The following is a 55,625-nucleotide window of genomic DNA, read 5'->3' as shown; positions in this document are numbered from 1 at the left end:
GGATGACGCGATTGGCGGTAACTACTATTGGGTTGCCCGGTTCGAGTCGGACTTTCCGCTGGGACTACCTGAAGAGCTTGGTCTGCGTGGTGGTGTGTTCTACGACGTTGGAAACCTTTACAATCTCAACAACGTTAATACTGCGGGTGGCAATATCGTTGGGGCAGATGGTTCCATCCGTCATGTGGTCGGGCTTTCAGTGCTCTGGACTACTCCGTTTGGACCGTTGCGTTTCAACTTCTCCCACGCGTTGAAAAAGGAAGCCTTTGACAAGGAACGGAACTTTGACCTGACCATTCAGGCTCAGTTCTAAAATCTGATGTTCGTGGGATTAACAAACAGATTACAGGGCCCGATCCGGGCCCTGTGTGTGTTTCTGGCGTTGGGAACGGCTGGTGCCGTTGAAGCGCAACAACTAGGTGTGCCGCAATTAGGTGTGTTGACGATTTCGGGCGAGAAATTGTTTTCCGGGTCGGCATTCGGTCAGCGCGTGTTTCGCGAAATAGAAGCGGAAAGCGAAGTTTTGGCCGAGGAGAACGAACGCATTGTTGCTGCGCTCAGCAAAGAGGAAAGAGATTTAACGGAACAAAGGGCTGAGCTGACGGCCGAACAGTTTCGTCCTCTGGCCGAGGCATTTGACGACAAGGTTCAAAAGCATCGCGAGAGCCAACGGGCCAAATTGGATGCATTGGCACAGCGCAGCGAGGAAGCGCGCAATACCTTTGTCGAGATGGCGCAGCCCGTATTGATTGAGCTGATGCGCGAAACGGGCGCTTCGATCATTATCGAACGGTCCAGCGTTTTCCTGAGTTCGGACGCGTCTGATATCACTGACGCAGCTATCGCGCGGATCAATGCGGCCATCGGTGATGGGCAGGCGCTTGAGGATGGGCGCGGCGAATAGGTTGGCTTGCCCTTAGGGACTGGTATTGCTAACCACGCGGAACAGAGAAATTCAGAACGGGACATCTGCACAATGACCACGGAAACCAAGAGTGCCGACATTCAGTTGATTCAGCGCATTCTACCGCATCGTTATCCGTTTCTTCTGGTCGACAAGGTCGTGGATATTTCAGGATATCAATCCGCAGTGGGCATCAAGAACGTTACCATGAACGAGCCGCACTTTCAGGGGCATTTCCCGGGTACTCCGATTATGCCTGGTGTGACCATAGTGGAGGCCATGGCGCAAACAGCGGGCGTCATGCTGGGCGTTGGCATGGATGTCATCGACAGCGAGTTGCTGATCTACTTCATGAACATCGACAAGTGCAAATTCCGACGCAAGGTTGTTCCGGGCGATGTCCTTGAGATGCATGTCGAAACGGTTCGCGGCAAAAAGGGTGGTAAGATTTTCAAGTTCAGCGGTCGTGCGACGGTTGAGGGCGAAGTTGCTGCCGAGGCTGAATTCTCGGCCTATGTCGACTGGGACATGGAAAAAACGGCATGAGCGGAATCCATCCCAGCGCAATTATCGAAGACGGTGCACAAATAGGTCAGGACTGTAAAATCGGTCCGTTCTGTTACGTTGGTGCACAGGTCCGTCTTGGGGATCGGGTCGAATTGAAATCGCATGTCGTGGTGACTGGCGATACGTCGATTGACGAAGATAGCGTGATCTTCAATTTTTCAGTCATCGGTGAGATTCCGCAGGATCTGAAGTTCGGCGGCGAGAATACGCGACTGGAGATCGGCAAACGCAACCGTATCCGCGAGCATGTGACTGTGAATACCGGCACCGAAGGTGGTGGCGGCGTAACTCGGATCGGGGATGACTGTCTGTTGATGGCAGGTGTGCACGTTGCCCACGATGTTCAGATTGGCGACCGTGTCATCATGGTCAACCACGCCGGCGCGGCGGGTCATTGCGTCATCGAGGATGACGTGATCGTCGGTGGCATCTCAGGTCTGCACCAATGGGTGCGTGTCGGGCAGGGCGCCATTATCGGGGCGCTGACTATGGTGGCCAAGGATGTGATCCCATATGGCCTCGTTCAGGCGCCTCGCGGCGAGTTGGACGGTCTGAACCTCGTCGGTCTCAAACGTCGCGGCGTTACAAGGGCTGACATCTCGGCCCTGCGCGCAGCGTTCCGAGAGTTGTCTGAAGGTGAGGGCACGTTCATGGATCGCGCCAAGCGTTTGGGTCAAGACGTCGAAAGCGAGTATGTCCGTCAGATTGTCGATTTTGTGACCGGTGACACGGACCGCTCTTTCCTGACACCGGGGAAATAATACTATGCTGGCGTTGATCGCAGGAACGGGCGCGTTGCCTGGTGAACTTGTACCTGCGTTGTCCGAACGCCCTCTGATCTGCGCGTTGGAAGGGTTTGAGCCGGATAGCTTGTCGGCAGAGCTTGTCTTCCCACTTGAGCAACTCGGGAGCTTCATTGCCGAGCTCAAGTCGCGTGGTGTAACCCAGATATGCATGGCCGGGGCAGTGCGACGTCCGGTCGTCGATCCCACTCGCATTGACGCAGCGACGATGCCTCTGGTTCCGATCCTGCAAAAAGCGATCATGTCAGGCGACGATGGTGCACTGCGCGCTGTGATTGGCATATTTGAGGACGCCGGGATGAATGTTCGCGCGGCCCATCAGATCGCGCCCGAGCTTCTGCCGCCGTTGGGTTGCTTGACCGAGGCCCAGCCATCTGAAAACGATCTGGCCGACGCTGACCGGGCGGCCGGAATTCTGCGTGCCATGGGGCCTGCGGATATCGGGCAAGCTTGCATTGTTCTGAAAGGGCAGGCGCTGGCTATCGAGAGTATTTTTGGCACCGCATGGATGCTGCAATCCCTGACCCAGAGACCGGACGCTGGGGGTGGCGTATTATTCAAAGGTCCCAAGCCTCAACAGGATCGGCGAGTAGACTTGCCGGCGATTGGGCCCGATACCGTATCAGGCGCCGTTGCTGCCGGCTTGTCCGGGATTGTCATCGAAAAGGGCGGTGTTCTTGTACTTCAACGGGATCGCGTTATCGAGGAATGTAACCGCCTGGGCCTGTTCCTGACCGTGCGCGAGCGGACGGTCTGATGAGAGTCTTTCTGGTCGCCGGAGAACCCTCGGGCGACCGGCTGGGCGGGGCATTGATGGAGGGCCTGAAGACGCTCGTCCCGGATGTTGAGTTTGACGGCGTCGGCGGTCCCCTGATGCAGGCGCAAGGATTGCAGAGCCGTTTTCCCATGGCCGAGCTCAGTGTCATGGGATTGGTTGAAGTTCTTCCGAAATTCTTTCACCTCAAACGCCGTATATCCGAAACCGGGCAGGCCGTACTTGATACGCAGCCCGATGTTCTGATCACCATCGACAGCCCGGATTTCTCGCTGCGCGTGGCCAAGCTGGTCAAATCCGCCAGTGACATTCGCACCGTTCACTATGTGGCGCCTTCTGTCTGGGCGTGGCGTCCGGGCAGGGCGGATAAGATGGCCAAGGTCATCGACCATGTTCTTGCCCTGCTGCCGTTTGAGCCGCCCTATATGGAACGTGCCGGAATGGAGTGTGACTTTGTCGGCCATCCGGTTGTGAATGAACCCATCGCGTCAGAACAGGACATCACAGATTTCCGCACGGCGTATGATCTGGGTGATGCACCTCTGGTATTGGCCTTGCCTGGATCACGCCGAGGCGAGGTCGACCGGCTAGCCCCGGTCTTTGGCGAAGCTCTGTCGATCTTTCTGCATGAGCGTCCGACCGCACGCGTAGTTGTTCCAGCGGTAGCGCATATGGTCGACGCAGTGTCCGAGCATGTCCGCAACTGGCCGGGCAGCCCCGTGGTCGTGGACCCGCGCAACTTGCCATCGGATCAGGCCGAGGGGCAGAAACGCGCGGCCTTCGCGGCGGCTGATCTGGCGCTGGCTGCGTCCGGGACCGTTTCGCTTGAGTTGGCAGCACAGTCGACCCCGATGGTTATTGCATATCGGCTCAGCTGGCTGACGCAGAAGATGGCAGAACGGATGGTCAATTTGGTTACGGTGACGCTGGTCAATCTTGTGTCCGACACACGTGCCGTGCCCGAATGCCTTCTGGACGAGTGTCAACCGGGCAAGATTGCAGCTGCGTTGACGCAGGTTTCGAATTCACCCGATGACCAGCGCGATGCCATGGAACTGACGATGGAACGGTTGGGGCGCGGTGGTGAGGCCCCCGGATTGCGTGCTGCCCGAGCGGTTCTGGAACGGATGGGCGCGTGATGCTGGACCATGTGGTTTTTGCCGCTTCGGCTTTCATGGCACAAGTGCTGACAAATCTTGACAATCTGGCTGCTTTGCTGGCGCTGATGATGGTTTCTGGTCCGCGGCGCGCAGTTCTTGGCTTCTTGTTGGCGCAGATAATCGTGATTTACGCTGCTCTGCTGCTGGCTTTTGGGGTCGAGGATGTGGTGCCGCAGTGGGCCGGGTATCTGGGGGTGATCCCGCTGACACTTGGCGTTATCGGCGTGGTTCGACAGATTTGGGGGCAACGGTCCGAGGAAACCCCGAGGGTTTCTGCAGGCGCTTCTATGCTTGTGACCATGATGCTGTTTATCAGCCTATCGATGGACACGTTTGCCGTTCTGGCGCCACTGCTGGCGGATTCAATTCCCAGTTTCCGGGCGGCAGGAGTAATCGGTGCGACGCTGGCGGCCTTGGGGTTGGCGCTGTTGGGCTTGATGGGCGCGCGCGCAAGCTTCATGACCGGCGGGCTGGCACAAAGACTGGAACGCCTTGTTCCCTATGTGATGATCTGTGCCGGTCTTTATATCCTAAGCAACTCCTGGACTGACGCGATTTAGTACCCGCGCCAAATCCAGCCGCCGCCAAAAATGCGGCTGCCTTCACCTTCGTAAAACACACAGGCCTGCCCGGGCGATATGCCTTCCTCGGGCGTCAGCAGCTCAACCTCGGCTGTGGTGTTCGAAAGCGGCCGGATGATCGCCTCACGCGGTGGACGGGTCGAGCGGACTTTAACCGAGAAGTGCCACTCATCCCGAGAGGTGAACGGTTCATCCCCAAGCCAGTTGATCTCGCGCACAGGGATGACACGGGTGGCCAGCATTTCTTTGGGCCCAACCACGACCTGTTTTTTGTCCACGTCCAGCTTGACCACGTAAAGCGGCTCGCTAAGACCACCGATGCCCAATCCGCGGCGTTGCCCGATTGTGTAGTGAATAACGCCGTCATGCTGGGCCAGCACACGGCCATCGGCATGGACTATCTCGCCGGGTTCAGCTGCACCCGGGCGCAGCTTTTCGATCACGCTGGCATAGTTGCCGTTGGGCACAAAACAGATGTCCTGACTGTCGGGTTTGTCCGCCACCGCCAACCCGTATTGCGCCGCCATCTCGCGTGTCGCGTCTTTTGAAGGCAGATGACCCAGCGGGAAGCGCAGGAAGTCCAGTTGCTCGGGCGTGGTCGAGAACAGAAAATAGGATTGGTCGCGGTTCGCATCCTCGGCACTGTGCAGTTCCGGACCATTGGAGCCCATCTTGCGCTGGATGTAATGTCCCGTGGCCATGCAGTCAGCCTCAAGATCCTTGGCGGTTTCCAGCAGGTCCTTGAACTTCACACGTTCATTGCAGCGAATGCAGGGCACCGGTGTTGCGCCGGCCAAATAACTGTCCGCGAATTCGTCAATCACCGCGTCTTTGAAGATGTTCTCATAATCCAGAACGTAATGCGGAAAGCCGCGCTCTTCCGCAACGCGCCGCGCATCGTGGATGTCGATCCCCGCACAGCACGCACCTTTCTTGGCCAATGCCGCCCCGTGGTCATAAAGCTGCAGCGTCACACCGATCACGTCATATCCCTGGTCCGCGAGATAGGCCGCCACAACAGAACTGTCTACACCACCAGACATAGCCACAACCACCCGCGTGTCCGAGGGCGGTTTGGCAAAGCCAAGCGTGTTCAGCGGGGTCTCGGTATCGAGGGCCATTGGCGGTTCCAGTTCGGGTTAAGAAAGACCGGCAGAATATAGGAAAATTCTACACACTCTCAAGGGGCGGTTTCACTTGGCTTTAAGTAGGCTGGAGTCAGCTTTGATGCAGCAGGAAAAGGGTAGAAAGATGTATTTGCACAAAGTGGAAGGACCAAGGTCGATCACGTTGCCGGATGGATCCATTATGACACGGGCGGATTTGCCACCGGCGGATACACGCAGATGGGTCGCGTCACGCAAGATTCTGGTGGTGAGGGGCGTGCTTTACGGACTGATTTCATTGTCTGATGCGAAAAAGCAGTACGGTATCTGCGACGAAGAATTCAACACATGGGTATCGATGGTCGCCGAACACGGTGTGGACGCGTTGAAAGTGACGGCATTAAAAAAATATCGACAACCTAGGGGAGAAAGTGAATAAAAGATTCAACGGTAACGCCAGATTAACCATTTTTGTTCAGGCTCGATTTTAATTGGAAAGATTGAACTGAATTGGAGCAGTGTAATGCGAATACTTCTTGTCGAGGATGATCCAACAACGTCAAAAAGCATCGAGTTGATGCTGACACATGCCAATCTGAACGTGTATGCGACGGACCTGGGCGAAGAAGGTATCGATCTGGCGAAACTCTATGATTATGACCTGATACTGCTGGACTTGAACCTGCCGGATATGAACGGGCATGAGGTTTTACGCCAGCTTCGGATTGCGCGCGTTGAAACACCGATCCTGATTCTGTCCGGCGCGGATGACACCGAAAGCAAGATAAAGGGCTTTGGTTTTGGAGCGGACGATTACCTGACCAAACCTTTCCACCGCGAAGAGCTGGTGGCGCGAATTCATGCGATCATCCGGCGGTCAAAAGGGCATTCGCAATCGATCATCCACACCGGTCGCGTGGCGGTCAATCTGGATGCCAAGACGGTCGAGGTGGCGGGCAAGACGGTGCACCTGACTGGCAAGGAATACCAGATGTTGGAGCTTCTGAGCCTGCGTAAGGGAACGACCCTGACCAAAGAAATGTTCCTGAACCATCTCTATGGCGGGATGGACGAACCCGAACTGAAAATAATCGACGTGTTTATTTGCAAGCTGCGCAAGAAGCTCAGCAATGCCACGGGCGGCGAGAACTATATCGAAACGGTCTGGGGCCGGGGATATGTTCTGCGCGATCCGCAGGCGAATAGTGTTGACGAAACCCGCATGGCGGTTGGCGCCTGATTTCATCCTATCACTGCCGTCGCTGGTCCAGGGCGGCAACCTCGCTCACGGCTCAGCACAGTACTGGACCTAGCCATGGCCTCGCCCTATCACTGGGGTCCAAGAAAACGTGACGGGGCGAGGCCATGAGCGAATCCATTCCGGTATCAGAGCTGACCGAGGACACGGCGCAGGCTGAATTGGCTCGGCTGGCAGCTGAAATCCTCAGGGCCAACCAACTGTACCACGCCGAGGACGCACCAGAGATATCGGACTCGGATTACGACGCTTTGAAGCGCCGGAACTTGGACATCGAGGAGCGATTTCCGCATCTCAAGCGTCCGGATAGCCCGACTGATCAGGTTGGCGCGCGCGCTGCAGAGGGGTTCTCGAAGGTTACGCATGCTGTTCGCATGATGTCTTTGGGCAATGCGTTCGATGACGAAGACGTCGCCGATTTCGATCGTTCGATTCGAAAGTATCTTGGTCTGTCCGGCGATGCGCCGCTCGCTTTTACCGCTGAGCCCAAAATTGACGGTCTTTCGTTGTCTTTGCGGTACGAGCGCGGCAAGTTGGTTCAGGCCTCAACCCGTGGTGATGGCGAAGTCGGTGAAAACGTGACTGCCAACGCGTTAACGGTGACCGATATTCCACATGAAATCGACGATGCACCCGATGTGTTGGAAGTACGCGGCGAGGTCTATATGTCTCACGCCGATTTCGATGCACTCAACGCGCGACAAACCGAAACCGGGGGCAAGACATTTGCCAATCCCAGAAACGCTGCGGCTGGTTCTTTACGGCAACTGGACGCGTCGATCACTCGATCACGTCCGCTGCGGTTTTTTGCTTATGCCTGGGGGGAATTGTCCGCGCCATTGGCGAATACACAAATGGAGGCAATTCAGCGACTGAAGTCTCTTGGGTTCCAAGTAAACGACTTGACTAGGTTGTGTGACACAACCCAGCAGATGCTGGATCATTATCGCCAGATCGAAGCACAGCGTGCGACCCTTGGATATGACATCGACGGGGTTGTCTACAAGGTGAACGACCTGGGTCTTCAAGCCCGGCTTGGGTTTCGGTCAACGACGCCCCGCTGGGCGATTGCGCATAAATTCCCGGCAGAACTGGCCTGGACCCGGCTCGAGGCGATCGACATTCAGGTCGGTCGTACCGGTGCGCTAAGCCCTGTGGCTCGGTTACATCCGGTAACTGTCGGCGGTGTTGTTGTTTCGAACGCAACGCTGCACAACGAAGACTATATTGCCGGGCGGGATGCCAAAGGCGGTGTGATCAGGGGCGGCAAAGATATTCGAATTGGCGACTGGGTGCAGGTCTACAGGGCGGGCGATGTTATACCAAAACTCGCGGACGTTGATCTAAGCAAAAGGCCCGACGATGCTGACCCCTATAAATTCCCAACGAAATGCCCGGAATGCCATAGCGAGGCTATTCGGGAAGATGGCGACGCGGTGCGTCGGTGTACCGGAGGCCTGATCTGCCCGGCTCAGGCCGTTGAAAAGCTGAAACATTTTGTTTCACGCAAAGCCTTCGACATTGAGGGGCTGGGTGCAAAGCAAGTCGAGATGTTCTATGACGACCCGGTTCTGCCCATAAACGTGCCCGCCGACATATTCTCATTGCAGGTGCGCGACGCCCAAAATCTTGCTCGCCTGAAAAACAGGGACGGTTGGGGTGAGACGTCGGCCAGTAATCTTTTCGCGGCAATTGATGAAAAACGGACTATTCCCTTTGCGCGCCTGTTGTTTGCCCTTGGCATTCGACATGTGGGTGAAGTGGGCGCGCGCGATCTGGCACTTTATTATCGCGATTGGGACTCCATGGCACAAGCCATCGATACAGCGCGTCCCGCCGCGTTGGCGCATCGACAGGCAGATGAAGCAGAAGAAGCCGAGCGGAACACCGCGGTGACCGAAAATCGCCGGGCGCGTATCAAGGAGGCGCGGGACGCTGCGACCACCGCGCTGGATGTTCCTGCAGCCGCAGCCATCGCTTGGTCGGATCTGACTGGAATTGATGGCATCGGCGCGACGCTGGGATTGTCTTTGTCCGATGCCTTCGCCAACGCGGATGAGCGACGGGCGTTTGACGATTTGCGTGGCCATTTGGTGATTGTCGCGCCCGATGCACCGGCCACGAACAGCCCTGTGGCCGGAAAGACCGTTGTCTTTACCGGAACGCTGGAAAAAATGACCCGCGCAGAGGCAAAGGCACGGGCCGAAGCGTTGGGGGCAAAGGTGTCCGGTTCTGTTAGCCAAAAGACCGACCTGCTGATTGCTGGGCCGGGTGCGGGATCAAAGGCTAAGAAAGCGGCGGACCTTGGGATAGAAACCCTGGACGAAGATGGCTGGTTGCAGCTGATCGGGGATGCATGACGGGCCGTCCCGAGAAACTTTTCCCGCTATTCGCTGGGTTGGAAACGCTGGATGGTGTTGGCCCCAAGACCGCTCAGCACTTGGCGCAGCTGGGGATCGAGTCCCCGCGTGACGTGCTGTTTTCATTACCCTATGCGGTCGTGGACAGGCGGCGTCGCGATACGATCAAAGGTGCCGATCTGCCCTCGACGCTGACGGTAGAAGTGACGGTTGGGGCTCATCGTCCTGCGCGAAATCGCGGTGGAGCATATCGTATTCAGGTTGAAGACAGTCAATCCGATTTCCAGCTTGTTTTCTTCCATGCGCGTGGTGATTACCTAAAGAAAATTCTGCCTCAAGGTTCCCGCAGGGTGGTTTCGGGCAAGCTGGAACTGTTCGATGGTATGGCGCAGATGGTTCACCCGGATCACATTGTACCTCCAGAGGAAGCGGGAGAGTTGCCCGAGTTCGAACCAGTCTATCATTTGACACAGGGCGTCACTCAGAAAACTGCGTATAAGGCGGCGCAGAGTGCTCTGGAGCGCGCACCTGACTTGGCGGAGTGGGCCGATCCAGCGCAGGTCGACCGCCAAAACTGGCCCGATTGGGTAACGGCCATGCAGGCGGCGCACCATCCAAGAGGGGCGGATGACGTGGCACCATTTGCCCCGGCGCGGGAACGGCTGGCCTATGATGAACTGTTCGCGCACCAACTCACTTTGGCTTTGGCGCGCCTGCGTGAACGGAAGACCCGCGGGGTAGTCAGCGTTGGAACCGGAAAGCTTCAGTCCAATGTCCTGAACAGTTTGCCGTATCGCCCCACAGAGGCACAATCGCGCGCGGTTGGCGACATTTCCACCGACATGGCGTCCGATACACGGATGAACCGATTACTTCAGGGGGACGTGGGTGCAGGTAAGACGTTAGTGGCGTTTCTTGCGCTGCTGATCGCGGTCGAGGCCGGAGGGCAGGGGGTCATGATGGCGCCTACCGAAATACTTGCGCGCCAACATCTCGAAGGGCTGCGGCCGCTTGCCGAAGAGGCGGGTGTGGTGCTGGAAATTCTGACAGGGCGCGACAAAGGAGCTGAGCGGCGCGCTAAGTTGGCGGCGCTGAAACGCGGCGACATCCAAATTCTGGTCGGAACGCATGCGGTGTTTCAGGAAGACGTTGAATTTCACGATCTGCGTCTGGCTGTCGTCGACGAACAGCATCGATTTGGTGTTCGGCAGCGCATGGAGCTGTCCGAGAAAGGGCGGCGCGCAGACGTTCTGGTCATGACCGCCACTCCCATTCCACGCAGCTTGGCGTTGGCTCAATATGGCGACATGGATGTGTCGGTTCTGAATGAGAAGCCGCCCGGACGAAAACCCATCAAAACCGCGATAGTAAGCACCCAGCGCATGGAAGAGGTGGTGGCCCATCTTCGCCGGGCGATTGAGGAAGGTACGCAGTGTTATTGGGTGTGTCCTTTGGTCGATGAGTCCGAGGTTTCGGATCTGACAGCGGCGGAAGAGCGTTTCAAACGTTTACGAGCGCTGCTGGGTGATGATGTCGTTGGGTTGGTTCACGGCCAGATGCCACCGGCTGATAAGGACGCGGCCATGGCTGCATTTCAGACAGGGCAGACCAAGGTTCTGGTGGCGACAACGGTCATCGAAGTTGGTGTGAATGTTCCCAACGCCACAATCATGGTTATCGAACGGGCCGAGATATTTGGGCTTGCACAGCTCCATCAGCTGAGAGGGCGCGTCGGACGCGGCGAAGATGCGTCGACCTGTCTGTTGATGTATCAGGCCCCGCTTAGCGAGGGCGGGAGAAAACGGCTGGAAGTACTGCGTGAGACCGAAGATGGGTTTCGCATTGCTGAAACAGATTTACAGATGCGAGGGGCTGGTGATCTGATTGGAACCGCCCAGTCCGGTCTGCCAAAATTCCGCATTGCCGATCTGGAACGACAGGCCGGGCTGATGGCTGTGGCGCAGTCTGACGCACGAGCTCTACTGGCAAGTGATCCCCAACTGAAGTCGGAACGTGGACAGGCGGCCCGTGTTCTGTTGTGGTTGATGAAACAGGATCAGGCGATCCGTTTGATTTCAGTGGGTTAGCCAATTTGTTCCGCTAAGTTCACAAATGTTCTCAAAAAGTTCTTTACCGACTCGGAAAAATATGAGAACAAAAGGTCAACAAAGGATTAAAGCTCTGACCGGAGGTGAGACTATGCTGACCCAGATCAAGACCGCTTTCAGCCGTTCGCAGGCCACGCTTTTGCAGGATGCAGCGGGCGTTGCGTCTTTGGTGGTTATGCTGATGGTTGCCCTTCACCTACCGATGGGGTTCTGACCCTTTCTGCCTGCGATCTCGTGCCGAATGACCCGCGTTTATCATCCCCATCTATATCAAGGGTGACCTGCCTGTCCCAAATCCCTTGAAGGGGCCTGCCTCGGCCCCACGCGGAATTCCGGATCCCACACGAGACACGCATTGCCTGCCGCCGCCCTTTCCGCCCGGAAGGAGCGGCGGTTTTTTTATAGCTGACCGGTGTGGATTATTTCGAGCATGGCCGACAATACTGAATTGACGGCAACCGACGCCAAAATCATGCCCATAACACGGCTGATGATTGCGGCGCCTGAATGGCCGATCCAGCGAATGATCGGTTCAGCCAGTAGCATCAGAACAAACGCAATGGCGATTACGGACAGCATGACTAAGGCTGTAATCCCCTGATCTGCCACGCTGAACCGATTGTTGTCAGTCAGAATGACGATCGCCAGCATGGCACCAGGCGAAGCCAGCGACGGCACGGCCAGCGGAAATATCGCTGGGTTGGCCTTGTGCATTTTGTCTTCCAAGTCCTCTTCGGCCTGCCGCTGTTCGATGTCCTGTTTGCTTTCTCCAAAAATCATCGTCAGTGCAAAAAGAAACAGAATTATCCCGCCGGCAACCTGAAATGAATTGAGGCCGATATCCAGTGCTTCGATCAGCAGTTGCCCGAAAACCAGAAAGAACAACAAAACGCCAGCGCTGACCAAAGCAGCCAACAGTGCTGTTTTTCGTCTGGCGGTAACTTCGATGCCCGCTGTGACGGCGATAAAAACAGGGATTGTACCGATCGGGTCAATGACGACCCAAAGCGTGACGAAATGCTCCAACAAATTGTTCAATCCGTCTCTCCCTCAGAATTGGAGTGAGACTAGACGGGTTTGTCAGAGAACACCACGATTACGCGCAGTTGGCCTGTTCAGCCTGTTTGATAGCCTCAGACGCTGCTTCGAGCGCCAACAGGATCGAGGCGTGCCGATTCTTGTACTCGCGGGCGGGTATCAGTACCTCAAGCCCGTCAAACGGTGCATCCGGGGCAGGGCCGTTTTTTTTCAGCATGTCAGACAGCTGGTCTCGGGCGGTTTCCACCTGGGCGCGTGTGGCGCCTATGATGGCGTTACCCACGACCGAAGCTGATGCCTGGCCCAACGCACAGGCTTTGACGTCCTGACCGTATTCGGAAATTCGTCCGTCCTGCACTTTGATGTCTACCGTTACAGTTGACCCACACAGTGGGGCCCGCTTTTTAACCGTTGCATCGGGGTTATCCAGCCGGTCCAGATGCGGAATATCAGCCGCCAGCGCCAGAATGCGCCCAGAATAAAGCTTGATAAGGTCTGTTTCGCCGGACATGGCTTTCCCTCGTTGGATGTTCCCCATACATAGTGGCCAGGCTCTGGGATGCAAAAGGTTTTTGCTATGTCACACACTGTCTCGTTCGACCCGTCGACTCTGAAATTTAACGACGCAGGGTTGATACCCGCAATTGCGCAAGACGAAGGTTCGGGCGAGGTCCTGATGATGGCCTGGATGAATGCGCAAGCTGTTGAGCGAACGCTGACATCGGGGCGCGTCACTTATTGGTCACGGTCCCGTCAAGCGTTTTGGGTAAAAGGCGAAAGTTCAGGCCATGTGCAGGAACTCGTTGACTTGCGGATCGACTGTGACCGGGATTGCCTGTTGGTTCTGGTTCGGCAGACCGGACCAGCCTGTCACACCAACAGGCGCAGCTGCTTTTACACAGCTATGAGGGACGGTGCTGAGGTGGAATTGATGTCTCCGATGGAATGAGGTTCCGACGAGAAGCACTCCTTTTATGAGACAATCAAAAATAGTTCTCACAGACCGACCATGGCCCTGATGTCCTTGGGCGAAGCTCCCTCGGAGCGGTACTTGGCGATTGCGCGGGCGTCATCGCGCTTTGCCAGGCGCTTACCGGACAGGTCACGGATCAATTGGTGGTGGTAATAGGTCGGTATCGGCAATCCAAGCAGGGTTTGAAGCAAGACGTGGATTTGCGTTGCATCAAACAGATCTTCTCCGCGGACGACATGTGTAATCTTCTGATCTGCGTCATCCGCGACAACGGACAGATGGTAAGAGCTGCCCATGTTACGGCGCACAAGGATAATATCTCCCACGGATTGCAACAGGGTTTCTGGATCAAGCGAATGATACCCGTAATTAGCGGCACCTGTTTCTTGAAACGATGGTAAAACAATCTCATCCAGAGATTTCTTTATGTTCAATCGCATGACGTCATTTGGACCAGCTTCGGACATGAGGCGATGACGGCAGGTGCCGGGATATATGCGCCCGTCCGGTCCGAATTGTGGAACACCTTCCTGAGGCGCTCCAGCGGCCGCTTCAATATCTGCACGGTTGCAGCAACACGGGTAGACAAGGTTCTTTTCGATGAGAATGTCCAACGCCTGACGATAGCGAGCTAATCGGTCTGATTGCCGCATCACGGGCTGAGCCCATTTAAGCCCTAGCCAAGCGAGGTCCTCATAAATCTGGTCTTCCCATTGAATGCGGGACCGGGATTGGTCAATATCCTCAATCCGCAACAAGAACTGCCCGCCATGGGCTACCGCCAGGTCGTAAGCCAACAGCGCTGAATAGGCATGCCCCAAATGCAAGGGACCCGTCGGTGAAGGTGCGAATCTAGTGGTGAATGTCACGTTTTATCAAAGCTATATATGTAAAAATTAATGTCTCTTGGTCGCTTTATCATCACGAGGCGAAGCTTGTCACAGGTGACAGACTTGTCTGCCCGGGCATCTTCTCGAAAGACCGTGATACTATGAGATACAGGGTACATGCGAATACTCTAGGCGCAGCCTTGCAGATGCGTCCAGTCAGCAATGAGCCAACCAATCTGTCCAAACGGCTTTAGCCCGGTCTGTATACGCCTTGTAACGGTCCTTGCGGCCCCGTCGCCCGCCTTTGAGGCCATCGACCGGTCGGAACAGACCAAAATTCACATTCATCGGTTGGAACGTCTTGGCCTCGGCTCCTCCAGTAATGTGGTGAATCAAAGCGCCCATTGCGCTGTCCTGCGGAACCTCAGGCAGCGGACGGTCAAGGATTTCTGCCGCTGCCAAACGGCCCGCCAGCAACCCCATAGCCGCGCTTTCGACATAACCTTCTACGCCGGTGATCTGCCCGGCGAAACGAATGTTGGGGCGCGACTTCAGCCGCATTTGCGCATCCAACAGGGTCGGCGAGTTGATGAACGTATTGCGATGAATGCCACCAAGGCGCGCAAAACTGGCATTCTCAAGACCCGGAATCATACGGAAAACATCGGTTTGTGCGCCGTATTTCATTTTGGTCTGAAAGCCGACAATGTTGAACAAGGTGCCCAGAGCATTGTCACGCCGAAGTTGCACGACAGCGTGGGGTTTCACATCGGGTTGGTGGGGATTGGTCAGGCCAACCGGTTTCATGGGGCCGTGACGAAGGGTTTCACGGCCACGCTCGGCCATGACTTCGATCGGCAGGCAACCATCGAAATAGCCCGCGGTTTCACCTTCGTGGAATTCTGTTTTCTCGGCAGCCAGCAACGCGTCGATGAATGCCTCGTACTGATCGCGGTCCATCGGACAGTTTAGATAAGCGGTGCGCTCTTCTTCGGTCTCGCCCTTGTCATAGCGGGACTGCATCCAGGCTTGGCTCATGTCTATGCTGTCGGCATAAACGATGGGCGCTATTGCGTCGAAGAACGCCAGCGCCTCGGCTCCGGTTTCGGCACGGATAGCAACACCCAGATCCGGTGAGGTCAGAGGACCAGTGGCAAAAATCCATTGGTCACTGTCGGGCAAAGCTGTCACCTCTTCCGCGGTCACGGACACACGTGGGTGCGCAAGCAGTCTGGCCGTGACGGATTCGGCAAACGGATCGCGGTCCACCGCCAACGCTCCACCGGCGGGCAGTCGATGCGCATCCGCGGTCGACATAATCAGCCCATTAGCGGCGCGCATTTCCCAATGCAGCAAACCAACAGCATTTTGTTCATCGTCGTCCGAACGGAAGGAATTGGAGCACACCATCTCGGCCAGATTGCCGGTTTGATGCGCAAATGTTCCCACTTTTGGCCGCATTTCGTGGATGACAACATCCACACCCATTTCTGACGCCTGCCAAGCAGCTTCGGATCCGGCCATGCCGCCGCCAACGATATGCAATTTTTGTGTCATGAGCAGCCAAATAGGGCAGAGCACAGTCAGACGCAACGCGCGTTTCGCCAATAATTTGTCTGGGAGTCTTGGGGTCGCCGCTGCGGGAATGTCTACGCCGGTGAGAGAAACCAGCTTGGAGGGACCTTCCGCCCACGGCGACCCAAAAGCACAATCAAGGCCTTAGCCTTGTCCCACCTTTGCCACAGTGTCGCCCCTTTGAAAAGTCCAAAAATGCGAACAGTCATTAAAATTATGCGGAACAATTGCGTTACTGCTGCCAATTTGGCGGTCTTTTTTCGATAAATGCGGAAATACCTTCTTCGGTTTCCCGGTACAGCATATTCTGCGCCATTACGTCCGCAGTATAGGCGTAAGCTTGGTCTAGCGGCATCTGAAGCTGCTGATAAAACGCTTGTTTTCCAATCTTAACGGCTGAGCCCAGTTTCCGGGATAATTGCTCGGCCAGTGCAATTGTTTCCTGTTCCAGCAACGTTTCAGGCACCACTCGATTGACCAAACCCAGTTCAGCCGCGCGTTCCGCGGAAATGAAGTCGCCTGTGGTCAGCATCTCGAATGCGTGTTTGCGCGGGATATTGCGGCTGAGCGCTACCATTGGAGTCGAACAAAACAGCCCGATATTCACTCCGTTCACGCCAAACCGGGTTCCTTCGGCGGCTACAGCCAGATCGCAGGTCGCTACCAATTGGCAACCTGCAGCGGTCGCAATGCCGTGGGTTTGCGCAATGACAGGTTGGGGCAGGGCCTGAACGGACATCATCATTTTCGCGCAACGTGCGAACAAGTCTTCGAAATATGCCTTTCCACCGTCTTCGGCCTGACGGCCTTGAGTCATCTGTTTCAGGTCGTGCCCGGCACAGAACGCCTTGCCTTCGCCGGATAGCACCACCACTCGAATCGTGTGATCCACTTTCAAGGCATCCAGTTCAACTTGAAGGGCGGCCAGCATCTCATCGCTCAACGCGTTCAACCGATCCGGTGCGTTCATCTTTAAATGAGCAATTGCACCTGTGTCGTTACGTTCCAGAATTGCCATCTTGCCCTCCTGCTGGCTGTCGGCCAACTGTAGGGCGGCTAGGCACGGAGGGAAAGCATGTCATTGGCGCTGAACAAAGAAGAATTGACCGCGTACCTGGCTCAGGTTTTTCCGCAGGTTCACAGTGATTTCGTTGTGGAGGATCTGACCGAGTCATCCATCACGATGCGCCTTGTTGTCGAAGACCGCCATTTACGCCCCGGTGGCACGGTGTCCGGGCCGTCTATGTTCGGGCTGGCGGATGTCAGTGTTTACGCGATGATCCTGGCGCGTAAAGGGCGACAATCATTGGCCGTAACGACCAGCAGTTCGATGGATTTTCTGCGAAAACCAAATGGGTCGGCTGATATGATTGCGGAGTGCCGACTGCTAAAGCTCGGGCGGAGTCTGGCAGTTGGGGACGTGCTGATGTTCTCGGAAGGCTCGGACCAACCCGTTGCGCGAGCAAGCCTGACCTATTCAATCCCGCCTGAAGGCTCGGCGGCGGCAGCGTTCGGATAAAAAAGGCCGGGGTAAACCCCGGCCCAGGAAGAGGTCCCAATAATTGGGACTGGGGATAGTTAGTTCATCCAAAAATAGCGTTTGGATTCATTTCGCGCCTGATAGCTGGTCAAACCAACGTCGCGAAGAAGTCTGTCATCCAGGCGACCGAGATTAACACGGCTGCGACGACGTTGTTCCCATTTCGTGACCGACGCCGCAAACCGCACGGCCAGCGCGGCGATCAGCGGCAGCCGTTGACTGTCGTTCAGCAGCAAAAGGGCGGGGTTGTGCATTGCGCGTGTCATTTGGGTATCCTTTCAAAATTGTATTGACACAAAGTATAAATGCTCGGTACATGTGTTTGATACATTCAGGATTGTGTCAAAATCAAAGGAAGAATTGTAATGGATACAATTTGGCCCGAAGCGCTCCCTAAGGCAAAGGGGCCAAAGTATACACTGGTTGCAGATACGATCCGAAAAGCGATAGAAAACAAAACGCTGGAGGTTGGAACAAAGCTGCCTCCGGTGCGGGAGCTTGCCTACAGGTTACAAATCACACCTGGTACAGTCGCACGGGCCTATACCATCCTGACAGACGAGGGATTGCTACAAGCTGAGGTCGGGCGTGGTACATTCGTGGCTCCCCCGAGATCTCCTATTCTGGACGACGTCTGGTCGCGGCAATTGCATCTGCGGGATGACAAATATGACGCCAATGTCAGCCTGTTCAGCCCGCGCTTGCCGGATGTCGGACAGGTCACCTTGATCCGGGAATGTTTGGCCAAAATCGCCCAGGGTGATCCGCGAATGTTCATGAATTACCCTACGCGAGACGCTTATCAACCAGTTCGGCAGACCGTGGTCGAATGGTTGGCAGACTTGCCGCTCGGTGCATTGAATGCCGACGACATTGTGTTGACACATGGCGGTCAAAGCGGCCTGTGTGTGGTATTCCAAACAGTTCTGAAAGGGCCGAAACCAGTTGTTCTGGTCGAGGACCTATCTTATGCCGGGTTCCGACGGGCCGGTGAATTGATGCGCGCCGAAGTGGTGGGTGTGAAACTGGATAAATGGGGCATAAACCCAGATGCGCTGGACCATGTTTTGCGTCACACACAAGCTCAGGCCATATGCGTGTCTCCTGAGGTGCAGAACCCTACGGGTAGTCATTCTCCGCTGGAGAGACGTAAAGAGGTGATCGAGATCGCGCGCCGATACGATCTGCAAATCATTGAAGACGACTGCTATCGCATGGGGGAAGCGCGTGCGCCCAGTTATCGGGCACTGGCACCGGAACGCGGTTGGCATGTGTCTTCTATCTCCAAAACACTTACACCGGCTTTGCGCGTCGGTTTTGCGATTGCACCGAAGGAACGGAGCGGCGATTTGCGTAGGTCTGCCGAGTACGGGTATTTTGGTCTGGCGCAACCGTTGGCGGAATTGACCCGATTGCTGCTCAGCGATCCTCGGGCACGACAACTGGCAAAAGACGTACGCGTGAAGATGGGCGAATATGTCCGGGTGGCGGTGAATGCACTTGGCGGGTTTGACCTGAACTGGGATGCAGAGATCCCTTTTGTCTGGCTAAACCTGCCGTCTGGCTGGCGTTCTGCTGCTTTCAGTCGCGCTGCAGAGCGTGAGGGGATTCAAATACGGTCAGCTGACGAGTTCGCGCTTCGGGACGGGCGGGCACCGAATGCCGTCCGCATCGCTGTGAACGGGCACGTTACATTGGACCAATTCGAGGACGCGATGCTGCGGCTGCGCGCATTGCTGGATAACCCGCCAGAGCAGATTAGCGTTTGATGCTTCACCCCAATGGGGCAGGGTCACCAAAAAAGCCAGCCAGATGGGCGATCTTGCCGCTCGCGTCGAGCCGAACAAAGTCATGGCCGGCTACAAAAACGGAACCGTCTGGACCGACCATGTGCCAAGTGAAGTGAATCACATCGTGGTGGCTGGTTGGTTTGCTGGTAATCTCAATACGCCCATCTGAGTTTTTGAGGATTTTGCCAATATGTGCAGACAGTTCCTCGCGTCCATTGACGTCCGCGGTTGGGTCGACATAACGGCCGTTTTCTGCAAAGCAAAATGTCAGCAGATCGAGCCGTTTGTTTGCATCGGATTCTTGCCATGCGGCTCCGTAGTCGCTGATTGTTTGGTGTAAATCTTGCATGGCGGCGCTCCGTAACTGACTTAAAGAATAGTGTGATTATAGCAATCGAGTAGATTTGAGGCTCAGGTTTGGGCGTGCGCAATGGGGTAAAATAATACCTATTTTGTAAGATATTGAAAACACTAATATAAATAAGGATTGATGTCCTTGACGTGCATTTCGACTGCCTCTAAATACCCATCCATCGAATTCGGACCGCACCGGCTTGGGGCGGTCTTTCACATCAAACAGGACTATCCTGCCATGAAAACCTTTTCTGCAACACCTGCAGACATCGACAAGAAATGGATCCTGATCGACGCCGAGGGCGTTGTTCTGGGCCGTCTTGCCTCGATCGTCGCCATGCGCCTGCGTGGCAAGCACAAAGCGTCGTTCACCCCGAACATGGACATGGGCGACAATGTCATCGTGATCAACGCTGACAAAATCCAGATGACCGGCAAGAAGCGCGAAGAGAACTTCTACTGGCACACTGGCCACCCGGGCGGCATCAAGTCGCGCACCAAGCAGCAGATCCTCGAGGGTAAACACCCCGAGCGCGTCGTGACCCAAGCGGTCAAGCGCATGCTGCCTGGCAACCGCCTGTCGCGTCAGGTTATGACCAACCTGCGCGTTTATGCCGGTGCCGAGCACCCGCATGAAGCCCAGTCGCCCGAAGTTCTGGACGTTAAGTCCATGAACAAGAAAAACACCCGGAGCTAATGACCGATGGCTGATCAGATCAATACTCTCGAAGAGCTGAGCGCCGTCGCAGGCGTTGAAACCGTGGCCGAAGAAGTCATCGTGCGTGAACCCGTACGTGACGAGCTGGGCCGCTCCTACGCCACCGGCAAGCGTAAAGACGCTGTTGCCCGCGTGTGGATCAAGCCGGGTTCCGGCAAGGTCACCGTGAACGGCAAAGATCAGGACGTGTATTTCGCACGCCCCGTTCTGCAGCTGATCCTGCGCCAGCCGTTCCAAGTTGCTGGTGTTGAAGGTGAGTTCGACGTTGTAGCAACTGTCAAAGGCGGTGGCCTGACCGGTCAAGCCGGTGCAGTCAAGCACGGCATCTCGAAGGCGCTGCAGCTGTACGATCCGTCGCTGCGTGGCGCGCTGAAAGCTGCTGGCTTCCTGACCCGCGACAGCCGCGTTGTGGAACGTAAGAAATACGGTAAGCGCAAAGCGCGTCGTTCGTTCCAGTTCTCGAAGCGTTAATCGCTGCGGACTACAAAATTTCAAAGGGCTCGCATGTGCGAGCCCTTTTTTATTGGCTGTTTCACAAGTTTATTCTTCGTAGACCAGCTTCCAGCTGCCGTTCTCGACCACATTGACATAAACCGAGTCTGCGCCCTGATGGTCGTCCGGACCAAAGGTCATGTGGTTGCCAACCAGTTCATCCTGATAGTCCAGAGTCTCCATGGCGGCGATAAAGCTTTCGTGCGTTAAGTCAGGGCCAGCGGCTTCCAAAGCTTTGACCATCATCTCGGCAGCGGAATAGCCAAGCATCGCAAAGCCGACAGGGTCCTCACCAGTCGCGGCTTTGTACTCTTTGATAAAGGCAGCGGGAACTGGCTCGTCTGCGCGGGCCCATAGATCCTGCCAGGATGCGGCTGCATAAAACCCGTCTGTCACACCTCCGGGCACTTTCGCCACAACTGTCAGGAAGCTGGCTGCAGTGCCGAGAAACTTCATATCTTCAAGCCCCATCTTTTTGGCTGTGCCCACAATCGTAATTGCTTGACGTACACCAAGCGCAATTGTGACGATGTCACAACCTTCTTCCTTCAATTTGCTAAGTGAACCAACGAAGTCGGTTTCATCAGGTTTATGAGTGGTTTCGGCGGCGAAGCTAATTCCTGCTTCTTCGGCACCGGCTTTGCTGCCCTCCAAAATCTCTTCCCCAAAATCGGTTGGCAGATACATGGTGCAGACGGATTGCGACCCGAACTGCTCGGCCAGATATTTCACACCCACCCGGCTTTGGTCATAATAGGACGAAAATGAAGTGAACTTGTTGTTCATCGGTTCTTGCAGCATTTGGCGCGCGGCGGTCAAAGGGGCGACGTTGGGAATGCCCTTGGGATCCAGCAACTTGAATCCGGCCAGGTTCATCGGCGTACCCAGCGACTGCAGCATTGCGAATACCTTGTCTCGATTCAGCAGCTTGTTGTAGCCCTGCATCGCGCGTGGCATTTGATAGCCGTTATCCTCGACCACGTAACGGATCGTACGACCATGCACGCCACCGTTTGCATTGACCCGGTCGAAGACCACGTTAGCGCCCTTGGTCGCGGGAACGCCAACAGCTGCGAAAATCCCACTAAGGTCATTGACCGAACCAATGACAATTTCATCGTCGGTCACGCCCTGTGTTTCAGCCCATCCCGACGATGCTAAAACGGTTAAGGTGGTTGCGGCGACCAGTCCACTTACAAATTCCTTCATATCTCTCCTCCCTGTGGGCCAAGCCCTGTCTCATGGTACATATCTTCGATTAAATGTGCGTGTTTCTTTTCCACCAGGTTACGTTTCAGTTTCATGGTCGCCGTCAGCTCGTCATCATCGGCTGTCAGCAAAACGTTGATCAAACGGAAATCCTTGATCTGTTCCACTCGCGCAAAGTCCTTGTTTATGGAAACAATTTCGGCGTGGATCAGATCTTTGACCTCAGACGCAGAACAAAGAGACGTGAAATCCGAAAAGGGGATCTTTTGTTCCTGCGCAAATTTCTCCACGTTTTCCTGGTCGATCATGATCAGGGCTGTCAGGAACTTACGCTGATCCCCGATGACAACCGCATCCGAGATATAGGGGCTGAACTTCATTCGGCTTTCGATCTCAGCAGGGGTGACGTTCTTGCCACCGGCGGTGATGATGATGTCCTTAAGACGTCCGGTGATAGTGACGAAGCCTTCTTCATCAATGCGCCCCATGTCGCCGGTGCACAACCATCCGTCAGCCGTAAAGGTTTCAGCCGTTTTCGCGTTGTTGTGCCAATAGCCCTGAAAGACATTCAGACCTTTGATCTGAATTTCTCCTTCGTCCGAAATCCGCAGGTCATTGCCCGGAACGGGTAGTCCGATCGTTCCAATTCTGTTCGCGTCAGGCGTGTTGAGCGATGCGATACCCGAGGTTTCGGTCATCCCGAACCCCTCGACCAGCGGCACGCCGATAGCCCAATACCATTTCAGCAACTCAGGTGAGATCGGAGCAGCTCCAGAGCCGCCGCGCCGCAACTTGTCCAAACCCAGCATTCGCCGCAGATTGCGCAGAACCAGCCGATCCCATAACCAGAACCGAGCTGCAAGGATTGGTGGAACGGTTTTGCCGCTTAGAATGTAGTCCGCCCGTTCCATCCCCGCTGCGAGGGCCCTGGCAAAGGCTATTCGCCCCGTCGTCGTGGCCTCTTTCTCCATGAAATGTACATGCGAATAAATCTTCTCCCAGACGCGTGGAACGGCAGTAAAGGTATCGGGCGAGACCTCTTGCAGATTGGCAAAGACCGTTTCGGGGCTTTCGGCAAAGTTGACGGTGCATTTCGAGGCGAGCGGGAAATAGACCGAAACGTCGCGTTCAAGAATGTGGCAAAGCGGCAGGAAACACAGCTGCTCATCCGACTCGAAGCCGGGCAACGAATGCGCGCCGGATTCGATGGCCGCCATGATGTTTTCGTTGCTCAGCATCGCACCCTTAGGCTTTCCGGTCGTTCCGGAGGTATAAACCAGAAGGGCGGTGTCCTGCGGAGTTGTCAGGGAAATTTCCGCTTCAAACGTGCCGGGTTCTTCAGCCTCTGCCTGTTGGCCAAGGGCGTAGAGGTCGTCGATCATCATGCAGCGCGGATGATTGAGGTTATGCAGGCCTTCGTCTTCGAGAATGATGACCTTCAGCAGATCCGGCAACGCGTGTTCAACGGCCAGGAATTTGTCCAGCTGCTCTTCATCTTCGACAATCAGAAATCGGCTGCCGCTGTCGGTGACGATATATTGGACCTGACTGGCCGCATCGGTGGTGTAGATGCCGGACGCGATGCCGCCGACACCCTGAATGCCCATGTCGAACCAAGCCCATTCCTTGCGGTCTTCGGACAGGATCGAGACGACCTCTCCGCGCTTTAAGCCTAACTTGCGCAAGGCAAGACCAATCCACTTAGCGCGTTGCCAGTAGTCGGTCCAGGAACAGGATTTCCATATCCCCAGATCTTTTTCCCGATGAGCTGTACGGGCGCCCAATTCAGCACACCGTTTCTGAAACAGCTCGCTGATTGTTATGCAGCCGTCGACGCGCAATGGTCGTTGGCCGGGCGTGGCATTGAACCGGACGCCGTTAATCGTGACTTGCGGGGGCAGGGGGCTGGCGTCCATCCGGTCTACCTCCACGTCTTCTTCCGCTTCCAGCGGCGGTTTTCACGGCTGCCTTCTTCCTGGACGCCGAGGTAGAAACTTCGGATGTCTTCAGCCTGCATCAGCATATCCGCCGCGCCGTCCATCACGATACGACCAACCTCCATGACATAGCCATGATCAGCTAGCTCCAACGCCGCATTGGCGTTTTGCTCGACCAGCAACATTGTCATGTTCTGCTCGTCATTCAGCCGTTTTAGAATGCCGAAAATCTCCTGCACAAGTAGCGGAGACAGGCCCAGCGACGGCTCATCCAGCAGCATGATTTTAGGATTGGCCATCAGGCCGCGCCCGATTGCAAGCATCTGCTGCTGTCCACCTGACAGGGTTCCAGCCTCTTGATCGCGACGGTCTTTCAATGCCGGGAAGTATGTAAAGACCAGATCGCGATCCTGTTCTACCTGCGCTTTGTTCGACAGGGTATAAGCCCCGAGGCTGAGATTTTCGTCGACCGTCAGCAGTGGGAAAACCTCCCGGCCTTCGGGAACATGCACGATACCGCTTTTCACGATCTTGTGCGGCTCTGCCCCCTGAATGTCGCGACCCTTGAACGTGATGCTTCCTTTTTCAGGGTCCATCACGCCGGACACTGTTTTCATCAATGTTGTCTTACCGGCCCCATTTGCCCCAAGTATTGATACGATCTGACCCTGATGTACATCCAGCGAAACTCCGCGAATGGCCATGATCGGGCCATAGAAGCTTTCGATGTTGCGGATTTTCAGGATGGGTTCGCTCATGAGGCTTTCCCCAGATACGCCTCGACCACGGCGGGGTGTGACTGGACCTCTGCGGGGGGTCCAAGTGCCAGCATCGCCCCATCGGCCATGGCCAGAACCCGGTCGGACACGGCCGAAACAAGCCCCATGTCATGTTCGACCATCAGAACTGTGATTCCGATCTGCCGCCGGATATCTTCGATCCACCAGCGCAGATCCGTAGTTTCTTCGACTGAAAGGCCCGAGGCCGGTTCGTCCAGCAGCAACAGCTTGGGTTCTGTCGCCAGCGCGCGAGCCACTTCGACCACTTTGCGCACCCCGTAGGGCAATCCCGAGATCATCTTGTCCCGAAACGCCTGCAGATCAAGAAAGTCTATTATTTCTTCGACCTTTTCACGGTTCTCAAGCTCCTGCCGACGTGCGGATGGCGTGAACAAGATGTTTGAGAGCAGGTTGGTGTTGCGATGCCGATGGCGCCCGACCAACAGGTTTTGCAGCACGGATGCGTGTTCGAACAGTTCTATGTTCTGAAATGTCCGTGCAACACCATAGGCTGCGACGCCAGAAGGTTTGACTTGCAGCAGATTATGACCGTCGAATGTTATAGAACCTGCGTTGGGTTCGTAAAACCGTGAGATCAGATTGAAAACAGTGGATTTACCCGCACCGTTGGGTCCGACGATAGCGAAGACTTCGCCCTGATCGACCGCAAATGACAAGTCGTTCACCGCAGTCAGCCCGCCGAATTTGAGTGTAACACTCTCGAATTCCAGCAAGCTCATCTCAGACGCTCCGTCTTGAGGTAGCTCTTTTGCCGTTTGAACATATCCTTCCGGTAAAATGGGAACAGCTCGAACCAGGTGCGGATCTTCAGCCATCTGCCATACATGCCCATGGGTTCGAACAGGATAAAGGCGATCAGGATCATGCCGAATACGCCGAATTCCAGCCCCGGTATGGCAACCGTGTTGCCTCCGAACAAGGCACCGACATATTCCTTAGCGATCGACAGAAACTGCGGCAGGAACCCAATCACAATGGCACCCAGGAAGGCGCCGTGGATCGATCCCAGACCGCCGATGACGACCATCATCAGCAACTGAATGGAAATCAGAACACTGAACGTCTCATTATTGAATGCCCCTGCATAAAGCCCCATCAACGCACCAGCCCAGCCAGTGACGGTGCAGGACAGGGCGAACGAGACTGCTTTGGTGCGGGCAATATCCACACCTATAGCCTGCGCTGAAACCTCAGAGTCTCGCACTGCGATAAAGCTGCGCCCCAGCGGAGTTCTGAGCAGATTGATATAGCCCAGCGTGACCAGAACAGCGACACTCAACACCAGCCAGAAAAACTGATCAGGGGTAGCCCAACGGTCAACTATAACCCCAAAAATCTCTACACCACCCAGATATTTACCGGCGACTCCTCCGGTAACGGGTTCGGCCAACACAATGATGTCATCCATCAGTATCGACAGCGCAAGGGTGAATATGGCGAGGTATATTCCATGCAATCGCAGGGCGGGGATTGCGACAGTAACGCCCGCGATGCCGGTCAAAATACCCGCGGCTGGAAAGGCGATCAAAAAGGGTACACCTGCCTCGATCAGAACAACATTGGCGTAACACCCAAAGGCCAGAAAAGCTGCGTGACCCAGGCTGACCTGACCGGTGTGACCGGTCAGGATCATCAGGCCAAGGCCAGCTATGGCCCAGATCAGAACGTTGGTCAGTTCTCCTAGATAGAAGGCGTCCAGCCACCATGGGGCCACTGCTACCACGGCCAGCAGGATCAGATAGAGGCTTAGCTGATACCCGTCTTTCCACGGCCGGATATCCTGCATGTAGTCGGTTTTGAATACGATCCGCATGCAACTAGACCTTTTTGACCCTAACCTGACTGAACAGCCCGTTCGGGCGGAATATCAACACGGCCAGCAGAAGGGCGTAGGGTGCGATCTGGCTGTACCCGGCAGCGATGTATCGGCTGGCAAACGGTTCAATCACGCCGACAATCAGACCTCCGGCCAAGGCACCCGGCAGGCTGCCAAAGCCGCCGATTACTGCCGCCGCAAAGGCTTTTATGCCAAGCAGGCCCGTTGTGGGATCCACCGAACCTTTGGCTGCGAACAATATACCCGCAATTCCCGCAACAACTCCTGCCAGGGCCCAGATGAAACCCTGAACCTGTTTGACCGGAATGCCCATGTAGTAGGCCGCCAATTGGTTCTGGGATGCGCCTTGCATGGCCAGCCCCAATTTGGTCTTGCTGAAAAACAGGTAAAGAGCCCAAGTCAGCAGCACAGTAACGACAATGACGGCGACATCCTCCAGCCCCAGTACCAGCCCACCGAACCGGATATCTTTCCCGGCCAAAGGGTTCTGCAAGGTCTGAGGTTCATGCCCCCAGATCAACCCAGCAACAAAGCGGATTACAAACCCCATGGCGATTGTCAGGATAACAACTGCTGTCTGGCTTTCACCGAACAGGCGGCGGATGATCAGACGGTCGACCAGATAGCCAAACGCCCCCATGATCCCTAGTGAAATTGGCAGAGCCAGCCAAAAGGGCAGGCCCATATATTCAGTGTTTGTCAGGCCGATGGTGACAAAGGCGCCCAGCATCATAAAATCGCCCTGAGCGAAATTCACAGCCTCGGTCGCCTTGTAAATCAGCACAAAGCCAAGCGCGATCAGACCATAGACGCATCCATTGGCCAGACCGCTGATCAGCAGTTGCGCGTTGTCCAAACTCTCCCTCCTTGTGCCGGTATGTCCGGCGTCGTTTTTGCCCCGGTCTCCTGTGAACGCCGGGGCGCGGTTCTACTATGGCGTGATAATCACCTTTCCGTCACTCTTTTTCAGCGCGAGAGCGAGATTTGGCACCACCTCCCGCAGAGAAAGCCGTTCTGATACATCGGTTTTCCAACGACCGTCAGCGAAGCGAGCCTGTACTTCGGTCACCACCCGCATTTGATCCGCAGGCGGTGTGGACATCATCCATTTGGTCAGCCAGAACCCTTCGATCCGCTTATCCATAAAGATCAACTGCCCCATCTGGGTCAGGCGCGGCAACTCAGAACTCAGTTTGCCATAGCAGATCCACCTTGCACCGTTGGGCATCGCGCAAAACAGTTGTTCCGAGAGCTGGTCCGCAACCGCGTCCAGGAATACACGAGGTTTCAAGGTGGCAGAGATATCCGCGAATTTCTGCGCAACATCCGGCTGTGTCGTATCGAGAGTCTGTGCGGCTCCAATTTCCCTGAGCGCGTCAACGGCTTCGGTCCGCCGTACCAACGCGATTGGCTTCAATCCCAGATCGCGCCCCAGGCTACACATCAGTTTGCCCAACTGGCTGGCTGCGGCTGAGACAACAAAAGCGTTACCGTCGCCGCGAGCGATGTCGACCATCGCCATGGCCGTCAGAGGATTGACGATCTGGGCAGCCCCGTCGTCATCCGAGATGTCGGTTCGCAAGGGGATACACATCTGCGCCTGCGTCAATGCGAATTCCGCCCAAGCCCCCGAGCCCGCAGCCACAAAGGCGACACGCTGGCCATGTAGTGTTTCGGCCCCTTTGCCGGTTGCGACGACATCGCCGCATCCCTCGAACCCGGCGGGGGAACCCTTAACGCGGGGCTGGCCGTATTCGCCCTTGATGAAATGAATGTCCGAGGGGTTCACGGATGCCGTGCGCAACCGGATCAATACCTGCCCGGGTCCGGGCGAGGGCACGGACAATTCGGTTGATTCCAGCCAGTCATCGGCAGCATCAAGCGTCGGCTCCGTGGCAGTGCCTGAAAAACCATCGTATTTCTGAACGACGGCAAACATCGAGGATGGGAGGTCAGGCATTCAGCATTCCTTGCTTTGGATCGGATCAGTCGCCAGCGGCTCCTCTGAAGGCCATGGAAATGGCGAGAGGACGGAAGCCAGAGATTTGCGACGTGGATTAAATTCAAGCCAATCAAATGGTCTGTCCGGCGTCAATCACGCGCCGAACTGACCTGACGGAACAGGCCGACCACAGGGGTCGGCCCGTCCTTTTTTATTGCTGTGTCAACAAAGTTTGCAGTTTCTGAATTTCTGCAGTGATTGTCTCTGGTGAGGCTTTGATCTTGTCTAGAATCGCTACGGCCTGGGTTTTTACCTCTTGCGTCAGAGTGCTGTCCTGAACCGATGCAACCATGGCGTCGTAATCGAATTGCTGGGCTGTCAGCATGCCCTCTTGCAGCCACGAGTTGAACAAGTCCTGACCCTGTGCCGTAAGAGCAGCGACTTGCTCTCCGGCCTCGGCGGCGGCGTCGTTGGCCTGGTCAGTCAGTGAAGAAGCGGCTTCGGCGGCTTGTTCGGTAACCGCATTTGCGGCATCACTTGCAGCCTCCTGCACGGCCGATGCGGCCTCGCTGGCGGCTTCAGTTGCGTCCTGTGCAGCGGATTGCAGTTGTTCAGCCGGTGTAGGGTCGGGTTGGGTCATATAGTAATACGCACCGGCGCCAATGCCGGCGATGATGATGATAAGTAATAAACGCGACATATGAGTCTCCTTAGAACGATGTATCGCCCAGATGGGGTAAAACTACCTGATCGCAAAGGGGAAAACCGGGGCAATCTTTTCAGAATCCGGGTTTGGGCCACAGTGCGCTGATTGAGTGGGAACGTACAGGCAAATTCACGCCGTTGGTGTCTGTTAGGGGGCTATCAGAATTGCATAAAGCTCTAATCAGGAAATCTTTTGGGGCAGAATGGCAGGGATTTAGACGCTGAGTGGAATTGCACCCACAACTGTTCTCCAGCCCGTTCCGACGCCTGTGCGAAGTGTTGCGGTTTCCAAAACAGAGGTTTCGTGAGGCAAAAAAGGGAAAATTCGGAATGGTTGGCCGGATGGGTTGCTATACAAAGTGTCAGATCGGGTAGGGGGATGATCTTCCGTTTTGCCGTTAGCAAGAGTGCTCTGAAGTGCAGGAGTTTCCGGGAAGATTTGGTGGAATGCTTTCCCTATCTGTTCACTGCGTGGAGGTCAGGTTTACTGCTGAGTTTTGCTTTGAAGCTCATCCGCAGGATTTTTTGTACTGAGCCAGCCTACGAAGGTATCAGTCGCTGCTCCTGCACGTGTGCTGCTTGGAAATGCAATCGTATACCAAACGCATTCGATCATCCGGAGATCGAATTTTACCAGTGCTCCTGACTCTAGGGCCTTGGCACACAATATCTCGTCCGCGAGCACCAATCCCTCACCGTCAACAGCCGCGTCGATCGCAAGGGATAGATCGGAATAGACTCGCCCGTCCTGCCAGCGCTGGGACGCGGGCTCGTACGTGGAAAACCACTGATGCCAGATTTCACGCCCGTTGTCGTGAACAAGCGGCACTTTGTTCCAATCGCAGGTCCCGTCCGCCAGTAGTTGGTCGCGCAAGCTCGGGGTGCAAGCAGGAAAGCCGTTGATCGGAAACAGGCGTTGTTGGCGGCCTTCTCCGGCGGTCTGGCGTGTTTCGAAGTGGACCACCATGTCGGCATGGCCTTCACCCAGTTGTGGCGGCTGCCAAGCCGGTCGCAGGTCGATGTCGATCTTGGGATATTCTTGACAGAACTCCGTGATCTTTTTGCGCAGCCAGAGCGAGGCAAGCGCCGGTTCCGCGCTTACCACCAGCGTACCGCTTTGTGTCATGCGAAGCATGCCGTCGCAGGCATCGTTCAACACCTGCAACCCGTTGGACACCTGCGGCAGCAGCGCGCGGCCGTCGTCGCTTAACTCGACCCGATTGCCCAGACGGTGGAACAGGTCCGTGCCCAACCACTGTTCCAGAGTCTTGATATGCTGACTGATTACGCTGTGGCTGACGTTCAGCTCCGCCGCCGCCTTAGCGAAACTGTTGTGGCGGGCAGCGGCCTCGAAGGCGCGTAGGGCGTTCAGGTGGCGGAGTGATCCAAGCATGCAACGTACCGTAGGAAAAACCGACGCTGAGGGCAAGTTTAACCCGTTTTTCGATTTCCGAACCTGCCGTTACCTTTTTGGAACCAACGTAATACGAGACGAAGACGGAGAGCCGCATGGCCGTACAGCACATAAAACCGGACGCCGAACTTTCGCTTCGGGTGGCGGATCTTCACAAATCTTATGGCGCGCTAGAAGTGCTGAAAGGCGTTTCGATGGAGGCGGGCGAGGGCGATGTCATTTCTATGCTGGGCTCCTCAGGTTCGGGCAAGAGCACCTTCCTGCGATGCATCAACCTTTTGGAGACTCCCAACGCCGGCACGATCACCGTGCATGGCGAGGACATCAGGATGAGTTCGGACCGCCACGGCGTGTTCAAGCCCACCGATGCCAAACAGGTCGAACGCATCCGTGCGCGGCTGGCCATGGTGTTTCAATCCTTCAATCTGTGGTCCCACATGACAATTCTGGAGAATGTCATTGCCGGTCCCATCCATGTGCTGAAACAGCCCCGAACCGAGGCAATCGAAAAGGCCGAGGCCATGTTGCAGCGCGTCGGCATGTACGAACGCCGTGACCACTACCCTTCGCACATTTCGGGTGGCCAACAGCAGCGCGCCGCAATCGCCCGCGCCCTGGCAATGGAGCCGGAAGTGATGTTGTTTGACGAGCCCACTTCAGCGCTGGACCCGGAATTGGTGGGAGAAGTTCTGAAGGTGATCCGCTCGCTGGCCGAAGAAGGCCGCACCATGGTCGTGGTCACGCATGAGATGGGATTTGCCCGCGACGTGTCGAACAAGGTCATCTTCCTGCACCAGGGATTGATCGAGGAACAGGGCAAGCCCACGCAAATGTTCAGCAATCCGCATTCGGCACGGTTCAAGGACTTCCTGTCGAACACCCGGCATTGAACAGGCCGGCCCCCACTGACCCGCAACAGAAACAACAGGGAATATTCACATGACCTTCAAGAAGACCCTTCTTGCCTCCGCCGCCGCGATGACACTGATGGGCGGCCAGGCCGTTCTGGCCGAGGCCCTGCGCGTTGGCGTCGAAGGCGCCTATGCGCCCTTTTCCAAGAAAGAAGCCGACGGCAGCCTGTCCGGCTTCGACATCGACATGGCCAATGCGCTTTGCGAAAAGCTGGAGCGCGAATGCGTGCTGGTGGAACAGGAATGGGACGGTATGATCCCGGCGCTGATCGCCAACAAGTACGATGCCATTGTCGCCTCGATGTCGATCACCGAGGACCGCAAGAAGAAAGTCAGCTTCTCAGAGAAATACTACCACACCCCGTCACGCTTCATCGCCAAGGAAGGCGTAGCTTTCGAACTGACCCGTGAAGGCACCAAGGGTGTTAAAATCGGCGTTCTTCGCGGCACCACGCTGCAGTGCTATGTGGAGAAACATTTCCCCGAAGCCGACATCAAACTTTACAACACCCAGGAAGACGTTTTTGCCGACCTTACGGCCGGGCGTCTGGACATGCAGCTGAACAATACGCTGGGCGCGCTGGACGGCTTTCTCAATACTCCGCAGGGCGAAGGATTCGCCTTTTACGGCGACGATCTGGATGATCCGGCCTGCCTTGGTGAAGGTGTGGGCATTGCCGTGCGCAAGGGTGATCCGCTGGCGGATGAGCTGAGCAAGGCAATCAAGAAAATTCGCGCCGACGGCACCTACAAAACCATCAATGACAAGTATTTCCCCGTGGACATCTACGGGAACTGATCCCGCAGATGCGCCCTGGCGGCGGGGCCTGTGTTCCGCCGCCGTATCTTCCTTCATCTGAAACATCAACGGACAGGGACCCATGCAGCTGATTTTGGAATACAAGCAGATCCTGCTCGAGGGGGTGGGCATCACCGTCTCCCTTGCGGTCTTGTCCCTGATACTCTCGGTGATCTGCGGATTGGCTGGCGCCTTTGCCAAGCTATCTCACGCGCGTGGCATCCGCCGGATGGGCAATGCCTACACTACCTTTGTGCGTAGCGTGCCGGATCTGGTGCTGATGATGCTGATCTTCTACGGCGGCCAGGTGATGTTGAATGACATTGGCCGTATCACTGGCCTCTGGGGCTATATCGACGTCAACCAGTTCATCGCCGGGGTGCTGACGCTCGGGTTTATCTTTGGCGCCTATATGGCCGAAACTTTCCGCGGCGCGATTCTCGCCATTCCGCGTGGCCAGATCGAAGCCGCCATGTCAACTGGCATGAACCCGTTGCAGATCTTCCGGCTGGTCACCTGGCCGCAAATGGTTCGCTTCGCGCTGCCGAGCTTTACCAACAACTGGCTTGTGTTAATCAAATCCACCGCACTGGTGTCGGTGATCGGGCTACATGACCTGGTCTGGAATGCTTTTGCGGCCGGCCGTTCCACTCACAAGCTGTTCACCTTCATGATTGCCGTGCTGTTCATCTACCTGGTGATCACCGGGATATCCGACCTTCTGTTGCGGTGGGTCGACCGTCGCTACAGCGCCGGTGTGAAAAGGGCCTGACGACATGGAAACCGAACGCACTTTTATCGAGTACCTGCGCCACATCAGCGAGACCGCCATGCCGCTGGACATCGTGCTGATCTACGACAACCTCGGCAAATTCTTTGAGGGTGCGCTGGTAACACTGCAGTTGACCTTCCTGGCACTGCTTTTTGGTGGGCTGATTGCGATCCCTATGGCCATTGCACGGGCTTACCACAAGCCGGTGCTGAACCAATTGATCTGGGGCTACACCTACGCTTTCCGTGGAACGCCTCTGTTGGTGCAAACCTATCTTTTCTATTTTGGTCTCGGTCAGTTTGAGGTGGTTCGCAACTCCTTCCTCTGGGGGCCGGTGCTCAGCGATCCGTGGTGGTGTGTGATGATTGCCTTCACGCTGAACACCGCCGCCTACACAACCGAGTTTCTGAAGGGCGCGATCGAATCCACACCGATAGGCGAAATTGAAGCCTCAAAGGCCTGTGGCATGTCTCCGTTCACCCGGATGCGGCAAGTGGTCCTGCCCAGTGCTTTCCGCCGCGCGCTGCCCGCTTATTCGAACGAGGTGATCTTTACCCTGCATGGGTCGGTCATCGCCAGCACCGTCACCTTGCAAGACCTCTTGGGTGTCGGGCGCTGGCTGAACGGTCGCTACTATCTGGCGTACGAGGGCTTCATCACCGCGATGGTATTCTACATGGGTATTGTCTTCCTGATCTCCATAGCCTTCCGCCTCGCCGAAAAGCGCTACTTGCGCCACCTTCGCCCGCTTGAGACCGCAACAGCCGCACCGGCCCAAGCTTGACCTGTTAGTACAGTGCCGCAACCCTTTCCGCGGGCACTTCCTTCAGAATCCACTTTCGAAAGGTACTCCGATGACACAAACCAGCTCCACCAAACGTGACCTGATCGAGGGCCGTGCCGCGCTGATCGTCATTGATATCCAGAAGTCCAGCTTTGCCCCGATCCCCGACGGTGAACGTTCCATCGCTCATATGCCTGACTATGCAGAGCGTATGGCCCGCACCAAAGTGGTGATAGAAAAAGCGCGCGAGAATGATATTCCCGTGGTCTTCATCCAGGAAATCCACCGGGCCAACCTGATCGATTTCGGGCGCGAACTGGATGGGGATGAGGCCGTGCATTGTCTCGATAGCAATCCTCTGACGGACTTTGCCGAAGAGGAGTTGGGCATGCGCCCGGATGATTACCGCATCTCCAAGCGCCGCTACTCTGCCTTCTACGGCACCGACCTTGAAATCCTGTTGCGCGGCCTGAAGGCGGATACGCTCATCCTAACCGGTGGGCTGACGGATGTCTGCGTGCACTACACCTTTGTGGACGGCCATCAGGGCGATTATTTCTGTCGTGTGGTCGAAGACTGCGTGGCCGGCTCCAGTATCGAAGCTCATGATGCTGCACTGAGAGCAATGGAATACCTACAGCACGGCGCGATCCGGCCGGTTGAGGAAGTACTGGACGCCATGGATCGGGCAGGCGCCTAAAGCCACCCAGCCAAGGACCAAGCGCATGCAGACCAACAGCAACGTCGCTGCCGCAGGGCTTGCAATGGCGGCTTCTGCCATCCTCAGTTTCATCGATAACTTCGTCTTTGCCGTCAGCCAGGAGGCCGGGCTGTGGCAGTTCCAAGTGTTTCGCACGCTGTTTGCGCTGCCCTTGCTGCTGATCGGTGCGCATCTGCTGCGTCAGCCCGTTCGGGCCGTGAACCTGCCACGCCTGTCCCAACGCAGCGCGGCAGTGTCCGTTGGCTTGCTGATCTACTTTGCAGCCCTTGGCACGCTTCCCGTCGCGCAGGCCGGTGCCGGTTTGTTCAGCGCGCCGATCTGGGTTCTTCTCTTGTCAGCGCTACTCTTCGGCACCCGTCTCAGCGCGTTGCAGTTGCTGGCGATTCTCACCGGCTTTGGTGGCGCGTTGATGCTGCTTCAGCCCGACTTTGCGAACCTGACACCGACTTCGCTGATGCCGCTGGGGGCAGGGCTGTTCTACGGGCTCGGCATGCTGCTGACCCGCCACATCTGCGCAAATGAAAGCGCATTGGCGCTGGCCTTGTGGATCTTTCTGTTCATCGGCGGCGCAGGTCTTGTGATGCTGGCCACCGTCAGCTTGGTGCCCGGCGCCGATACCGCAGGTCCTTTCCTGACCCGCGCCTGGGTCACTCCCAGCCCGCGTTTTCTGTGGCTCACTCTGTTTCAGGCGGCCGGTGCCGTGATCGCGGTCTCGCTCATCGCGCAGGCCTACCGTATCGGCACGCCCGCTTTCGTGTCGGTCTTCGAATACTCCTTCCTCATCTTCGCCTGCCTCTGGAGTTTTCTCCTTTGGGGTACGGCCGCCACCCCCCTTGCATGGGCCGGAATCGCGGTGATCATCACCTCTGGCCTGGCCATGTCCCTCCTTCAGATAAGAGATGCCTGATGCCCCCGCTTCCTTCCGATCTTGCCATGGTGCCCTTTGTCTCTGTCGAACACATGATGGGGCTGGTCCATCACATCGGCATCGAACGGCTGCTGACACAGCTGGCCGATGAAATCGAAAACGACTTCAAACGCTGGGAGAGCTTCGACAAGACGCCCCGCGTGGCGTCCCATTCGCCCGTCGGCGTGATCGAGCTGATGCCCACCTCGGATGGCGAGATGTACGGTTTCAAATATGTGAACGGCCATCCGAAGAACACCAAGGAAGGGCTTCAAACCGTTACGGCCTTCGGACTTCTGGCAGACGTCGACACCGGCTATCCGAAACTGCTGACCGAGATGACCGTACTGACAGCTCTGCGCACCGCTGCCACCTCGGCCATGGCGGCAAAACACCTTGTCCCCAAGGGTGCGCGAACCATGGCGATGATCGGCAACGGCGCACAGGCAGAATTCCAATGCCTCGCATTCAAAGCGGTCTGTGGCATTGATACCGTTCAGCTTTATGACATCGATCCGGTGGCCACTGAAAAGACCGCGCGAAACCTGTTCGGCACGGGCCTCACAGTCGTCTCCTGTTCTAGCGGTGAGGCGGCGATGGAAGGGGCTGAGATCATCACCACCTGCACTGCAGACAAGCAGAACGCCACCATCCTAACCGACAACATGGTCGGCCCCGGTGTCCACATCAACGCCATCGGCGGCGACTGCCCCGGCAAGACCGAGTTGCACCGCGACATTCTGCTGCGCTCGGACATCTTCGTGGAATACCCGCCGCAGACCTGGGTCGAAGGCGAGATTCAGCAGCTGGAAGAAACACATCCCGTAACCGAATTGTGGCAGGTGATCACAGGCCGGCAACAGGGTCGCGTAGACAGGCGCCAGATCACTCTTTTTGACAGTGTCGGCTTTGCGATCGAAGATTTCAGCGCCTTGCGCTATATCCACCGCGCCATTCAAGGCACGGAGTTCTACATTAATCTCGACCTGCTGGCCGATCCGAATGATCCGCGTGATCTGTTTGGCATGCTGACGCGGGCGAAGGGCTAAGCGTATGGACCTCAGTGCACGCCAGATCCTGGACCGGCTTGTCGCTTTTCCGACCGTCAGCAGCGACAGCAACCTTGCGCTGGTGGACTTTGTGGAACGCTATCTGCTGTCGCACGGGGTTACACCTGTGCGGGTGCCGTCGCCCTGCGGAACCAAGGCTTCAATCTTCGCCCATATCGGGCCAGAGGTGGAGGGCGGTGTGGTGCTGTCGGGTCATACGGATGTAGTGCCGGTGGAAGGCCAGGATTGGACCAGCGATCCCTTCACCGTGACCGAACGCAATGGCAGGCTTTATGGCCGCGGCACCTGCGACATGAAGGGGTTCGATGCGCTGGCGCTGGCCGCCGTGCCGCTCGCGTTGAAAAGCCCGTTGAAACGCCCGATTCAGATCGCACTCAGCTATGACGAAGAAGTCGGAATGACAGGTGCGGCACCTATGATCGAACGCTTGCTGGCAAGCGGCCTTCCCAGGGCAGATGCGGTGATTATAGGGGAACCGTCGATGATGCAGGTGGTTTGCGGCCACAAGGGCGGATTCGGATACATCGTTGATGTGCGCGGGCACGAGGTGCATTCCTCGATCATGCACGAGGGTGTCAGCGCTGTGATGATGGCGGCCGAACTGGTCAGCTGGGCTAACCGGGTGAACGCAGAGAACGCCGCCCGCAGGCCAAGCATGGTGGATGCGGGTTTCGTGCCGCCCTATACCACCGTCCACGTCGGCACCATCAAGGGCGGGACCGCCCATAACATAACTGCGAAGGATTGCCGTTTCGAGATCGATTTCCGCGTGATCCCAGGCGAGGACCAGAGCCTGTGGGAGGCCCGCTTCGAAGCCCAGGCCGCAAGGCTGGAAGCAGAAATGAAAGCGGTCCATCCCAGCGCCGAGATTACTCTGTTTCAGGATTTCAATGCTCCTGGATTGGCACCCGAACCCGACGGCGCCGCCGAGGCGCTGGCCCGCCGCCTGACCGGCGACAATGCCCCTCGCGTCGTTAGCTACGCCACAGAAGGCGGGCTATTCCAACAGCGCGGCTATTCCACCGTTATCTGCGGTCCCGGCGACATAGCGCAAGCGCACCAGCCGGACGAGTATATTCTACTGGACCAGTTCGAGGAGGGGGGGCGTTTCATGGAAAACCTAATCCAGGATAACTGTCAGTGAGTTTCACACTGCTTTGCCTCATTTCGGGCTGTAATCTTGAAATCGGGCGATCTGACCCTGGTCTTTGAACACCTGTTGTGAGCCGAAAAAGGCACGTACAGCATGGCTCTGGGGTAAGTGTAGTCTGTGACAGAAGCAGCAGGTCTTGGACCGTTCTTTCACCGGGCCCATCTATTGTTCAACGGCAAGCGAAACGATCATAGCAGTGGGCGGGATGCTACTAGCCGGTGATCACGATCTGCACGGGCTGAAATGGGATAATGGCGGAGAGACAGGGATTCGAACCCCGGGTAGGTTTGCACCCACAACGGTTTCCGAGACCGTTTTCGACATCAAAACTGAAGTCCTCATATCAATAAAACAAAGGCTTTGTTGCGATAAAATAGGCATGTTCGGCACAGAAAGCGGGTAGGGGTGTCATAGGAAAGCGTCATCGTCAATTGAGATGAGTGAACTTCTTCAGTGGTTACCGAAAGCTCATTGATGTTCCGAAGGGCGGGAAGCTACCTTTCGCCGCGACTGCAGAGCAGTTGTTTTGAAATGGAACCAAAGATCCTTGGCTTGAGTGCTTCTTCGCTATCAAAAGCGATAGAAGCGTTTTGACGTGCCATGGAACACGTCTTCTTGGTTTGAGCTGGGGATGAGTTCCTGGTGCCGGGAAACAACCTCCTTGTAAGTTGAAGCGAGGCTATCAACCGGGAAATTCGATCCGAACATGCAGCGATCGGCGCCAAACTGGGACAAGCAAGTAGAAACGATAGGCGCGACGCTGTCAGCGCTCCAGTTGTGGTCGAACATTCCGAGGCCGGAGAGTTTGCAATAAACCTGCGGCAGGCTCGACAATGCTGTCAATTCATCTGCCCACCTTTGCAAACCTTGTGGTGTCCGGTCGTGTGGCGAGCCTGCGTGGCAAAGGGCTATCCGGGTTGCCGGAGCTTGCGCAAGAACATCTGCAGCTTGACCCATTAGTTCAGGCAGCAGCTGAAGGTCAAAGGAAAGGCCGCGGGTGCCCAGTTGCTTCAGACCAGCCAAAAACGCTGGGTCTTTAAGCAGCGCGTTTGTGCCAGTTGACGCGTCTTCACCCGGAGCACGGCCGATAATCTGACGAACGCCGCGCACAGAAGGCAGGGTTTGAAGACGGTCGAGGTGTTCGTCCAGATCATCAGAGGTCAGATCGCAGAAAGCCACTTGCACCAACGGCCAGTCAGGGAACTGGTCGGCAATGGATTGCACCCATTGAGCTTCGATCCAGGGGTCAGCAGCGCCGACCTGAATGTGTACCGAAGCGCCGATGCCCATGGCCTCGGCATCTGCGCGAAATTCCGGCAGCAAATAGTCCCGCTGGATGGAAGCCGGGTCGCCAAAAAATCGAACGATGCCTCTCTCCATGAGCCAGGGGTAGTTCACTGCAGAGAGATCCCACAGGTGGTGATGTGCATCTATCTTCATGGTGTTTCGATCCCCGTGGTGCGTGCCAGAATATCAACTCCTTGCCCATTCCAGAAGTGGAGCAGGTCGATGAAGATCCAGTTTTCGGCCAGTTTGTCACCAGCGCGGCGATAGATGTCTATCACCCTAAACTCGCCGGGTTTATCGGTGGCAGGCATACCCATGAACCCTCCCGACGGAGTAGCCGTGAAGTTGGGCCAGCCGAAGAAGCCGCCATAATGCCCTTCGGCTAGGCGGCAGATATGTTTGGTCTTTGATCTGTCTTTGAAAGTCGCGCGGAACGGTCCAGAGTGCTGCTTGGCATAGCGTTCTATCGTGTAGGTCGCGCCGATCCCCTCGGGTCCCCACCAGATCATGTCCTGGTGCCAGGTTCGGGCCAATTCATCCTCAAGCGACACCCCACTGTCCCATTGGCCAAGATCCGAGATCATCGCATTGATGACCGCCAGTGTTTTCATGCCTTCTTCAACCGGTTGTTCGCTCAATAGCAGGCCGTCATGCGGCATTGGTCCAGGCTGCACCAGATGCGCAGCCGTTTGCGGAGGAAACGGGTTCTGTCCGGCTTGCACCATCAGGTGGGGTATGTCGAAGTACATTGCTGTTTCGACAATCCTGTCACCAACGACTTTGTAGAACGCGCAATATCGTAGGAACGCCAATTTACCGGTTGGGCGAATACCCAACCACGGTTGGTCGAACAGCCCCATCAAATGCCCCATGGACACAACCCAGACGTCAACCTCGTCACGCAACGAGTTTTGCCCCGCAAACAAGACATCCACACGGTTCTGCATGTGGTTTAGGCTGCATTTTAGCGGCCGCCAGAATTGCCGGGCGACGTGTTCGGCACCATTGATTTCGTCGAATGGATGAAAACCGTGCCACTTCAGTTCTGGAGAGCAGAATTGGCTCATCACCTTGGGGGATTCTTGCTCTGTCGCGGAATCCATGGCGGTGTGAAACGCGGAGACCAGGTTTTTTTCTGTCTGAAAGTTCACAGTGTTTACCATTGTAATCAGGGTTTTACGAGAGGCGCGAGGCCGGTGTGAGTCGGATATCAATAGCATGTTTGCATACGTATGCAAAAAAGTCTTGCCTGATTTAGTATATGCGAATTACACTTTTGCAAACGTATGCAAAATGATTCCTTGCAGGGGGCACCATGGCGGAAATTCAATTGCGGAACGTCGGTAAACGATGGGGCTCATTCGTTGGGGTTCACAACTTCGACCTGACGATCGCGGATCGCGAGTTTCTGGTGCTGCTCGGGCCCTCGGGCTGCGGCAAGACCACCACGATGCGCATGATTGCCGGTCTTGAGGACGTGACCGAGGGCGAAATCCTGGTCGACGGCAAGGTGGTCAACGACCTTGAGCCCAAGGACCGCGATGTGGCGATGGTGTTCCAGAGCTACGCGCTCTACCCAAATATGAACGTCTATGAGAACATCCGCTTTCCGCTGAAAGTGCGCGGTATCGATCCGGCGACCCATGATGAAAAGGTCCGCCGTGCCAGCGCGATGGTTGAGCTGGACGAGTTCCTGCACCGCAAGCCCGCCGAACTGTCCGGTGGTCAGCGGCAGCGTGTAGCTTTGGCCCGAGCCATTGTCCGCGAACCCAACGTGTTCCTGATGGATGAACCGCTGTCGAACCTCGACGCCAAGCTGCGGGTCTCGACCCGGGCGCAGATCAAGAACCTCAGCCACGAGCTGGCGGTGACTACCATCTATGTGACCCACGACCAGATCGAAGCCATGACCCTGGCTGACCGCGTTGTGGTCATGAAAAAAGGCGTGGTTCAGCAGGTCGGCAGCCCGACCGAGATTTATGACCGCCCCGCGAACACCTTCGTGGCCAGCTTCATCGGTTCACCGGCGATGAACCTGATGGACGGCCAGGTCTCAGCCGGCGTGTTCCGTGCCGAACATGTTGAGATTCCAGTCGATGCGCCGGATGGCCCGATGACGCTGGGCTTCCGCGCCGAGGATGCCAGCCTTGCCGAAGGGCAGGGTCAGATCACGGCTCCGATCTATACGCTGGAGCTGCTGGGCGACGCGACCATGATCTCAGTCCGGGTCAGTGGCGCACTGGTGTCGGTCAAGGCCGATAAAGCTTTCCGCGCCGAGATCGGCGAGATGGTCTCGTTCTCGGTGCCAACTGAAATCTGTCACCTCTTTGAAGCTGAAAGCGGTGCGCGGATCGGGGAGCAATCCCACAAACAGCCCATTCGGGCATAACAGCGGTCCGGACGTCGACGACGGACCGATCCTGACAGGGAGAAACGCATGAAACTCAAATCACTCTTCATGGCAGGCGCCATGTCGCTTGCAGCAACCGGCGTATGGGCCGAATGTGCGTATGAAAACGAAGTGCCGCTGAAATCGCTTTCGGCTGGTTTCGAGGCCTGGAAAGCGGTCACCGACGCAATGGCCGAATGCGGCAACTTCAGCGCTTCGCTGGATCAGGAATTCCGCGAAAAGCAGCCCGAGGCCTTTGCAGCGAACCCCTCGCTGTATCAGATCGGTGGCGTTGCCAACGAGACTATGATCCCGTTGCTGAACGCAGGCTCGTTGCGTCCGCTGGATGATCTGGTCGAGAAATACGGTCAGGACCTGCTGCCGAACCAGCTGATCAAGGTAGACGGCAAGGTGATGGCGATTGCCATGATGGTGAACGCACAGCACTTGATGTACCGCAGTGACGTTCTGGCCGATCTCGGCATCGAAGAGCCCAAGACCTATGATGATGTTTTGGCCGCCGCTGCCAAGATCAAGGAAGCGGGTGTCATGGATTATCCGATTGGTGGCACGTTCAAGACCGGTTGGAACCTGGCTCAGGAATTCGTCAACATGTACATGGGCGAAGGCGGTCAGTTCTTTGGCGAAGGCAACATGCCCTCGATCAACAACGAACAGGGCGTCAAGGCGCTTGAGACCATGAAAGCGATGACCGAGTTCATGGACCCGGAATACCTGGTATCCGACTCGACCTACGTTCAACAGCAGTTCCAACAGGGCAAGATCGCGATGGCGAACCTGTGGGCCAGCCGTGCCGCCGCGATGAACGACGAAGCCGAAAGTCAGGTTGTCGGCAAAGTGACCATGGCGTCGGCGCCGATGGGTGCGGCTGCGCCATCGACCACGATCTGGTGGGATGGTGTCGTTCTGGCTGCAAACATGACCGACGAAGAAGCGGATGCCGCGTTCCGTCTGGTTCTGGAAGGCATCGACGGTGACATGGTCAGCGCCAACAACGACGTCGCTGTCTGGCTGAGCCCCGCCTACACGCCGGGTGAACTGGCAGCCGGTGCCGCAGCGTCTGCAGAAAACGGTGCTAAGGCGTATCCTGCGTCGGCCCCGATGGGCGTTCTGCATAGCGCGCTGGGCAACGGTCTGGCCGACTATCTGACTGGTGCCAAGGATGCATCGACCACTCTGGCCGATATCGAAGCCGCTTATCTGACTGCTGCGAAAGAAGCAGGTCTGGTCAACAACTGATCCTCCCGGGGGGAGGGCTCCGGCCCTCCCATCCCCTCCTGATCCCTCGAGAACCATGAGAAAGGCAGAGCCATGAATTTCCGGACATTTGCCGCCTTTGTTGGCCCCTCTGTCTTTATGATGCTTCTCTTCATAGCTTTCCCGCTGTTCAGCGTGTTCAAGCAGAGCTTTTACATCACCCAGCCGATCTATGAGACGGTCGAGGTGGAAACCTGCACCCCCGGTTTCCTGACCCAGACCTGTGTGACCGAGCTGAAGTCGCAACCGAAGCTGGACGAACACGGCACGGTCATCACCCAGACGCAATATGTGGGGCTGCAAAGCTATCGCAACGTGTTGGAACCTGAACGGGCCTGGCGCGCGATCAGCGAAGGCAGCCTGAGCGTTCTGTCCACAATCAACTTCTGGAAGGCGCTGCGGTTTACCCTGACATTCACGTTGATCACGTTGCCTTTGGTGATCGTCTGCGGGTTGGGCATTGCGGTTCTGATCAACAACGCCGCGCGGTCGATCCGTGGGCCGGTGATCTTTATCTCGTTGCTGCCCTTTATCATCACGCCGGTGATCGGAGTGCTGTCGATCAACTGGCTGTTCCGCGGTGACGGTATCCTGACCGCGCTGCTGGAATGGTGGCTGAACCGCGATATCGCCCTGTTTGCACAGGCTTGGACGATTGAGATCCTGATGATGCTCTATCGGGTGTGGCACGTCGCACCCTTCGCTGCCATCGTGTTCTATGCCGGTCTGCAGACCGTCAATCAGGACAGTTTGGAAAGCGCCGTGATCGACGGTGCCACCCGCTGGCAGCGGATGAAATACATCGTCATCCCGCACCTGATGCCGCTGATCATCTTTGTGTCGATGATCCACCTGATGGACGCCTATCGCGTGTTCGAAGAAATTGTCGGTTTCTCGAGCCAGGGCTATGTCATCTCGCTGCAGTGGCTGACCTATGACTTCCTGGTACCCGATCAGGCCGGCAACCGGTCGATCAGCCGGGCCTCGGCCAGCGCCATGCTGACCATGATCGGCATCGTCATCCTGCTTATCCTTCCGCTGCGCCGGACATGGCGCGATCACAAAGGGGGTCACTGATATGTCCTCACGCGCGCTTCGCCAACCGTTCAGCCTGCGACTGACATCCAACGTCTTCCTGGTCTTCTGGTGCCTGGTCGCCGCCTTCCCGATCTTCTGGATCGCGGTGATGAGCTTCAAATCCCCCGTGGATGCCTTTGACAGTAACGCGCTGAACGTGATCTTCGGGCCTGCGACTCTGGCCAAGGGCAACGGTCTGTCGCTGCTGGATATCATTCTGGGCATTGCGGTGATCTGGGGTACGATCATCGTGGCGACCAAGACCTTGCCCTCGATGGTCAAATCCTATTCCAAACCCGGTCAGGAGTGGATCGGTTGGATCATCGGAATTCTGGCGGTCGCCGTGGGCTTTCTGGTTGCGTTCTTTGTGATCCTGCCCGCGATCCTCGGTGTGCTGAACCCGCTCTTTGGCCCCTTGGGCCGGGACATTCTGGGCCTGACCACCGAACATTATAAAACTGTCTGGATCGATCGCGGTTTCTCGGACAACTTCCGCAACTCGCTGATCGTAACCACCGGGGTTGTGACCGTGTCGCTGACAGTGGGGACGCTGGCGGGCTATGGTTTGGCGCGCTCGGGGTCGACCTTCGCGTTCTGGATTCTGATCGTGGCGCTGGTGTTCCGCGCTCTGCCGCACTCGGTTCTGGTCGCGGGCTACCTGCCGGTCTTCATCAACTCGGCTGAATGGCTGAGCCCGATCCTGGGCGACAATGCACCGACACTGTACGGCAAGCCGTTTGCGGTGATCGCGGTTCTGGTTGCGATCAACCAGCCCTTCACCATATGGATGCTGCGCTCGTTCTTCCAGAACATCCCGTCTGAGCTGGACGAGGCCGCCCGAGTTGATGGCTGCAGCCACTTCCAGGCCTTCCGCCGTGTCATCATGCCGGTGATGTGGCCGGGCGTGATTACCACGGGGCTGTTCAGCTTTTTGCTGGCCTATAACGACTTTCTGGTGACCTCGCTGTTACTGGATGCGCAGAACCAGACCATGGTTCCGGCCATTGTCGGCATGTTTAACCGCGAGACGACGACAACCGACCAGGTGGTCGCCGTGGCCGCCGCCGTGTCGATCACCGCGCCGCTGATCTTCCTTGTTCTGATCTTCCAGCGCCAGATCGTCAGCGGGCTGACTGCAGGGGCGGTGAAAGGCTGATGAGCAATAACGCCCGACATAACGCCATGTCGCGCCACCCGGCGCTGAACAGGATGCCAAGGGATTTTCTGAGCATTGGGGGACCTGTCCCCAAACTCTTCCCCAAGCAATCTGAAAGGACATGAGACATGAAAGGTTCTCGCCCCGAACAAGCGGTTCTGACCCGCGACACCGATCTCAGCAAAACTGAAGAGACACGCCGTGTGATTGAAACCATGGTGGATGGTCTGAACGACCACCGCATCGACGATATTGGTGAGTTCTTTGCCCAGGGTTTTCGCTGGATGGGTAATCAGGGCTGCGGCACCAAGACCGGCCTGAAAGAGTTTCAGGACAACTGGCAGCGCCCGTTTCAGGCTGCGTTCTCGGACAAGACCTGCATTGATGAAGCGCGCCTTTACATGGGTGAGTGGGCAGCAGCTTTTGGCCGTCAAGAAGCGACCCATTCGGGTGAGTTTCTGGGCATCGCTCCCACCGGCAAGCGGGTTGAGATCCGCTACATGGACTTCTGGAAGGTGGTCGATGGCAAGATTGCCGACAACTGGGTGAATGTCGACTTCGCGCATGTCGCGGCGCAGCTGGGGGTCGATCTGTTCAACGGTGAAGGCTGGGAAGCATTTGACCGGGGGGAAAAACTTCCGCCCCGGCCCGAAAACTGAGGATTGGAAACATGACAATCGAGTATCTTAAACGCGGTAAGTCTGACGCTGACCGGGCCGAAGATGACGCCAAAACCCGCGCTGTGGTTGAGGCGACACTGAAAGACATTGAAACCCGTGGCGACGCCGCCGTGCGCGAGTTGAGCGAGAAGTTCGATAGCTACTCGCCCGAGTCATTCCGGCTGTCTCCAGAACAAATCGACGGACTGATCGGTCAGCTGACAGACCGAGAGTTGGCAGATATCAAATTCGCGCAGGAACAGGTGCGAAACTTTGCGCAGGCGCAGCGGGATTCGATGCTGGATATCGAGGTCGAAACTCTGCCGGGCGTCATTCTTGGACACAAGAATATCCCGGTGCAGTCGGTCGGCTGCTATGTGCCCGGCGGCAAGTTCCCGATGGTCGCTTCGGCGCATATGTCGGTGGCGACGGCCTCGGTGGCGGGTGTTCCGCGCATCATCGCCTGCACGCCCCCGTTTAATGGCAAACCCAACGCCGCGGTGATTGCGGCGATGCATCTGGGCGGCGCGCATGAGATTTACGTCATGGGCGGCATTCAGGCCATCGGTGCGATGGCGCTGGGCACCGAGACCATCGAACCCGTGCATATGCTGGTCGGCCCCGGTAACGCCTTTGTGGCCGAAGCCAAGCGCCAGCTGTTCGGCCGTGTCGGCATCGACCTGTTCGCAGGACCCACCGAGACCATGGTGATCGCCGACGAAACCGCCGCAGATGCCGAGCTTTGCGCGACCGACCTGCTGGGGCAGGCGGAACACGGCTATAACAGCCCCTGCGTGCTACTGACCAATTCACGTAAACTGGCCGAGGACACCATGGCCGAGGTCGACCGTCTGCTGGGTATCCTGCCCACGGCTGGCACTGCAAAAGTGTCTTGGGATGAATATGGCGAGGTGATCGTCTGCGACACCTATGACGAGATGTTGCAGATCGCCGATGACGTCGCCTCGGAGCATGTTCAGGTGATGACAGATCGCGACGACTGGTTCCTTGAGAACATGACCTGCTACGGCGCGCTTTTCCTCGGGCCGCGTACCAATGTTTCCAACGGCGACAAGGTGATCGGGACGAACCACACGCTGCCGACGAAAAAAGCCGGTCGTTACACCGGGGGGCTTTGGGTTGGTAAATACCTGAAAACGCACAGCTATCAGAAAGTTCTGACCGATGAAGCGGCGACGTTGATTGGCGAATACGGCTCGCGCCTCTGTATTCTGGAAGGTTTCGTGGGCCATGCTGAGCAGTGCAATGTTCGCGTACGGCGTTATGGCGGAATTAACGTACCCTATGGCGAACCCGCGCCGTATCGGGATGCTGCTGAATGAGTGACCCGCACACCCGGCATAAGGCCCTGATCGCTCCGCTCAGGTCTGCGATGTATGATTTTTCCGAGGCCGGTGTCCGCAAGGCGCTGGCTCAGGCTACGTCTCCAGACACGGTGTTCCACCTGTGCCATCCCTTTGGCGACAGAACCGGCAGCGATTCTTTCTATGATTGTGCCCTCAAAGACCTGTTGGCCGCCTGGCCCGATCTGGAGCGTCGCGATTACATCGTCATGGCCGGGCCGGACGAAGACGGCGCGGACTGGGTCGGATGCGGGGGCTACTACACAGGTACTTTCACCGGCCCGTGGCTCGAAATCCCGCCCACCGGGCATCAGGTGACCATGAGGTTCCACGAATTCTATCGGTTCGAGGACGCCAAGGTCATTGAAATGCAGGCGCTTTGGGATATCCCCGAGGTGATGATGCAAGCGGGGGCTTGGCCGATGGCCCCAAGCCTTGGGCGCGAATGGCATGTTCCCGGACCGGCCACGCAAGACGGTTTCGTGCCCGGCCCCCATGACGCGGCCAAGGGAAAGGCAACCTGTCAGCACATCATCGACATGCTGGAACACCTCAAGAAACACCCGTCGCAAGGCGGCCCCGAGGTGATGGAGATGGAACGCTTCTGGCATCCGCGTATGAACTGGTACGGCCCCTCGGGCATCGGTACCGGGCGCGGTTATGCGGGTTTCCGCAACTGGCACCAGATTCCGTTTCTGAACGGGATGCCGGATCGCGGGCAGTATGTAGGGGACATCACTTATCACTTCTTCGGTGACGGCGAATACGCTGCGGTGACCGGCTGGCCCAACATGATCCAGACTGTCACGGATGATGGCTGGTTGGGGATTGCGCCTTCGGGCAAGAAGATCACCATGCGCAGCCTTGACTTCTGGCGGTTGGAAAACGGCAGAATCCGGGAAAACTGGGTTCTGGTCGATCTGTTGGACGCATACCGTCAGCTTGGCGTTGACGTCTTTGCCCGTCTGCGGGAATTCAATAAGGCCCGCAACATGGGTCGTATCGAAATACCGGATGGAATGCATCAATGACCGAACTGCCACGCACCCCTTCGTTTTCCCTGAACGGAAAAACCGCCCTCGTTACCGGAGCCTCCTCGGGCATCGGACAGGGCTGCGCGGTGGCTTTGGCCGAGGCAGGCGCGCATGTCGTCTGCGCGGCCCGAGGTGCGGACCGGCTGAACGACACTGTCGCTGCTCTGCAAGGGCAAGGCTGGTCAGCCGAGGCCCTTGTGCTGGATCAGGGCGATCTGGGTGCGTTAGAGCAGCTATTCCTGACGCGCAGCTTTGACGTTGTGGTGAATTCCGCCGGGGTCGCGCGGCACAGCGCTGCTGTTGAGACAACGCCCGAGGATTTCGATCTTGTCACAAGTGTAAACCTGCGTTCGGCCTATTTCCTTTCGGCCTACGCGGCCCGCGCCTTGATCGAGGCTGGAAAGCCTGGTTCGATCATCCATATCTCCAGCCAGATGGGGCATGTCGGCGGAGTCGACCGGGCGCTTTATTGTGCGACCAAACACGGGCTGGAGGGCATGGTCAAATCAATGGCCATCGAATGGGGCAAACAGGGCATCCGGATCAACACGGTCTGCCCGACTTTCATCCGAACACCGCTCACCCAATCCACATTCGACAACCCTGAACGCGCCGCGTGGATCATGGAAAAGATCAAGCTGGATCGCGTGGGTGAGGTCGAAGACATCATGGGCGCTGTCCGCTACCTCGCCTCAGACGCCTCAGCGCTGGTCACCGGCACCTCGATGTTGATTGACGGAGGTTGGACGGCAGACTGATGGCTGAGAAAGTAACATCACTCCAGGTCGCCCAGCTTGCAGGGGTTAGCCAATCCGCGGTTAGCCGAGTCTTCACGCCCGGGGCTTCGGTCAGCAAGAAGACCGAAGAGAAAGTGCGAAAAGCCGCTACTGAATTGGGCTATCGCCCCAATGTGTTGGCCCGCGCGATGGTGTCCGGTAAAAGCCGCATCATCGGTTTAGTGGTCGCCTATCTGGACAACTATTTTTATCCCGAAGCGCTCGAGAAGTTGTCGAATGAGTTGCAGGAGCAGGGCTATCACGTCCTGATCTTCATGGCCTCCAGAACAGCCGGAAACATTGACGGCGTGATGGAGGAAATCCTCGATTATCAGGTTGATGGGGTTATTCTGGCCTCGGTCGCGATGTCGTCCGATATCGCAACGCGGTGCCAACAGGCCGGTGTGCCGGTGGTGCTGTTCAATCGTAGTCAGGACATCGACGGAATCACATCGGTCACGTCTGACAACTATGCGGGCGGTCGCAAGGTGGCCGAGTTCTTTGTCGCTGCCGGCCACAGCCGCATCGCTTACATCGCCGGGTGGCAAGGCGCATCAACCCAGCGAGACCGCGAAGCTGGCTTCCGAGCAGCTCTGAGCGATGCGGGCCAGGCCCTGTACGCTCATGAGATCGGAGAGTTTCACACCGAGAATGCGCGCTTGGCGGCACGTCGTATGTTCGATGTCGAGCCGGAGAAACGGCCCGACGCGGTTTTCGTCGCCAATGACCACATGGCTCTTGCCGTCATGGACGTCATCCGGTTCGAGCTGGGATTGCGTGTGCCCGAAGACGTTTCAGTCGTTGGATATGATGACGTCCCGCAAGCTGCTTGGCTTGCCTATAACCTCACAACCATTCGTCAGCGCGCCAACCTGATGGTTGCCGAAACAGTTGACGCTCTGCTGGATCATATTGAAAACCCGACAGCTGCTGCGGCACGCAAGGTCGCGATTGATGGGCCACTCATCGTGCGCACATCGGCACGATTGCCCAAAGGCTGGACGCCGCAAAGGATGAAAACATGAGAGGCTTTGATCCCAAGTTCCGGGACTTCCCCGACTATATCATCGGTATCACCAAAGAGATTTGGGAAGACCGGGGTATAGCGACCCTGCACGACTATTACAGCGAAGATATCGTCGTGCGCTCGCCCGGTTCGGTGGTTCTGGGCAATCAGAACGTGATCGGCGCGACTATGGCGACACTGGCCGAGTTTCCGGACCGGCAGTTGCTGGGCGAGGACGTGATCTGGTCCGGCACTCCGGAAGAAGGGATGCTGAGTTCTCATCGTATCCTTTCAACGGCCACGCATCTGGCCGAGGGTGTTTACGGCAAGCCAACGGGAACAAAGCTGCGTTACCGGATTCTGGCCGATTGTCACGCTATTAACAATCAGATCAATGACGAGTGGCTGATCCGCGACCAAGGTGCCATCGTGCGCCAAATGGGCTGGGCCCCCAAGGAATATGCCGCCGATCTGATCGCCCGCGAGGGCGGCCCGGACAACTGCGTCAAGCCTCTGACCCCCGAAATCGATCAGCCTGGGCCGTACAAGGGTCGTGGAAACGACAACGAGTGGGGGCAGCGCTACGCCGACATTCTGAGCCGGATCATGAATGCCGATATGGGTGCAATCGAGGCAGAATATGACCGGGCCATTCAATCGGAATACGTGGGCGGCGTGACCGGACATGGCTGGGATGCGGTCGATCGTTTCTGGATGGGTCTGCGGGCGAGTTTCCCAAATGCCGAATTCAAGATCGAGCATCAGATCGGGCGTGACGATCCGGATATGCCACCCCGCGCCGCAATCCGCTGGAGCCTTTGGGGCAAACATGACGGCTGGGGCGTTTTTGGTGCGCCAACCGGCGCGCAGGTGTATGTCCTCGGCATCAGCCACGCCGAGTTCGGCGCCCTGATTGGCGGCCAGGCGCAGTTGCGTCGCGAATATACTCTGTTTGATGAAACCTCGGTCTGGAAACAGATCCTGTTGGAGAGTGGTGAGGTCTGAGTGGCGCGCCCGGCCGCATATCGCATCCTTGTGGATGGTCTGAGTGAGACCGGGACTCTTCGGCGTTATCATATGCATCGCCAAAGCCTGCGTGCACGGCGTTTGAACCTGCGTCCGCCAGGGGAATGAGAAAGTGTGCCGCACAGGCACGCAAACCACCATTCCTGAAAACGTAGTATCGGAACTTACAAAATGTCGAAATCAAACATCTCTTCCCGCATCGTTCGCTATGGTGAACTCCGGCCGTGCAAAACCGCATTTATCGACGCCCATACTCCGGGCAGCGATCAGAAAGAGAACTTTACAATCATCGGCGGTGGCGTTTCGGAATCCCCGGATCAGCACGTGCATATCACTGACAAGATCGGCTTCAACATCGGCGCTGCGGGCCAGCCCCCGAAGTGCCGAAATTCGCTGCACAGCCACACTACAGCTGAGGTGTTTTTTGTCGCCAAAGGCCGTTGGCGGTTTTTCTGGGGGCGTTATGGTACCGCCGGTGAGTTCATCGCAGAGGAGGGTGATATCTTTAACATCCCCACAGGTATCTTCCGCGGCTTCGAAAACGTTGGTCAGGACTACGGAATGATCATGTCGATCCTCGGCGGTGACGATGCGGGCGGTGGAGTGACATGGGCACCTCAAGTCATTGAAGATGCTCGGGCACATGGGCTGATGCTGGGCGACAATGGTGTTCTGTACGACTCCAAAAAGGGGCAGGAACTACCTCATAATGTGCGCTCGATGCCTTTGCTGACCGAGGAGCAGTTGAAGGACTACCCCGAAGTTCCGGTTGAGGATGTCGTAGGCAATTATGTCGCGCGATATTGGGACCTGATGGCGTTGTCGACCAGCAAGCCCGCACAGGTGATCGGCGAAAACGGAATGATCAAGGATAAACCCGGTTTCGAGGTTGATTTCCTTGGGCGAGGATCCTCAGTGACCGAACCGGTTGTAGCAGAAAAACCTGTGGTTCTTATGCCGGCCAGCGGCCACTGGCGTGTTTCGATCGACGATCATGAAACCACTGTGTCCACCGGCGACACGGCTTTGGTGCTGTCCGGTGAATCCTATAGCGTAGAACCTTCGATGACCGGGCAGGCGGGCCTGTATCGGATCACCGCGACCGATGACCCGGCAGGAGCCACATGGACAGGATGAGTGTAGACCCCGAAGAAACACACGCCGTTTATGAACGGCAAGCGACGGAGTATGACAAGCGTCGCTCAAAGGCTCTGTTCGAAGCGCGCTGGCTGGCGCGCTTCACGGCGAGCCTCAAGCCGGGTGACCATGTGCTGGATCTGGGCTGCGGTACAGGCGACCCGATTGCACGCTGGTTCATGGCTGAGGGGTTCGCAGTAACAGGTGTCGATTTTGCCGAGGCGATGCTGGTCATTGCCCGTGACCGGTGGCCTGATGGGGATTGGCGGCATGCGGATATGCGGGACTTTGAGCTGGATCAGCAATTCGACGGTATCATCGCCTGGAACAGCTTTTTTCATCTGACGGCAGGTGAACAAAAAGACTGTATCGCCCGCATGGCGCGCCATTTGCGACCCGGCGGAATGCTCATGCTGACTGTGGGACCCCGTGCCGGAGAGGTCAGCGGCACAGTGGGATCAGAGCTTGTCTATCACGCCTCTTTGTCCCCAGCCGACTACGCGACGTGTCTCGAGGAAAACGGACTGCAAATGACCGGGTATTTGGCCGAGGACCCTGAAACCCAAAGCCACACGATCCTGATGGCACGCAAAGTTTAAGGAGGCGCTGATGACTATCAAAACCACACATGTTGGGTCTCTGCCCCGAACGCAAGACGTGGTGGATTTCATTTTCGCCCGTGAAAACGGTGAAACCTACGATACCGCCGCTTTTGACGCCTGCATGACCGAAGCGGTTTCCGAGACAGTGCGCAAACAGGTCGACGCCGGTGTCGACGTTGTCAGCGATGGCGAAACCTCGAAGATTTCCTACGCGACCTATGTCAAGGATCGTTACACCGGGTTTTCAGGTGACAGCCCACGAAATGCGCCTGCAGACCTAAAGATGTTCCCCGGCTTCCTGCAGCGACTGGCCAATGACGGGGGTACGCCGCAATACGCTCGACCGATGTGCACCGGCGAGGTGCGTTCAAAAGGGCAGGGCGAGTTGGAGAAGGATATTGCCAACCTCAAAGCTGCAATGGAGCAGCACGAGGCAGAGCGTGGTTTCATGAATGCCGCGTCTCCCGGCGTGATCTCTTTGTTTTTACAGAACGATTTCTATCCCACGCGAGAGGCCTATCTTGCAGCGCTGGCCGATGCCATGAAAGAGGAATACGAAACCATCGTGGCCGCGGGTTTGGATCTGCAACTGGATTGCCCCGATCTGGCCTTGTCGCGCCATATGCTGTTCACCGATCTCTCGGACGACGAGTTCGTCAAGATTGCGGATATGCATGTCGAGGCCCTGAACCACGCACTTCAGAACGTCCCGCAGGACCGCGTGCGGGTTCATATCTGCTGGGGCAACTACGAGGGTCCACATTGCTGTGACATCGCAATGGACAAGGTTTTCAACACTTTGATGGGCACCAAATCGCGCTATGTCCTGTTCGAGACCTCGAACCCGCGACACGCGCACGAGTGGACGGTGTTTCGTGACCGCAGGACTGAGATACCCGATGATAAGATTTTGGTGCCCGGCGTGGTCGACACCACCACCAATTTCGTCGAGCATCCCGAACTCGTGGCCCAGCGGGTCGAGCGCTTTACAGGAATTGTCGGCGCAGAACGGGTGATAGCGGGTAGCGATTGCGGCTTTGGCACATTTGCGGGCTTTGGTGCGGTCGACCCTCAGATTGCCTACGCCAAGTTGTCGGCACTGTCTGACGGGGCAAAGCTGGCCTCGGCATGACACCCTTGATCTTCCTGCCGGGCATGATGTGTGATGCCCGCCTGTTTGGCCCGCAGATCAATGCTCTGTCGGGCAGCAGGCCCGTGATGACGTTCCCTTTGTCCCGGCACGACAGCGTGCAGGCCATGGCGCATGATATCCTGAAAAATGCGCCGCCCGAGTTCGCTCTGGCCGGCTTGTCGATGGGGGGGATCGTGGCGATGGAAGTATTGCGTCAGGCCTCTGCACGTGTCTCGCGCCTGGCTTTGCTCGACACTAACCCGCTGGCCGAAAAACCAGAGGTCAAAGCCCGCCGCGCGCCCCAGATGGCCGCCGTTCGCGACGGCAAACTGAGGACGGTGATGCGTGACGAGATGAAGCCCAGTTACTTGGCGGATGGGCCAAACCAGGGGGCTATCCTGGATCTGTGCATGGCAATGGCCACCGACCTGGGCCCTGACGTTTTCTTGCGCCAGTCGCAGGCGCTGATAGACCGCCCGGACCAAAGCACGACTTTGAGGGCATTTACCGGAAACGCTCTGGTTCTGTGCGGGCGAGAAGACAAGTTGTGCCCTATTGAGCGTCACCAGATGATGCATGATCTGCTGCCACATAGCGCGCTGGAGATCGTTGAAGGTGCAGGGCACCTCCCGACATTGGAACAACCACAAAAAACTACAGCGGCATTGATCCGCTGGTTGGAGGACACATGACGCCATCCCTTTTGTCCCTGCTACGCAAGGTCGACACCCCCACCGTCTGCAATGCCATCGAAGTGGCGCAGGGCAAGCGCGGGTTCGACAGGTTTACGCGCGGCACGATGCTGAGTTCTGCCCCCGAAGAGCCCGCGATCGTCGGCTATGCGCGCACTGCCAAGATTGCAGCAGTCAATCCACCGACCGAGCCGCCTGAAATCACCAAAACCCGACGTATGGCTTATTACAAATACATGGCCGAAGCGTCCGGCCCTTCAGTCGCGGTGGTCGAGGATCTGGATTATCCCGATTGCATTGGCGCTTATTGGGGTGAGATCAATACGACGGTTCACAAAGGGTTCGGCATGTCAGGTGTCGTAACCAATGGTGTCATGCGCGATCTCGGGGACATACCCGAGGGGTTTCCGGTTGTTGCTGGCTCCGTCGGGCCGAGCCACGGTTTCGTCCACATCCGAGAGATTGATACGCCGGTTTCAGTTTTTGGCCTGACCGTTAATCCGGGCGAATTGGTTCACGCTGACCGTCATGGTGCCCTGGTCGTGCCCGAGAATGTCGTCGATCGGTTGGAAGTTGCAATACAAAAGCTTTTGTCGACGGAACGTATTGTCTTGGACGCAGCCCGACATCCGGAGTTTAATTTTGAAGCATTCGAAACCGCTTGGGCAGCCTTTGAAAAAGCCAGAGTCTGAGTGCCAGTTGAGTGAATAAGAAACGGCGTACCTAAGGTACGACTGACTTTTTGGTGCCACAATGACAAACTCTGAAAACGGTACGTCAGAACAGGCCGTGTTGCAAAAGTAAGCTCAACTTCGAATGTCCTCTTCCCGCCGATTCTGTTGAAGACCAAAGTGTTTCTTGTGCGGAATTGACGTCATTGAGCGCGGTGCGAATGCCTTTCTGGTCAGGCTTTTCGCGTTTGCTGCAGTGCGGGAAAGATCTTGGCCGATTTCCGGAGGTTTTGGGCGGTGGCGGCGAGGAGGAATTCGTCATTTGCACCACACGGACCACGTAATCGGAGCCGTCTCAGCCCAAGAATGCGTTTGAGGCGGGCAATGAGCCTCTCGACCTTCTTTCTGAACTTCCTTGAGATGTCGTACTGGCGGGTCTTGGCAAT

Annotated in this window: 60 protein-coding genes (1 of these 60 running past the window's edge); 40 read left to right on the top strand and 20 right to left on the bottom strand. The window is 56.8% G+C overall.

Annotation, left to right across the window (positions count from 1 at the left end; genetic code table 11):
- The 7 genes from bamA to AC2TCY_RS03680 all read left to right on the top strand — a co-directional run.
- On the top strand, positions 1-313 hold the final stretch of the coding sequence (bamA, locus tag AC2TCY_RS03710) for an outer membrane protein assembly factor BamA (protein WP_480845585.1). The gene continues 2,048 nt to the left of window position 1, outside the view; the window shows 313 of its 2,361 coding nt (coding positions 2,049-2,361); its start codon lies off the left edge, out of view; it ends in the stop codon at positions 311-313.
- 57 nt (positions 314-370) lie between these two features.
- A complete protein-coding gene (locus AC2TCY_RS03705) occupies positions 371-904 on the top strand; it encodes an OmpH family outer membrane protein (protein WP_480845583.1) in 534 nt (177 codons plus the stop codon).
- A 72-nt stretch (positions 905-976) separates the two neighbouring features.
- The gene (gene fabZ, locus AC2TCY_RS03700; protein WP_480845582.1) at positions 977-1,450 is read left to right on the top strand and encodes a 3-hydroxyacyl-ACP dehydratase FabZ; all 474 of its coding nucleotides are present in this window, start codon (positions 977-979) and stop codon (positions 1,448-1,450) included.
- Positions 1,447-2,232, top strand: a complete 786-nt coding sequence (gene lpxA, locus AC2TCY_RS03695; protein ID WP_480845580.1) for an acyl-ACP--UDP-N-acetylglucosamine O-acyltransferase — start codon at positions 1,447-1,449, stop codon at positions 2,230-2,232. Before fabZ ends, lpxA begins: the two co-directional genes overlap by 4 nt.
- Positions 2,233-2,236: 4 nt before the next feature.
- Complete coding sequence (locus tag AC2TCY_RS03690) at positions 2,237-3,031, top strand: LpxI family protein (RefSeq protein ID WP_480845579.1); 795 nt, start codon at positions 2,237-2,239, stop codon at positions 3,029-3,031.
- Complete coding sequence (gene lpxB, locus AC2TCY_RS03685; protein ID WP_480845577.1) at positions 3,031-4,188, top strand: lipid-A-disaccharide synthase; 1,158 nt, start codon at positions 3,031-3,033, stop codon at positions 4,186-4,188. Before AC2TCY_RS03690 ends, lpxB begins: the two co-directional genes overlap by 1 nt.
- The gene (locus AC2TCY_RS03680; RefSeq protein ID WP_480845576.1) at positions 4,188-4,769 is read left to right on the top strand and encodes a hypothetical protein; all 582 of its coding nucleotides are present in this window, start codon (positions 4,188-4,190) and stop codon (positions 4,767-4,769) included. The genes lpxB and AC2TCY_RS03680 overlap by 1 nt, the downstream gene beginning before the upstream one ends.
- Here the strand turns inward: AC2TCY_RS03680 and mnmA are convergent.
- The gene (gene mnmA / locus AC2TCY_RS03675; RefSeq protein WP_480845575.1) at positions 4,766-5,911 is read right to left on the bottom strand and encodes a tRNA 2-thiouridine(34) synthase MnmA; all 1,146 of its coding nucleotides are present in this window, start codon (positions 5,909-5,911) and stop codon (positions 4,766-4,768) included. The genes AC2TCY_RS03680 and mnmA overlap by 4 nt on opposite strands.
- Before the next feature lie 130 nt (positions 5,912-6,041).
- Here mnmA and sciP point away from each other — a divergent pair, with 130 nt between their 5' ends.
- From sciP to AC2TCY_RS03650, 5 genes are all read left to right on the top strand, one after another.
- Positions 6,042-6,335, top strand: coding sequence for a CtrA inhibitor SciP (gene sciP, locus AC2TCY_RS03670; RefSeq protein WP_480846354.1), 294 nt, complete (start codon positions 6,042-6,044; stop codon positions 6,333-6,335).
- A gap of 84 nt (positions 6,336-6,419) precedes the next feature.
- Entirely contained in the window at positions 6,420-7,136 is a 717-nt protein-coding gene (gene ctrA, locus AC2TCY_RS03665; protein ID WP_480845573.1) for a response regulator transcription factor CtrA, read from the top strand.
- A gap of 125 nt (positions 7,137-7,261) precedes the next feature.
- Positions 7,262-9,514, top strand: a complete 2,253-nt coding sequence (gene ligA, locus AC2TCY_RS03660; protein ID WP_480845572.1) for an NAD-dependent DNA ligase LigA — start codon at positions 7,262-7,264, stop codon at positions 9,512-9,514.
- Entirely contained in the window at positions 9,511-11,601 is a 2,091-nt protein-coding gene (gene recG, locus AC2TCY_RS03655) for an ATP-dependent DNA helicase RecG (protein WP_480845570.1), read from the top strand. Before ligA ends, recG begins: the two co-directional genes overlap by 4 nt.
- 112 nt (positions 11,602-11,713) lie before the next feature.
- Positions 11,714-11,836 (top strand): hypothetical protein, encoded by a 123-nt coding sequence (locus AC2TCY_RS03650; protein WP_480845569.1) that lies wholly within the window; start codon positions 11,714-11,716, stop codon positions 11,834-11,836.
- A gap of 185 nt (positions 11,837-12,021) precedes the next feature.
- Here the strand turns inward: AC2TCY_RS03650 and AC2TCY_RS03645 are convergent, their stop codons facing one another.
- Both AC2TCY_RS03645 and AC2TCY_RS03640 read right to left on the bottom strand, forming a co-directional pair.
- Positions 12,022-12,660: a MarC family protein gene (locus AC2TCY_RS03645; RefSeq protein ID WP_480845568.1), complete on the bottom strand. Its 639-nt coding sequence runs from the start codon at positions 12,658-12,660 to the stop codon at positions 12,022-12,024.
- A 58-nt stretch (positions 12,661-12,718) separates the two neighbouring features.
- Entirely contained in the window at positions 12,719-13,171 is a 453-nt protein-coding gene (locus tag AC2TCY_RS03640; protein ID WP_480845566.1) for an iron-sulfur cluster assembly scaffold protein, read from the bottom strand.
- 48 nt (positions 13,172-13,219) lie between these two features.
- On the opposite strand from AC2TCY_RS03640, the gene hisI reads away from it, so the two are divergent.
- Positions 13,220-13,609, top strand: a complete 390-nt coding sequence (gene hisI / locus AC2TCY_RS03635; protein WP_480845564.1) for a phosphoribosyl-AMP cyclohydrolase — start codon at positions 13,220-13,222, stop codon at positions 13,607-13,609.
- Between the two features lie 47 nt (positions 13,610-13,656).
- On the opposite strand, the gene gluQRS is transcribed toward hisI, so the two are convergent.
- The 3 genes from gluQRS to AC2TCY_RS03620 form a co-directional block, all read right to left on the bottom strand.
- Complete coding sequence (gene gluQRS, locus AC2TCY_RS03630) at positions 13,657-14,502, bottom strand: tRNA glutamyl-Q(34) synthetase GluQRS (RefSeq protein ID WP_480845562.1); 846 nt, start codon at positions 14,500-14,502, stop codon at positions 13,657-13,659.
- Between the two features lie 177 nt (positions 14,503-14,679).
- Positions 14,680-16,020 carry a methylenetetrahydrofolate--tRNA-(uracil(54)-C(5))-methyltransferase (FADH(2)-oxidizing) TrmFO gene (trmFO, locus tag AC2TCY_RS03625; RefSeq protein WP_480845561.1) on the bottom strand — a complete coding sequence of 447 codons (1,341 nt, stop codon included), beginning with the start codon at positions 16,018-16,020 and terminating at the stop codon, positions 14,680-14,682.
- Between the two features lie 250 nt (positions 16,021-16,270).
- Positions 16,271-17,083, bottom strand: coding sequence for an enoyl-CoA hydratase (locus tag AC2TCY_RS03620; RefSeq protein ID WP_480845560.1), 813 nt, complete (start codon positions 17,081-17,083; stop codon positions 16,271-16,273).
- A gap of 30 nt (positions 17,084-17,113) precedes the next feature.
- Here AC2TCY_RS03620 and AC2TCY_RS03615 point away from each other — a divergent pair, with 30 nt between their 5' ends.
- Positions 17,114-17,557 (top strand): PaaI family thioesterase, encoded by a 444-nt coding sequence (locus AC2TCY_RS03615; protein WP_480845559.1) that lies wholly within the window; start codon positions 17,114-17,116, stop codon positions 17,555-17,557.
- A 59-nt stretch (positions 17,558-17,616) separates the two neighbouring features.
- On the opposite strand, the gene AC2TCY_RS03610 is transcribed toward AC2TCY_RS03615, so the two are convergent.
- Positions 17,617-17,844: a DUF1127 domain-containing protein gene (locus AC2TCY_RS03610; protein ID WP_480845558.1), complete on the bottom strand. Its 228-nt coding sequence runs from the start codon at positions 17,842-17,844 to the stop codon at positions 17,617-17,619.
- Positions 17,845-17,943: 99 nt separating this feature from the next.
- Here AC2TCY_RS03610 and AC2TCY_RS03605 point away from each other — a divergent pair, with 99 nt between their 5' ends.
- Positions 17,944-19,347 (top strand): aminotransferase-like domain-containing protein, encoded by a 1,404-nt coding sequence (locus AC2TCY_RS03605; RefSeq protein WP_480845556.1) that lies wholly within the window; start codon positions 17,944-17,946, stop codon positions 19,345-19,347.
- A 4-nt stretch (positions 19,348-19,351) separates the two neighbouring features.
- Here AC2TCY_RS03605 and AC2TCY_RS03600 read toward each other — a convergent pair whose 3' ends face one another.
- Positions 19,352-19,717: a nuclear transport factor 2 family protein gene (locus tag AC2TCY_RS03600; RefSeq protein ID WP_480845555.1), complete on the bottom strand. Its 366-nt coding sequence runs from the start codon at positions 19,715-19,717 to the stop codon at positions 19,352-19,354.
- A gap of 243 nt (positions 19,718-19,960) precedes the next feature.
- On the opposite strand from AC2TCY_RS03600, the gene rplM reads away from it, so the two are divergent.
- Entirely contained in the window at positions 19,961-20,419 is a 459-nt protein-coding gene (gene rplM / locus AC2TCY_RS03595) for a 50S ribosomal protein L13 (RefSeq protein ID WP_480845553.1), read from the top strand.
- A 6-nt stretch (positions 20,420-20,425) separates the two neighbouring features.
- On the top strand, positions 20,426-20,911 hold the full coding sequence (gene rpsI / locus AC2TCY_RS03590; protein WP_480845552.1) for a 30S ribosomal protein S9: 486 nt from the start codon (positions 20,426-20,428) through the stop codon (positions 20,909-20,911).
- A 69-nt stretch (positions 20,912-20,980) separates the two neighbouring features.
- Here the strand turns inward: rpsI and AC2TCY_RS03585 are convergent, their stop codons facing one another.
- The 9 genes from AC2TCY_RS03585 to AC2TCY_RS03545 all read right to left on the bottom strand — a co-directional run bounded on the left by AC2TCY_RS03585 (position 20,981) and on the right by AC2TCY_RS03545 (position 30,755).
- Positions 20,981-22,141, bottom strand: coding sequence for an ABC transporter substrate-binding protein (locus AC2TCY_RS03585; protein WP_480845551.1), 1,161 nt, complete (start codon positions 22,139-22,141; stop codon positions 20,981-20,983).
- Entirely contained in the window at positions 22,138-24,057 is a 1,920-nt protein-coding gene (locus tag AC2TCY_RS03580) for an AMP-dependent synthetase/ligase (RefSeq protein WP_480845550.1), read from the bottom strand. Before AC2TCY_RS03580 ends, AC2TCY_RS03585 begins: the two co-directional genes overlap by 4 nt.
- Before the next feature lie 5 nt (positions 24,058-24,062).
- Positions 24,063-24,836, bottom strand: coding sequence for an ABC transporter ATP-binding protein (locus tag AC2TCY_RS03575; protein ID WP_480845549.1), 774 nt, complete (start codon positions 24,834-24,836; stop codon positions 24,063-24,065).
- Entirely contained in the window at positions 24,833-25,597 is a 765-nt protein-coding gene (locus AC2TCY_RS03570) for an ABC transporter ATP-binding protein (protein WP_480845548.1), read from the bottom strand. The genes AC2TCY_RS03575 and AC2TCY_RS03570 overlap by 4 nt, the downstream gene beginning before the upstream one ends.
- On the bottom strand, positions 25,594-26,691 hold the full coding sequence (locus tag AC2TCY_RS03565; protein WP_480845546.1) for a branched-chain amino acid ABC transporter permease: 1,098 nt from the start codon (positions 26,689-26,691) through the stop codon (positions 25,594-25,596). The genes AC2TCY_RS03570 and AC2TCY_RS03565 overlap by 4 nt, the downstream gene beginning before the upstream one ends.
- 4 nt (positions 26,692-26,695) lie before the next feature.
- A complete protein-coding gene (locus AC2TCY_RS03560) occupies positions 26,696-27,571 on the bottom strand; it encodes a branched-chain amino acid ABC transporter permease (protein ID WP_480845544.1) in 876 nt (291 codons plus the stop codon).
- A gap of 75 nt (positions 27,572-27,646) precedes the next feature.
- Positions 27,647-28,675: an alcohol dehydrogenase catalytic domain-containing protein gene (locus AC2TCY_RS03555; RefSeq protein ID WP_480845543.1), complete on the bottom strand. Its 1,029-nt coding sequence runs from the start codon at positions 28,673-28,675 to the stop codon at positions 27,647-27,649.
- 193 nt (positions 28,676-28,868) lie between these two features.
- Positions 28,869-29,357: a hypothetical protein gene (locus AC2TCY_RS03550; RefSeq protein ID WP_480845541.1), complete on the bottom strand. Its 489-nt coding sequence runs from the start codon at positions 29,355-29,357 to the stop codon at positions 28,869-28,871.
- 489 nt (positions 29,358-29,846) lie between these two features.
- Positions 29,847-30,755 (bottom strand): LysR family transcriptional regulator, encoded by a 909-nt coding sequence (locus AC2TCY_RS03545; protein WP_480845540.1) that lies wholly within the window; start codon positions 30,753-30,755, stop codon positions 29,847-29,849.
- 116 nt (positions 30,756-30,871) lie between these two features.
- On the opposite strand from AC2TCY_RS03545, the gene AC2TCY_RS03540 reads away from it, so the two are divergent.
- The 8 genes from AC2TCY_RS03540 (at position 30,872) to argE (ending at position 37,884) form a co-directional block, all read left to right on the top strand.
- The gene (locus AC2TCY_RS03540) at positions 30,872-31,666 is read left to right on the top strand and encodes an ABC transporter ATP-binding protein (protein ID WP_480845539.1); all 795 of its coding nucleotides are present in this window, start codon (positions 30,872-30,874) and stop codon (positions 31,664-31,666) included.
- A 49-nt stretch (positions 31,667-31,715) separates the two neighbouring features.
- The gene (locus AC2TCY_RS03535; protein ID WP_480845537.1) at positions 31,716-32,486 is read left to right on the top strand and encodes a transporter substrate-binding domain-containing protein; all 771 of its coding nucleotides are present in this window, start codon (positions 31,716-31,718) and stop codon (positions 32,484-32,486) included.
- Between the two features lie 82 nt (positions 32,487-32,568).
- The gene (locus tag AC2TCY_RS03530; protein ID WP_480845536.1) at positions 32,569-33,258 is read left to right on the top strand and encodes an ABC transporter permease; all 690 of its coding nucleotides are present in this window, start codon (positions 32,569-32,571) and stop codon (positions 33,256-33,258) included.
- Between the two features lie 4 nt (positions 33,259-33,262).
- Positions 33,263-34,042 (top strand): ABC transporter permease, encoded by a 780-nt coding sequence (locus AC2TCY_RS03525; protein WP_480845534.1) that lies wholly within the window; start codon positions 33,263-33,265, stop codon positions 34,040-34,042.
- Between the two features lie 70 nt (positions 34,043-34,112).
- Positions 34,113-34,742 carry a cysteine hydrolase family protein gene (locus AC2TCY_RS03520; protein WP_480845533.1) on the top strand — a complete coding sequence of 210 codons (630 nt, stop codon included), beginning with the start codon at positions 34,113-34,115 and terminating at the stop codon, positions 34,740-34,742.
- A gap of 25 nt (positions 34,743-34,767) precedes the next feature.
- On the top strand, positions 34,768-35,670 hold the full coding sequence (locus AC2TCY_RS03515) for a DMT family transporter (protein WP_480845531.1): 903 nt from the start codon (positions 34,768-34,770) through the stop codon (positions 35,668-35,670).
- Positions 35,670-36,719, top strand: coding sequence for an ornithine cyclodeaminase (locus AC2TCY_RS03510; protein WP_480845530.1), 1,050 nt, complete (start codon positions 35,670-35,672; stop codon positions 36,717-36,719). Before AC2TCY_RS03515 ends, AC2TCY_RS03510 begins: the two co-directional genes overlap by 1 nt.
- Before the next feature lie 4 nt (positions 36,720-36,723).
- The gene (argE, locus tag AC2TCY_RS03505) at positions 36,724-37,884 is read left to right on the top strand and encodes an acetylornithine deacetylase (protein WP_480845529.1); all 1,161 of its coding nucleotides are present in this window, start codon (positions 36,724-36,726) and stop codon (positions 37,882-37,884) included.
- Positions 37,885-38,463: 579 nt separating this feature from the next.
- Here argE and AC2TCY_RS03500 read toward each other — a convergent pair.
- Together AC2TCY_RS03500 and AC2TCY_RS03495 are read right to left on the bottom strand one after the other, a co-directional pair.
- Positions 38,464-39,333: an amidohydrolase family protein gene (locus tag AC2TCY_RS03500; RefSeq protein WP_480845527.1), complete on the bottom strand. Its 870-nt coding sequence runs from the start codon at positions 39,331-39,333 to the stop codon at positions 38,464-38,466.
- Positions 39,330-40,331, bottom strand: a complete 1,002-nt coding sequence (locus AC2TCY_RS03495) for an ester cyclase (protein WP_480845525.1) — start codon at positions 40,329-40,331, stop codon at positions 39,330-39,332. Before AC2TCY_RS03495 ends, AC2TCY_RS03500 begins: the two co-directional genes overlap by 4 nt.
- A gap of 164 nt (positions 40,332-40,495) precedes the next feature.
- Between AC2TCY_RS03495 and AC2TCY_RS03490 the strand changes: the two genes are divergently transcribed.
- The 15 genes from AC2TCY_RS03490 (at position 40,496) to AC2TCY_RS03420 (ending at position 55,200) form a co-directional block, all read left to right on the top strand.
- Complete coding sequence (locus AC2TCY_RS03490) at positions 40,496-41,569, top strand: ABC transporter ATP-binding protein (RefSeq protein WP_480845523.1); 1,074 nt, start codon at positions 40,496-40,498, stop codon at positions 41,567-41,569.
- 48 nt (positions 41,570-41,617) lie between these two features.
- A complete protein-coding gene (locus tag AC2TCY_RS03485; RefSeq protein WP_480845522.1) occupies positions 41,618-42,829 on the top strand; it encodes an ABC transporter substrate-binding protein in 1,212 nt (403 codons plus the stop codon).
- Between the two features lie 72 nt (positions 42,830-42,901).
- Positions 42,902-43,924 (top strand): carbohydrate ABC transporter permease, encoded by a 1,023-nt coding sequence (locus AC2TCY_RS03480; RefSeq protein WP_480845521.1) that lies wholly within the window; start codon positions 42,902-42,904, stop codon positions 43,922-43,924.
- A 1-nt stretch (position 43,925) separates the two neighbouring features.
- Positions 43,926-45,080 carry a carbohydrate ABC transporter permease gene (locus AC2TCY_RS03475; protein ID WP_480845520.1) on the top strand — a complete coding sequence of 385 codons (1,155 nt, stop codon included), beginning with the start codon at positions 43,926-43,928 and terminating at the stop codon, positions 45,078-45,080.
- Positions 45,081-45,208: 128 nt separating this feature from the next.
- Complete coding sequence (locus AC2TCY_RS03470; protein ID WP_480845519.1) at positions 45,209-45,739, top strand: ester cyclase; 531 nt, start codon at positions 45,209-45,211, stop codon at positions 45,737-45,739.
- An 11-nt stretch (positions 45,740-45,750) separates the two neighbouring features.
- Entirely contained in the window at positions 45,751-47,082 is a 1,332-nt protein-coding gene (hisD, locus tag AC2TCY_RS03465) for a histidinol dehydrogenase (RefSeq protein WP_480845518.1), read from the top strand.
- Entirely contained in the window at positions 47,079-48,134 is a 1,056-nt protein-coding gene (locus tag AC2TCY_RS03460) for an ester cyclase (RefSeq protein ID WP_480845517.1), read from the top strand. Before hisD ends, AC2TCY_RS03460 begins: the two co-directional genes overlap by 4 nt.
- Positions 48,131-48,895, top strand: a complete 765-nt coding sequence (locus AC2TCY_RS03455; RefSeq protein ID WP_480845516.1) for an SDR family NAD(P)-dependent oxidoreductase — start codon at positions 48,131-48,133, stop codon at positions 48,893-48,895. Before AC2TCY_RS03460 ends, AC2TCY_RS03455 begins: the two co-directional genes overlap by 4 nt.
- The gene (locus AC2TCY_RS03450; RefSeq protein WP_480845515.1) at positions 48,895-49,938 is read left to right on the top strand and encodes a LacI family DNA-binding transcriptional regulator; all 1,044 of its coding nucleotides are present in this window, start codon (positions 48,895-48,897) and stop codon (positions 49,936-49,938) included. The genes AC2TCY_RS03455 and AC2TCY_RS03450 overlap by 1 nt, the downstream gene beginning before the upstream one ends.
- Positions 49,935-50,924, top strand: a complete 990-nt coding sequence (locus AC2TCY_RS03445; RefSeq protein WP_480845513.1) for a nuclear transport factor 2 family protein — start codon at positions 49,935-49,937, stop codon at positions 50,922-50,924. The genes AC2TCY_RS03450 and AC2TCY_RS03445 overlap by 4 nt, the downstream gene beginning before the upstream one ends.
- A gap of 192 nt (positions 50,925-51,116) precedes the next feature.
- Entirely contained in the window at positions 51,117-52,082 is a 966-nt protein-coding gene (locus AC2TCY_RS03440) for a cupin domain-containing protein (protein WP_480845512.1), read from the top strand.
- Positions 52,079-52,681, top strand: a complete 603-nt coding sequence (locus AC2TCY_RS03435; RefSeq protein WP_480845511.1) for a class I SAM-dependent methyltransferase — start codon at positions 52,079-52,081, stop codon at positions 52,679-52,681. Before AC2TCY_RS03440 ends, AC2TCY_RS03435 begins: the two co-directional genes overlap by 4 nt.
- A 10-nt stretch (positions 52,682-52,691) precedes the next feature.
- Entirely contained in the window at positions 52,692-53,816 is a 1,125-nt protein-coding gene (locus AC2TCY_RS03430; RefSeq protein ID WP_480845510.1) for a cobalamin-independent methionine synthase II family protein, read from the top strand.
- Positions 53,813-54,508: an alpha/beta fold hydrolase gene (locus tag AC2TCY_RS03425; protein ID WP_480845509.1), complete on the top strand. Its 696-nt coding sequence runs from the start codon at positions 53,813-53,815 to the stop codon at positions 54,506-54,508. The genes AC2TCY_RS03430 and AC2TCY_RS03425 overlap by 4 nt, the downstream gene beginning before the upstream one ends.
- On the top strand, positions 54,505-55,200 hold the full coding sequence (locus AC2TCY_RS03420; RefSeq protein WP_480845508.1) for an RraA family protein: 696 nt from the start codon (positions 54,505-54,507) through the stop codon (positions 55,198-55,200). The genes AC2TCY_RS03425 and AC2TCY_RS03420 overlap by 4 nt, the downstream gene beginning before the upstream one ends.
- A 212-nt stretch (positions 55,201-55,412) precedes the next feature.
- On the opposite strand, the gene AC2TCY_RS03415 is transcribed toward AC2TCY_RS03420, so the two are convergent.
- Positions 55,413-55,625: transposase (locus AC2TCY_RS03415; protein ID WP_480845507.1), on the bottom strand; the 213-nt coding region annotated here is incomplete at its 5' end.

The sequence above is a fragment of the Ruegeria sp. HKCCD7181 genome (assembly GCF_057221055.1).
This window is presented reverse-complemented; position numbering and strand designations above follow the sequence as displayed.

What these genes read in the sequence shown, in the direction of transcription:
- AC2TCY_RS03610 (WP_480845558.1), bottom strand. Translation starts at nt 17,844, where the DNA reads ATGACACGCGCAATGCACAACCCCGCCCTTTTGCTGCTGAACGACAGT.
- AC2TCY_RS03450 (WP_480845515.1), top strand. Translation starts at nt 48,895, where the DNA reads ATGGCTGAGAAAGTAACATCACTCCAGGTCGCCCAGCTTGCAGGGGTT.
- AC2TCY_RS03425 (WP_480845509.1), top strand. Translation starts at nt 53,813, where the DNA reads ATGACACCCTTGATCTTCCTGCCGGGCATGATGTGTGATGCCCGCCTG.
- AC2TCY_RS03550 (WP_480845541.1), bottom strand. Translation starts at nt 29,357, where the DNA reads ATGTCGCGTTTATTACTTATCATCATCATCGCCGGCATTGGCGCCGGT.
- AC2TCY_RS03680 (WP_480845576.1), top strand. Translation starts at nt 4,188, where the DNA reads ATGCTGGACCATGTGGTTTTTGCCGCTTCGGCTTTCATGGCACAAGTG.
- ctrA (WP_480845573.1), top strand. Translation starts at nt 6,420, where the DNA reads ATGCGAATACTTCTTGTCGAGGATGATCCAACAACGTCAAAAAGCATC.
- AC2TCY_RS03650 (WP_480845569.1), top strand. Translation starts at nt 11,714, where the DNA reads ATGCTGACCCAGATCAAGACCGCTTTCAGCCGTTCGCAGGCCACGCTT.
- AC2TCY_RS03440 (WP_480845512.1), top strand. Translation starts at nt 51,117, where the DNA reads ATGTCGAAATCAAACATCTCTTCCCGCATCGTTCGCTATGGTGAACTC.
- AC2TCY_RS03475 (WP_480845520.1), top strand. Translation starts at nt 43,926, where the DNA reads ATGTCCTCACGCGCGCTTCGCCAACCGTTCAGCCTGCGACTGACATCC.
- AC2TCY_RS03510 (WP_480845530.1), top strand. Translation starts at nt 35,670, where the DNA reads ATGCCCCCGCTTCCTTCCGATCTTGCCATGGTGCCCTTTGTCTCTGTC.
- hisD (WP_480845518.1), top strand. Translation starts at nt 45,751, where the DNA reads ATGACAATCGAGTATCTTAAACGCGGTAAGTCTGACGCTGACCGGGCC.
- AC2TCY_RS03565 (WP_480845546.1), bottom strand. Translation starts at nt 26,691, where the DNA reads ATGCGGATCGTATTCAAAACCGACTACATGCAGGATATCCGGCCGTGG.
- AC2TCY_RS03470 (WP_480845519.1), top strand. Translation starts at nt 45,209, where the DNA reads ATGAAAGGTTCTCGCCCCGAACAAGCGGTTCTGACCCGCGACACCGAT.
- AC2TCY_RS03445 (WP_480845513.1), top strand. Translation starts at nt 49,935, where the DNA reads ATGAGAGGCTTTGATCCCAAGTTCCGGGACTTCCCCGACTATATCATC.
- AC2TCY_RS03480 (WP_480845521.1), top strand. Translation starts at nt 42,902, where the DNA reads ATGAATTTCCGGACATTTGCCGCCTTTGTTGGCCCCTCTGTCTTTATG.
- AC2TCY_RS03525 (WP_480845534.1), top strand. Translation starts at nt 33,263, where the DNA reads ATGGAAACCGAACGCACTTTTATCGAGTACCTGCGCCACATCAGCGAG.
- rpsI (WP_480845552.1), top strand. Translation starts at nt 20,426, where the DNA reads ATGGCTGATCAGATCAATACTCTCGAAGAGCTGAGCGCCGTCGCAGGC.
- hisI (WP_480845564.1), top strand. Translation starts at nt 13,220, where the DNA reads ATGCAAAAGGTTTTTGCTATGTCACACACTGTCTCGTTCGACCCGTCG.
- argE (WP_480845529.1), top strand. Translation starts at nt 36,724, where the DNA reads ATGGACCTCAGTGCACGCCAGATCCTGGACCGGCTTGTCGCTTTTCCG.
- AC2TCY_RS03420 (WP_480845508.1), top strand. Translation starts at nt 54,505, where the DNA reads ATGACGCCATCCCTTTTGTCCCTGCTACGCAAGGTCGACACCCCCACC.
- recG (WP_480845570.1), top strand. Translation starts at nt 9,511, where the DNA reads ATGACGGGCCGTCCCGAGAAACTTTTCCCGCTATTCGCTGGGTTGGAA.
- AC2TCY_RS03580 (WP_480845550.1), bottom strand. Translation starts at nt 24,057, where the DNA reads ATGGACGCCAGCCCCCTGCCCCCGCAAGTCACGATTAACGGCGTCCGG.
- AC2TCY_RS03485 (WP_480845522.1), top strand. Translation starts at nt 41,618, where the DNA reads ATGAAACTCAAATCACTCTTCATGGCAGGCGCCATGTCGCTTGCAGCA.
- AC2TCY_RS03530 (WP_480845536.1), top strand. Translation starts at nt 32,569, where the DNA reads ATGCAGCTGATTTTGGAATACAAGCAGATCCTGCTCGAGGGGGTGGGC.
- lpxA (WP_480845580.1), top strand. Translation starts at nt 1,447, where the DNA reads ATGAGCGGAATCCATCCCAGCGCAATTATCGAAGACGGTGCACAAATA.
- AC2TCY_RS03535 (WP_480845537.1), top strand. Translation starts at nt 31,716, where the DNA reads ATGACCTTCAAGAAGACCCTTCTTGCCTCCGCCGCCGCGATGACACTG.
- AC2TCY_RS03455 (WP_480845516.1), top strand. Translation starts at nt 48,131, where the DNA reads ATGACCGAACTGCCACGCACCCCTTCGTTTTCCCTGAACGGAAAAACC.
- AC2TCY_RS03520 (WP_480845533.1), top strand. Translation starts at nt 34,113, where the DNA reads ATGACACAAACCAGCTCCACCAAACGTGACCTGATCGAGGGCCGTGCC.
- AC2TCY_RS03500 (WP_480845527.1), bottom strand. Translation starts at nt 39,333, where the DNA reads ATGAAGATAGATGCACATCACCACCTGTGGGATCTCTCTGCAGTGAAC.
- AC2TCY_RS03575 (WP_480845549.1), bottom strand. Translation starts at nt 24,836, where the DNA reads ATGAGCGAACCCATCCTGAAAATCCGCAACATCGAAAGCTTCTATGGC.
- rplM (WP_480845553.1), top strand. Translation starts at nt 19,961, where the DNA reads ATGAAAACCTTTTCTGCAACACCTGCAGACATCGACAAGAAATGGATC.
- AC2TCY_RS03570 (WP_480845548.1), bottom strand. Translation starts at nt 25,597, where the DNA reads ATGAGCTTGCTGGAATTCGAGAGTGTTACACTCAAATTCGGCGGGCTG.
- ligA (WP_480845572.1), top strand. Translation starts at nt 7,262, where the DNA reads ATGAGCGAATCCATTCCGGTATCAGAGCTGACCGAGGACACGGCGCAG.
- AC2TCY_RS03615 (WP_480845559.1), top strand. Translation starts at nt 17,114, where the DNA reads ATGTCATTGGCGCTGAACAAAGAAGAATTGACCGCGTACCTGGCTCAG.
- AC2TCY_RS03460 (WP_480845517.1), top strand. Translation starts at nt 47,079, where the DNA reads ATGAGTGACCCGCACACCCGGCATAAGGCCCTGATCGCTCCGCTCAGG.
- AC2TCY_RS03545 (WP_480845540.1), bottom strand. Translation starts at nt 30,755, where the DNA reads ATGCTTGGATCACTCCGCCACCTGAACGCCCTACGCGCCTTCGAGGCC.
- AC2TCY_RS03640 (WP_480845566.1), bottom strand. Translation starts at nt 13,171, where the DNA reads ATGTCCGGCGAAACAGACCTTATCAAGCTTTATTCTGGGCGCATTCTG.
- AC2TCY_RS03600 (WP_480845555.1), bottom strand. Translation starts at nt 19,717, where the DNA reads ATGCAAGATTTACACCAAACAATCAGCGACTACGGAGCCGCATGGCAA.
- AC2TCY_RS03515 (WP_480845531.1), top strand. Translation starts at nt 34,768, where the DNA reads ATGCAGACCAACAGCAACGTCGCTGCCGCAGGGCTTGCAATGGCGGCT.
- AC2TCY_RS03555 (WP_480845543.1), bottom strand. Translation starts at nt 28,675, where the DNA reads ATGCCTGACCTCCCATCCTCGATGTTTGCCGTCGTTCAGAAATACGAT.
- trmFO (WP_480845561.1), bottom strand. Translation starts at nt 16,020, where the DNA reads ATGACACAAAAATTGCATATCGTTGGCGGCGGCATGGCCGGATCCGAA.
- lpxB (WP_480845577.1), top strand. Translation starts at nt 3,031, where the DNA reads ATGAGAGTCTTTCTGGTCGCCGGAGAACCCTCGGGCGACCGGCTGGGC.
- fabZ (WP_480845582.1), top strand. Translation starts at nt 977, where the DNA reads ATGACCACGGAAACCAAGAGTGCCGACATTCAGTTGATTCAGCGCATT.
- mnmA (WP_480845575.1), bottom strand. Translation starts at nt 5,911, where the DNA reads ATGGCCCTCGATACCGAGACCCCGCTGAACACGCTTGGCTTTGCCAAA.
- AC2TCY_RS03690 (WP_480845579.1), top strand. Translation starts at nt 2,237, where the DNA reads ATGCTGGCGTTGATCGCAGGAACGGGCGCGTTGCCTGGTGAACTTGTA.
- AC2TCY_RS03490 (WP_480845523.1), top strand. Translation starts at nt 40,496, where the DNA reads ATGGCGGAAATTCAATTGCGGAACGTCGGTAAACGATGGGGCTCATTC.
- AC2TCY_RS03585 (WP_480845551.1), bottom strand. Translation starts at nt 22,141, where the DNA reads ATGAAGGAATTTGTAAGTGGACTGGTCGCCGCAACCACCTTAACCGTT.
- AC2TCY_RS03540 (WP_480845539.1), top strand. Translation starts at nt 30,872, where the DNA reads ATGGCCGTACAGCACATAAAACCGGACGCCGAACTTTCGCTTCGGGTG.
- sciP (WP_480846354.1), top strand. Translation starts at nt 6,042, where the DNA reads ATGTATTTGCACAAAGTGGAAGGACCAAGGTCGATCACGTTGCCGGAT.
- AC2TCY_RS03605 (WP_480845556.1), top strand. Translation starts at nt 17,944, where the DNA reads ATGGATACAATTTGGCCCGAAGCGCTCCCTAAGGCAAAGGGGCCAAAG.
- AC2TCY_RS03435 (WP_480845511.1), top strand. Translation starts at nt 52,079, where the DNA reads ATGAGTGTAGACCCCGAAGAAACACACGCCGTTTATGAACGGCAAGCG.
- AC2TCY_RS03430 (WP_480845510.1), top strand. Translation starts at nt 52,692, where the DNA reads ATGACTATCAAAACCACACATGTTGGGTCTCTGCCCCGAACGCAAGAC.